General features: G+C 59.7%; 49 protein-coding genes. 26 read left to right on the forward strand and 23 right to left on the reverse strand.

Translation table 11 applies throughout. From position 1 onward, the window contains the following. A partial coding sequence (gene cysS, locus HBO23_RS23675) for a cysteine--tRNA ligase (protein WP_170039943.1) occupies nt 1–1,012 on the forward strand: 1,012 nt, incomplete at its 5' end. A 31-nt stretch (nt 1,013–1,043) separates the two neighbouring features. Then, the gene (locus HBO23_RS23680; RefSeq protein ID WP_017136231.1) at nt 1,044–2,285 is read left to right on the forward strand and encodes a cysteine desulfurase-like protein; all 1,242 of its coding nucleotides are present in this window, start codon (nt 1,044–1,046) and stop codon (nt 2,283–2,285) included. A 30-nt stretch (nt 2,286–2,315) separates the two neighbouring features. Here the strand turns inward: HBO23_RS23680 and HBO23_RS23685 are convergent, their stop codons facing one another. Beyond that, complete coding sequence (locus tag HBO23_RS23685) at nt 2,316–3,515, reverse strand: MFS transporter (RefSeq protein ID WP_170039945.1); 1,200 nt, start codon at nt 3,513–3,515, stop codon at nt 2,316–2,318. A gap of 178 nt (nt 3,516–3,693) precedes the next feature. On the opposite strand from HBO23_RS23685, the gene HBO23_RS23690 reads away from it, so the two are divergent. Beyond that, entirely contained in the window at nt 3,694–4,308 is a 615-nt protein-coding gene (locus HBO23_RS23690; RefSeq protein WP_017136233.1) for a DUF5666 domain-containing protein, read from the forward strand. Nucleotides 4,309–4,454: 146 nt separating this feature from the next. On the opposite strand, the gene HBO23_RS23695 is transcribed toward HBO23_RS23690, so the two are convergent. From HBO23_RS23695 to gcl, 8 genes are all read right to left on the reverse strand, one after another. Next, the gene (locus HBO23_RS23695) at nt 4,455–5,459 is read right to left on the reverse strand and encodes a sulfate ABC transporter substrate-binding protein (protein ID WP_170039947.1); all 1,005 of its coding nucleotides are present in this window, start codon (nt 5,457–5,459) and stop codon (nt 4,455–4,457) included. A 96-nt stretch (nt 5,460–5,555) separates the two neighbouring features. Then, entirely contained in the window at nt 5,556–6,380 is an 825-nt protein-coding gene (locus tag HBO23_RS23700) for an ion transporter (RefSeq protein WP_017136235.1), read from the reverse strand. Between the two features lie 31 nt (nt 6,381–6,411). Beyond that, nucleotides 6,412–7,284 carry an urea transporter gene (locus HBO23_RS23705; protein ID WP_169985739.1) on the reverse strand — a complete coding sequence of 291 codons (873 nt, stop codon included), beginning with the start codon at nt 7,282–7,284 and terminating at the stop codon, nt 6,412–6,414. Between the two features lie 138 nt (nt 7,285–7,422). Further along, a complete protein-coding gene (gene pyk, locus HBO23_RS23710) occupies nt 7,423–8,838 on the reverse strand; it encodes a pyruvate kinase (protein ID WP_170039950.1) in 1,416 nt (471 codons plus the stop codon). Next, a complete protein-coding gene (locus HBO23_RS23715; protein WP_170039952.1) occupies nt 8,828–10,108 on the reverse strand; it encodes a glycerate kinase in 1,281 nt (426 codons plus the stop codon). Before HBO23_RS23715 ends, pyk begins: the two co-directional genes overlap by 11 nt. A gap of 168 nt (nt 10,109–10,276) precedes the next feature. Continuing rightward, nucleotides 10,277–11,167: a 2-hydroxy-3-oxopropionate reductase gene (locus HBO23_RS23720; RefSeq protein ID WP_026013623.1), complete on the reverse strand. Its 891-nt coding sequence runs from the start codon at nt 11,165–11,167 to the stop codon at nt 10,277–10,279. Between the two features lie 172 nt (nt 11,168–11,339). Beyond that, nucleotides 11,340–12,122 (reverse strand): hydroxypyruvate isomerase, encoded by a 783-nt coding sequence (hyi, locus tag HBO23_RS23725; RefSeq protein ID WP_017136239.1) that lies wholly within the window; start codon nt 12,120–12,122, stop codon nt 11,340–11,342. A gap of 10 nt (nt 12,123–12,132) precedes the next feature. Then, a complete protein-coding gene (gene gcl / locus HBO23_RS23730; RefSeq protein ID WP_099549032.1) occupies nt 12,133–13,908 on the reverse strand; it encodes a glyoxylate carboligase in 1,776 nt (591 codons plus the stop codon). Between the two features lie 256 nt (nt 13,909–14,164). Here gcl and HBO23_RS23735 point away from each other — a divergent pair, with 256 nt between their 5' ends. Continuing rightward, nucleotides 14,165–14,605: a heme-binding protein gene (locus HBO23_RS23735; RefSeq protein ID WP_017136241.1), complete on the forward strand. Its 441-nt coding sequence runs from the start codon at nt 14,165–14,167 to the stop codon at nt 14,603–14,605. Between the two features lie 127 nt (nt 14,606–14,732). Here HBO23_RS23735 and HBO23_RS23740 read toward each other — a convergent pair whose 3' ends face one another. Together HBO23_RS23740 and HBO23_RS23745 are read right to left on the reverse strand one after the other, a co-directional pair. Then, entirely contained in the window at nt 14,733–15,191 is a 459-nt protein-coding gene (locus tag HBO23_RS23740) for a transposase (protein ID WP_099549031.1), read from the reverse strand. Nucleotides 15,192–15,401: 210 nt separating this feature from the next. Next, nucleotides 15,402–16,007: a TetR/AcrR family transcriptional regulator gene (locus tag HBO23_RS23745; RefSeq protein ID WP_017136243.1), complete on the reverse strand. Its 606-nt coding sequence runs from the start codon at nt 16,005–16,007 to the stop codon at nt 15,402–15,404. Between the two features lie 133 nt (nt 16,008–16,140). On the opposite strand from HBO23_RS23745, the gene HBO23_RS23750 reads away from it, so the two are divergent. Continuing rightward, nucleotides 16,141–17,046 (forward strand): DUF808 domain-containing protein, encoded by a 906-nt coding sequence (locus tag HBO23_RS23750; RefSeq protein WP_017136244.1) that lies wholly within the window; start codon nt 16,141–16,143, stop codon nt 17,044–17,046. Between the two features lie 65 nt (nt 17,047–17,111). Continuing rightward, entirely contained in the window at nt 17,112–19,109 is a 1,998-nt protein-coding gene (locus tag HBO23_RS23755; protein WP_170039954.1) for an FUSC family protein, read from the forward strand. A 29-nt stretch (nt 19,110–19,138) separates the two neighbouring features. Here HBO23_RS23755 and HBO23_RS23760 read toward each other — a convergent pair whose 3' ends face one another. Further along, nucleotides 19,139–19,927 carry a VacJ family lipoprotein gene (locus HBO23_RS23760; protein WP_017136246.1) on the reverse strand — a complete coding sequence of 263 codons (789 nt, stop codon included), beginning with the start codon at nt 19,925–19,927 and terminating at the stop codon, nt 19,139–19,141. Next, complete coding sequence (locus HBO23_RS23765; protein WP_017136247.1) at nt 19,920–21,218, reverse strand: serine protein kinase PrkA; 1,299 nt, start codon at nt 21,216–21,218, stop codon at nt 19,920–19,922. Before HBO23_RS23765 ends, HBO23_RS23760 begins: the two co-directional genes overlap by 8 nt. Before the next feature lie 235 nt (nt 21,219–21,453). On the opposite strand from HBO23_RS23765, the gene HBO23_RS23770 reads away from it, so the two are divergent. Beyond that, the gene (locus HBO23_RS23770; RefSeq protein WP_099549028.1) at nt 21,454–21,822 is read left to right on the forward strand and encodes a hypothetical protein; all 369 of its coding nucleotides are present in this window, start codon (nt 21,454–21,456) and stop codon (nt 21,820–21,822) included. A gap of 113 nt (nt 21,823–21,935) precedes the next feature. On the opposite strand, the gene HBO23_RS23775 is transcribed toward HBO23_RS23770, so the two are convergent. Continuing rightward, entirely contained in the window at nt 21,936–23,489 is a 1,554-nt protein-coding gene (locus tag HBO23_RS23775) for a glycosyl hydrolase family 17 protein (RefSeq protein ID WP_170039958.1), read from the reverse strand. Between the two features lie 332 nt (nt 23,490–23,821). Here HBO23_RS23775 and HBO23_RS23780 point away from each other — a divergent pair, with 332 nt between their 5' ends. From HBO23_RS23780 to HBO23_RS23790, 3 genes are all read left to right on the forward strand, one after another. Further along, nucleotides 23,822–24,673, forward strand: coding sequence for a glycine betaine ABC transporter substrate-binding protein (locus tag HBO23_RS23780; RefSeq protein ID WP_017136250.1), 852 nt, complete (start codon nt 23,822–23,824; stop codon nt 24,671–24,673). A gap of 231 nt (nt 24,674–24,904) precedes the next feature. After that, complete coding sequence (locus HBO23_RS23785; protein WP_017134441.1) at nt 24,905–25,216, forward strand: DUF485 domain-containing protein; 312 nt, start codon at nt 24,905–24,907, stop codon at nt 25,214–25,216. After that, nucleotides 25,213–26,871 carry a cation acetate symporter gene (locus HBO23_RS23790; RefSeq protein WP_017134442.1) on the forward strand — a complete coding sequence of 553 codons (1,659 nt, stop codon included), beginning with the start codon at nt 25,213–25,215 and terminating at the stop codon, nt 26,869–26,871. The genes HBO23_RS23785 and HBO23_RS23790 overlap by 4 nt, the downstream gene beginning before the upstream one ends. A gap of 272 nt (nt 26,872–27,143) precedes the next feature. Here the strand turns inward: HBO23_RS23790 and gltA are convergent, their stop codons facing one another. Continuing rightward, entirely contained in the window at nt 27,144–28,433 is a 1,290-nt protein-coding gene (gltA, locus tag HBO23_RS23795) for a citrate synthase (RefSeq protein ID WP_170039970.1), read from the reverse strand. A 364-nt stretch (nt 28,434–28,797) separates the two neighbouring features. Between gltA and sdhC the strand changes: the two genes are divergently transcribed. The 11 genes from sdhC (at nt 28,798) to HBO23_RS23850 (ending at nt 42,903) form a co-directional block, all read left to right on the forward strand. Beyond that, the gene (gene sdhC / locus HBO23_RS23800; protein ID WP_016979564.1) at nt 28,798–29,172 is read left to right on the forward strand and encodes a succinate dehydrogenase, cytochrome b556 subunit; all 375 of its coding nucleotides are present in this window, start codon (nt 28,798–28,800) and stop codon (nt 29,170–29,172) included. Beyond that, the gene (sdhD, locus tag HBO23_RS23805) at nt 29,166–29,534 is read left to right on the forward strand and encodes a succinate dehydrogenase, hydrophobic membrane anchor protein (RefSeq protein ID WP_003172805.1); all 369 of its coding nucleotides are present in this window, start codon (nt 29,166–29,168) and stop codon (nt 29,532–29,534) included. The genes sdhC and sdhD overlap by 7 nt, the downstream gene beginning before the upstream one ends. Nucleotides 29,535–29,537: 3 nt before the next feature. Continuing rightward, nucleotides 29,538–31,310 (forward strand): succinate dehydrogenase flavoprotein subunit, encoded by a 1,773-nt coding sequence (sdhA, locus tag HBO23_RS23810; RefSeq protein WP_017134444.1) that lies wholly within the window; start codon nt 29,538–29,540, stop codon nt 31,308–31,310. An 11-nt stretch (nt 31,311–31,321) separates the two neighbouring features. Continuing rightward, nucleotides 31,322–32,026, forward strand: a complete 705-nt coding sequence (locus HBO23_RS23815; RefSeq protein WP_003172807.1) for a succinate dehydrogenase iron-sulfur subunit — start codon at nt 31,322–31,324, stop codon at nt 32,024–32,026. A 261-nt stretch (nt 32,027–32,287) separates the two neighbouring features. After that, on the forward strand, nt 32,288–35,119 hold the full coding sequence (locus tag HBO23_RS23820; RefSeq protein WP_017134445.1) for a 2-oxoglutarate dehydrogenase E1 component: 2,832 nt from the start codon (nt 32,288–32,290) through the stop codon (nt 35,117–35,119). Nucleotides 35,120–35,163: 44 nt separating this feature from the next. Further along, nucleotides 35,164–36,396 (forward strand): 2-oxoglutarate dehydrogenase complex dihydrolipoyllysine-residue succinyltransferase, encoded by a 1,233-nt coding sequence (gene odhB, locus HBO23_RS23825; protein WP_170039972.1) that lies wholly within the window; start codon nt 35,164–35,166, stop codon nt 36,394–36,396. 99 nt (nt 36,397–36,495) lie between these two features. After that, nucleotides 36,496–37,932 carry a dihydrolipoyl dehydrogenase gene (gene lpdA / locus HBO23_RS23830; protein WP_017134447.1) on the forward strand — a complete coding sequence of 479 codons (1,437 nt, stop codon included), beginning with the start codon at nt 36,496–36,498 and terminating at the stop codon, nt 37,930–37,932. 204 nt (nt 37,933–38,136) lie between these two features. Further along, nucleotides 38,137–39,303 carry an ADP-forming succinate--CoA ligase subunit beta gene (gene sucC / locus HBO23_RS23835; protein ID WP_003210567.1) on the forward strand — a complete coding sequence of 389 codons (1,167 nt, stop codon included), beginning with the start codon at nt 38,137–38,139 and terminating at the stop codon, nt 39,301–39,303. Then, the gene (gene sucD / locus HBO23_RS23840) at nt 39,303–40,184 is read left to right on the forward strand and encodes a succinate--CoA ligase subunit alpha (RefSeq protein ID WP_056859731.1); all 882 of its coding nucleotides are present in this window, start codon (nt 39,303–39,305) and stop codon (nt 40,182–40,184) included. The genes sucC and sucD overlap by 1 nt, the downstream gene beginning before the upstream one ends. A 431-nt stretch (nt 40,185–40,615) precedes the next feature. Continuing rightward, a complete protein-coding gene (gene brnQ, locus HBO23_RS23845; protein WP_056859730.1) occupies nt 40,616–41,929 on the forward strand; it encodes a branched-chain amino acid transport system II carrier protein in 1,314 nt (437 codons plus the stop codon). 233 nt (nt 41,930–42,162) lie between these two features. Beyond that, nucleotides 42,163–42,903 (forward strand): DUF599 family protein, encoded by a 741-nt coding sequence (locus HBO23_RS23850; protein WP_017134479.1) that lies wholly within the window; start codon nt 42,163–42,165, stop codon nt 42,901–42,903. Between the two features lie 96 nt (nt 42,904–42,999). On the opposite strand, the gene HBO23_RS23855 is transcribed toward HBO23_RS23850, so the two are convergent. After that, nucleotides 43,000–43,257: a hypothetical protein gene (locus HBO23_RS23855; RefSeq protein WP_017134478.1), complete on the reverse strand. Its 258-nt coding sequence runs from the start codon at nt 43,255–43,257 to the stop codon at nt 43,000–43,002. A gap of 159 nt (nt 43,258–43,416) precedes the next feature. Between HBO23_RS23855 and HBO23_RS23860 the strand changes: the two genes are divergently transcribed. The 4 genes from HBO23_RS23860 (at nt 43,417) to HBO23_RS23875 (ending at nt 47,131) form a co-directional block, all read left to right on the forward strand. Further along, a complete protein-coding gene (locus tag HBO23_RS23860; protein WP_017134477.1) occupies nt 43,417–43,893 on the forward strand; it encodes a PaaI family thioesterase in 477 nt (158 codons plus the stop codon). Continuing rightward, nucleotides 43,890–44,342: a PaaI family thioesterase gene (locus HBO23_RS23865; protein WP_170039974.1), complete on the forward strand. Its 453-nt coding sequence runs from the start codon at nt 43,890–43,892 to the stop codon at nt 44,340–44,342. Before HBO23_RS23860 ends, HBO23_RS23865 begins: the two co-directional genes overlap by 4 nt. A gap of 89 nt (nt 44,343–44,431) precedes the next feature. Next, entirely contained in the window at nt 44,432–46,336 is a 1,905-nt protein-coding gene (gene htpG, locus HBO23_RS23870) for a molecular chaperone HtpG (protein ID WP_169985747.1), read from the forward strand. Between the two features lie 66 nt (nt 46,337–46,402). Beyond that, nucleotides 46,403–47,131, forward strand: coding sequence for a dienelactone hydrolase family protein (locus HBO23_RS23875; protein WP_170039975.1), 729 nt, complete (start codon nt 46,403–46,405; stop codon nt 47,129–47,131). Between the two features lie 99 nt (nt 47,132–47,230). Here HBO23_RS23875 and HBO23_RS23880 read toward each other — a convergent pair whose 3' ends face one another. Further along, entirely contained in the window at nt 47,231–48,097 is an 867-nt protein-coding gene (locus HBO23_RS23880; RefSeq protein ID WP_099549022.1) for a pirin family protein, read from the reverse strand. 64 nt (nt 48,098–48,161) lie between these two features. Then, nucleotides 48,162–48,578: an OsmC family protein gene (locus tag HBO23_RS23885; RefSeq protein WP_099549021.1), complete on the reverse strand. Its 417-nt coding sequence runs from the start codon at nt 48,576–48,578 to the stop codon at nt 48,162–48,164. Between the two features lie 205 nt (nt 48,579–48,783). Here HBO23_RS23885 and HBO23_RS23890 point away from each other — a divergent pair, with 205 nt between their 5' ends. Then, nucleotides 48,784–50,409: a methyl-accepting chemotaxis protein gene (locus HBO23_RS23890; protein ID WP_017134471.1), complete on the forward strand. Its 1,626-nt coding sequence runs from the start codon at nt 48,784–48,786 to the stop codon at nt 50,407–50,409. Between the two features lie 176 nt (nt 50,410–50,585). Here HBO23_RS23890 and fabB read toward each other — a convergent pair whose 3' ends face one another. The 5 genes from fabB to HBO23_RS23915 form a co-directional block, all read right to left on the reverse strand. Continuing rightward, nucleotides 50,586–51,806: a beta-ketoacyl-ACP synthase I gene (fabB, locus tag HBO23_RS23895; protein ID WP_017134470.1), complete on the reverse strand. Its 1,221-nt coding sequence runs from the start codon at nt 51,804–51,806 to the stop codon at nt 50,586–50,588. 11 nt (nt 51,807–51,817) lie between these two features. Continuing rightward, entirely contained in the window at nt 51,818–52,333 is a 516-nt protein-coding gene (gene fabA, locus HBO23_RS23900) for a 3-hydroxyacyl-[acyl-carrier-protein] dehydratase FabA (RefSeq protein ID WP_003210552.1), read from the reverse strand. A 249-nt stretch (nt 52,334–52,582) separates the two neighbouring features. Further along, complete coding sequence (locus tag HBO23_RS23905; RefSeq protein WP_017134469.1) at nt 52,583–54,484, reverse strand: ATP-binding protein; 1,902 nt, start codon at nt 54,482–54,484, stop codon at nt 52,583–52,585. Beyond that, a complete protein-coding gene (locus HBO23_RS23910) occupies nt 54,481–55,410 on the reverse strand; it encodes an ABC transporter substrate binding protein (protein ID WP_170039977.1) in 930 nt (309 codons plus the stop codon). The genes HBO23_RS23905 and HBO23_RS23910 overlap by 4 nt, the downstream gene beginning before the upstream one ends. Before the next feature lies 1 nt (nt 55,411). Beyond that, nucleotides 55,412–57,532: a TonB-dependent receptor gene (locus HBO23_RS23915; RefSeq protein WP_346343063.1), complete on the reverse strand. Its 2,121-nt coding sequence runs from the start codon at nt 57,530–57,532 to the stop codon at nt 55,412–55,414. Between the last annotated feature and the right edge of the window lie 139 nt (nt 57,533–57,671).

Genomic DNA, 57,671 nt, shown 5'->3' on the forward strand with positions numbered 1-57,671 from the left:
ATGCCGAGCGACGGAGCATATCCCTGAAATAATCGCCATGGTCGAGCAACTGTTGGAAAAAGGCGTGGCTTATATCAGTGCCGGAAATGTCTACTTCAGCCTGGAAAAATTTCCCACCTATCACGAACTGGGCCAGCTGAAACTTCAAGACCAGCAAGCTACCGACCGGGTTGCTCATGACCCGCTGAAGCGCTCACAGTCGGATTTCGCGTTATGGTTTTCGACGTCGAAATTTCCCGATCAGATCATGAAGTGGGAATCGCCCTGGGGGCTTGGGTTTCCGGGCTGGCATATTGAATGTTCGGCTATGGCAAGCCGCTATCTCGGCGATCGAATCGACATCCATTGCGGGGGTATTGACCATATCAATGTGCACCACTCCAACGAGGTGGCCCAGTCGGAATGCTGTTTTGGCCACCGCTGGGTCAATTATTGGTTTCACTGTGAGTTTCTCAATGTCGATGCAGAGAAAATGTCCAAGTCCAAGGGCGAGTTCCTCACAGTCGACACACTGATCGATAAAGGCTACGACCCGCTCGCGTTCAGATTGCTGGTACTGGGATCCCATTACCGCAGCGCGTTGACGTTCTCGTGGGATGCCCTGGACGCAGCGTCGACCGCCTTACGCAAGGCTCGGCTGCGTATCGCGCAGATCCAGGGCGACAATGTCCAGCCGCAGGCTTCGTTCTCGCCAGAGTATGTTGCAGCTAAAACGCGTTTTTTCGGCGCGCTGGATAAGGATCTGCATACGCCAGGGGCGGTTGCCGAGCTGTGGTGGGTGCTCAAGGCTGATGTGTTGGATGACGCCGAACGCCTCGATTTACTGCGTAGTTTTGACGGCATACTCAGCGTGGGCTTGTTTGACGAGGTACAGGTTGAATTAACCCAGGAGCAGGCAAGTTTGATTGAGGCGCGACGTGTCGCACGCCTGATGAAGAACTGGTCAGAGTCTGATCGGATCAGGGACTTGCTGTTGGCGCAGGGTATCGGTGTCAGCGATCTGAAAGCTTGAGGCATCTGTGCATTGAACAAGGAGCGGCATTGTGGATGTAGCGCTAATCAGGCAGCAGTTTCCGGTCTTTTCCGTGCCCTCTCTGGAGGGTGCGGTATTTTTTGACGGCGCTGCAGGCACGCAGATGTGCAGCAGGGCACTGGAGGCGAGTGTCAGGGCGTCCATTGAAAACAACGCGAATCTGGGGGGGCATTTCTCGACCTCCATCATTGCCGAGCAGGATCTCGACCGCGCGCGATCGGCTGCAGCGGCACTGCTTAATGCATCGTGTGCGCAGGAAATTGTCTTCGGCCAGAACATGACCGCCCTGACGTTTCATATGTCGCGTTGCATCGGGCGAAGCCTGCGCAAGGGCGACGAGATCGTCCTGACCCGTTCAGACCACGAAGCCAATATCTCCCCTTGGCTTGAATTGGCAAAAGACCTGGAATTAACCGTGCGCTGGCTACCTTTCGATTTCGAAACCTATGGTTTTGATCTATCCCAGGCAGCCTCGTTGATCACTGAGCGCACCCGGGTCGTAGCCTTGAGCTATGCGAACAATGTCACGGGCACGATTAACGATGTAGCAGCAGTTGCAGCGTTGGCCAGAAACATGGGCGCGATCGTCTACGTGGATGCGGTTCAGTACGCCCCGCATGGCGTGATCGACGTCCAGGCCTTGGGGTGTGACTTGCTGGCCTGTTCTTCGCACAAGCTCTATGGACCTCATCAGGGGGTTCTGTGGGGCCGTCTTGCTCTGCTTGAGCAGCTCATTGCCTACAAACCTCGACCTACGCTCGATAAGCCTCCCTACAAGTTCGAAACCGGAACTAAAAGCAGGGAGGCCATCGCGGGTGTGGGAGGAGCGATCGAGCATTTAGCGTGGATAGGGCGCACCCTGGGTGGCAGCCCTGTGAATGGGAGCCAACGCAATCAGATCGTGAGTGGCATGCACGCGGTGATTGCCCATGAACAACGCTTGGTGCAAGAGGTGTTGGCGGGGCTCGAAGCACTGGACGAAGTGAAGATTTATGGCCTATGCAAGCCCCATGATCTGCAATGTCGAGTTCCAACCCTGTCTTTTACACTCAAGTCGACGCCCAGTGCGGTGGTCTCCCAGCATATGGCCCGGCAGGGCATTCGCCTCTGGCATGGCAATAACTTCAGCCCTGAAACCCTCCATGCACTCGGCCTTGACCAGAATGATGGTGTGGTCCGAATCAGCTTTGCTCAGTACACGTCTTCGGAGGATGTTCAGCGCTTCCTCTTGGCCATGCAGCATTTTCGCTGAGAGGCGTTGAGCCGCTGATGGCCGCCAGGATTATGAGGCAATCGCGGGTGAGCCCTGGCGCGAAGCACCCAGGAACCGCAACAACGCCACCAGCGGGAACGCACTGCCCACCAGCATCACGCCCAGCCAGCCGCCGTGTTCATACACGCTGCTGGCAATCGCCGAGCCGAAGGCGCCGCCGATGAAGATGCTGGTCATGTACAGCGCGTTCAGGCGGCTGCGGCTGTTGGCGTCGAGGGCGTAGATGGTGCGTTGGCCGAGGACCATGTTCATCTGCACGCAGAAGTCCAGGACCACGCCGGTCACCGCCAGGCCGATCACGCTGTACAACGGGTGCACAAAGGCTGGCAGAAAACTCAACGCGGCAAACAGCATGGCCAGCAGTGAAGCGCGGTGCGTGTGCCCGGCATCGGCCAGGCGCCCGGCGATAGGCGCGGCGATGGCGCCCAGGGCGCCGACCAGGGCAAACAGGGCGATTTCGCTTTGGCTCAGGCCGTGGTTACGCGCCAGCTCCAACGGTGCAGCGGTCCAGAACAGGCTGAAAGTGGCGAACATGCAGCCTTGGTAGAAGGCGCGCTGACGCAGTAGCGGTTGCTTGCGCAGCAAGGTGCCCAGCGAGCCCAGCAGTTGGCCGTAACTGGCGCTGTGGTCGGGTTGGCGCTTGGGGATAGTCAGCATCAGCACGGCACTGATAAACACCATCACCGCGGCCGCCGCCATGAACATCGCACGCCAGCCAAAGTGGTCAGCCACCAGGCTGGACACCGGCCGCGCCAGCAGGATGCCCAGCAACAGGCCGCCCATGATGCTGCCGACTACACGGCCTCGGGACTCGGCGGGCGCCAGGTGCGCGGCCAGCGGGATAAGAATCTGCACCGAGACGGAACTGAAGCCGATCAGCAACGACACAAGCAGGAACACATTCGGCTGCTCGGCAAACGCCGCACCCAGTAGGCTGGCGATGGCCACCAGGTTGGTGATGATCATCAGCTTGCGGTTTTCCAGCAGGTCGCCCAGCGGCACCAGAAAGAACAGGCCCAGGGCATAGCCGATTTGCGTGAGTGAGACAATCAGGCTCGCCAGTGCCGGGGTCAGGCCGATGTCCGGCGCGATCAACTCGATGATCGGCTGGGCGTAGTAGATGTTGGCAACAATGGCGCCGCAACAGAACGCAAACAGCATCACCATGCCTCGGGTCATGGTGCTTGAAGCGTGTGAGGTAGCGGTCATGGTGTTCTCATTCAAGCGAAGGAAGGTAGCGGGCGAGAGTAAAGACAACGTCTGCGCCGGTGTAGAGCGTGCGCATTGATATCACTCATGCCGCAAATTAATGACTGAATCGTTAACTTTTGGGGCGAGCGCCAATGATACATTCAGGCATAACTGTCGAAACAGGAAATCCACTGCGATGAAAATCACGCTGAACAAGATGCTCCTGGCCTCCACCCTGGCTGCGGCCATGGCCATCGGGCTGGCCAACGCCGCCGAAGCCCCACGGGTCGGCGTACGCGGCGCCATTACTGCGATGGACGGTGACGCGATGCACGTCAAGGTCAACAGTGGCGAAGAGGTGGTGGTGCATCTGACGCCGGCCACCCAGGTACGCGCCGTTACCCTGGCCAAGATCGATGAGATCAAGCCCGGCAGCTACATTGGCTCGGCCGCCATGCCGAACGCCGATGGCACCCTGACTGCGCTGGAAGTCCACGTATTCCCACCGGCCATGGCCGGCACGGGTGACGGGCACCGCGCGTTTGATTTGAAAGAAGGCAGCAGCATGACCAACGGCACGGTTGGCGACCTGGTGGTCAGCAACGGGCGCACCCTGACCGTGAAGTACAAAGGCGGCGAGCAGAAGATTGTGGTGCCGGATGATGTGCCGATCGTGAACCTGGAGCCGGGCGATCGCAGCTTGCTCAAGGCGGGCGTGAAGGTGGTGTTGTTTGCGGCGCAGGGCGCGGATGGGACCATTACGGCCCAGGCGATCTCGGCCGGCAAGGATGGCGTGACACCGCCGATGTAACGGACCCAACACAAAACAAATGTGGGAGCTGGCTTGTGTGGGAGCTGGCTTGCCTGCGATAGCATCCCCTAGGTGTAACTGACACACCGAGGTGATTGCATCGCAGGCAAGCCAGCTCCCACATTTGTTTTACCGCGTACCTTCAGTTATTGACCCGAATAGATCTGGTCAAAAACCCCGCCATCATTGAAGTGGGTCTTCTGCACGGTACGCCAGTCACCAAAGGTCTTCTCCACCGACAGGAAGTCGACTTTCGGGAAGCGGTCGGTGTACTTGGCCAGCACTTTCGGGTCACGTGGGCGCAGGTAGTTGTTGGCGGCGATTTCCTGACCTTCCGGCGACCACAGGTACTTCAGGTAATCCTCGGCAGCCACACGGGTGCCTTTCTTGTCGACCACTTTGTCGACCACCGACACCGGCGGCTCGGCTTCGGCGGAGACGCTTGGGTAGATCACTTCGAACTGATCACGGCCGAATTCACGGGCGATCATTTCCGCTTCGTTCTCAAAGGTCACCAGCACATCGCCGATCTGGTTGGTCATGAAGGTGGTGGTAGCGGCACGGCCGCCAGTGTCCAGCACCGGTGCATGTTTGAACAATTCACCGACGAACTTCTTCGCCTTGTCTTCATCACCACCATTTTTCAGCACATAACCCCAGGCCGACAGGTAGGTGTAGCGGCCATTACCCGAGGTCTTCGGGTTGGGCACGATTACTTGCACGCCATCTTTGAGCAGGTCGGGCCAGTCTTTCAGGGCTTTGGGGTTGCCCTTGCGCACGATAAACACGGTGGCGGAGGTGAACGGCGCGCTGTTGTTCGGCAGGCGCGTGACCCAGTTGTCCGGCACCAGTTTGCCGTTGTCCGCCAGGGCATTGATGTCGGTGGCCATGTTCATGGTGATTACATCCGCCGGCAGGCCGTCGATCACCGAGCGCGCTTGTTTGCTGGAACCGCCGAAGGACATCTGCAACGTCAGCTTGTCGTCCGGATGCTCGGCTTCCCAGTGCTTCTGGAAGGCGGCGTTGTAGTCCTTGTAGAAGTCGCGCATCACGTCGTAGGAGACGTTAAGCAGTGTGACCGGTGCGGCTTGCACGGCACCGGCCAGGGCCAGGCCCGCGGCCAGAAGAGAGGCGCTGAGGATTTTTTTCACTGCTCATTCCTTGTTGTTCGAGAGAAGACTGGGGGCAATTTGCCAGCAACTATAGCCGGGCCTGCATAGGCGTTTAAAGATTAAAACGTACTGTGCTTATTCCACTTTATGAAACAGGTTGCTGCCGCAGCGCGAGCAAAACGCTGCGTTGGGTTCGTGGCTGTTTTTCTTGCACACCGGGCAATCGTGTTCCAGTTGTTCCCCGCGCATGGCGCTGGCCAGTTCAGCGGTAAAAATCCCGGTGGGCACGGCGATGATCGAGTAACCGGTGATCATCACCAGCGATGAGATCACCTGGCCCAGCGGCGTCTTCGGCACGATATCGCCAAAGCCTACGGTGGTGAGGGTCACGATCGCCCAGTAAATGCCCTTGGGAATGCTGGTAAACCCGTGCTCCGGGCCTTCAATCACGTACATCAGGGTGCCGAATACCGTCACCAGGGTGCACACGCTGACCAGGAACACCACGATCTTCTGTTTGCTGCCGCGCAGCGCCGCCATCAAGTAGTTGGCTTGCTTGAGGTACGGGCTGAGCTTGAGCACGCGGAAAATCCGCAGCATCCGAATGATGCGGATAATCAGCAGGTATTGGGCATCGCTGTAATACAGCGCGAGGATGCCGGGCACGATGGCCAGCAAGTCCACCAAGCCATAAAAGCTGAAGGCGTAGCGCAAGGGTTTGGGCGAGCAGTACAGCCGCAAGCCGTACTCGATGGCGAAGATCAGCGTGAAGCCCCATTCGATATAGGCCAGCACATCGGCGTAGTTCTGGTGGATTTCGTCGATGCTGTCGAGCATCACGATCACAATGCTGGCAAGAATGATCAGTAGCAGGATGCCGTCAAAGCGCCGCCCGGCTGCGGTGTCGCTCTGGAATACCATGACATAGAGGCGCTGGCGCCAGTCGCTGTTGCTGTTCATAAAACCCGCCTGAATCGAATATCGAGCAAGCCTAGGGGGATTCGAACGGGCTGTCCACGCGGGCTTTGAACATCCGCTGCGTGGCGCGCACCAGCCAGCAGGCGAGGATAAACGGCGCAGTCAACGCGGGCAGGTGCAGGGTGGCAAAACCGGGTGTGAGGATAATCGCCAGCAGGATGCCCAGCAGTGGCAGCCACGGCTGGCGTCGTGACTGGCTCAAGGCCAGTGCCGCCAGCGCCGGGTTGTAGCTGTGCAGGCCGAGGAGGGCGCTGGCGGGTTCGTCGAGCAGTAGAGCGACCAGCACGCCAGCAGTAGCGCCGATCAAGGCCCACAGGGCGGCGCGCCGGTTGGCCAACAACAAGCCGACGGCAATCAAGACTCCCGCCAGTGGTTGGTCCAGCAGCATGACTTGCGCAAGGCCAATAAAGGGCGCGCTGACAATCGCAAAGAAGTTGGGCTCGACCAAGGCAAACGTAGGCTGAGGCGCGCTGCCGATCAACAGCCAACCCAGGCCGACAAAGGGCGCGGTGTACGCGGACAAGTCATCCGGGTGATGGGTATGTTTCAACCATAGCCGCGTGAGCATCGCACTCAGGCCGCCGCACGCCAGGATCAACGGCGGCAACAACGCAGACCAGGCGAAGTGCTGGCTGATCAACACACCCAGCAGCACGCCGTTGTAGCTATACAGGCCGGCCTGGCGCTCTGCCTTGGGATAACCCCGGCGCTGGGCCGTGAGCAAACCGGCGAGGCCGCCCAGCAACGCCCCGCCGAGCAAGGCCGGGGCGCCGATCAGGATGGCCAACAGGCACAGCAGGCCGCACAACGGCTGGCGCTGCAGGAATATCTGGCTGAAGCCGTTGAGCAGCGCTTCGGCCCAGTCGGGGCAGGTTGGGTTGTGCATGGTGGTTAGTCAGTGAGACCGAGTTGCCCTTATCGCAGGCAAGCCAGCTCCCACAGTTGGCTGTGTTCACACATAAAGAGGTGTGAACCCAATCAACTGTGGGAGCCGGGCTTGCCCGCGATGAGGCCCTTACAGACGCTAAATCAACGTCTCGATACGCAACGAATTGGTCGACCCCGGCTGCCCGAACGGCACCCCCGCGGTAATCACCAGGGTGTCCCCGCGCTGCGCCATGCCCTGCGCCTGGGCAATCTCCAGCGCCGTCGAGCACACCTCGTCCACCTGGCGCAGCCGGTCATTGACCACCGAATGCACGCCCCAGGCCACACTCAAACGCCGCGCCGTGGACAGGTTCGGCGTGAGGTTGAGGATCGGCGCCACCGGCCGTTCCCGCGCCGCGCGCAAGCTGGAACTGCCGGACTCGCTGTAGTTCACCAGCACCGCCACCGGCAGGATGCTGCTGATGCGCCGGATCGCGCAGCTGATGGCGTCCGACACCGTGGCATCCGCCTTGGGCCGGCTCACATCCAGTTGCGTCTGGTAATCCGGGCCGTTTTCCACTTGGCGGATGATCTTGCTCATCATCTGTACGGCTTCGAGCGGGTATTCGCCCGAGGCGGTTTCGGCCGAGAGCATCACCGCGTCCGCGCCTTCGGCCACGGCGTTGGCTACGTCGGTCACTTCGGCGCGGGTCGGTGCCGGTGAGAAGCGCATGGATTCGAGCATCTGCGTGGCCACCACCACCGGTTTACCCAATTGGCGGCAAGTGCTGATGATATCTTTCTGGATCTGCGGCACGCTCTCGGCGGGCACCTCCACGCCCAGGTCGCCTCTGGCCACCATGATCGCGTCGCTCAGTTCGGCAATTTCCCGCAAGCGCAGCACGGCTGAGGGTTTTTCGATCTTGGCCATCAGGAAGGCTTTGTCGCCGATCAGTTCGCGGGCTTCGCGGATATCTTCCGGACGTTGCACAAACGACAGCGCCACCCAATCCACGCCCAGCTCCAGGCCGAAGCTCAGGTCGCGGCGGTCCTTGGCGGTCAGCGGGCTGAGTTCCAGCAGCGCTTGCGGCACATTCACGCCTTTACGGTCGGACAGCTCGCCGCCATTGAGCACGGTGGTGTCGATGGCGTCGGCATGTTTGGTGATCACGCGCAGGCGCAATTTGCCGTCGTCCAGCAGCAGGTCCATGCCCGGCTCCAGCGCCGCGATAATCTCGGGATGGGGCAGGTTGACCCGGCGCTGATCGCCCGGGGTCGGGTCCAGGTCCAGGCGCAGCGCCTGGCCGCGCACCAGTTGCACTTTGCCCTCGGCAAAGCGCCCGACCCGCAGCTTCGGCCCTTGCAGGTCCATGAGGATGCCCAGCGGGTAATTGAGCTGGCGCTCCACCTGGCGAATCCACTGGTAGCGCTGGGCGTGGTCGGCATGCTCGCCGTGGCTGAAGTTCAGCCGGAAGATATTCACCCCGGCTTCCACCAACTCGCGGATGTCATCGATGCCATCGGTGGCTGGGCCGAGGGTGGCGAGGATTTTGACTTTCTTGTCAGGCGTCATGTTTGGCAGTCTCAAGAATCAGGATGGCGCGCAAGTCATTGACATTGGTGCGGGTCGGCTCGGTGACGATCAAACCGTCGAGTGCGGCGAAGTAGCCATAGCCATTGTTGTTGTCCAGCTCGTCGCTGGCCGACAGGCCCAGGGCTTCGGCGCGGCGGTAGCTGCACGGGGTCATGATTGCGCCGGCGTTGTCTTCGGAGCCGTCGATGCCGTCGGTGTCACCGGCCAGTGCGTACACGCCGGGCAGGCCTTTGAGGCTGTCGGTCAGGCTCAGCAGGAATTCGGCATTACGCCCGCCACGGCCATTGCCGCGCACGGTGACGGTGGTTTCACCGCCCGAGAGAATCACGCACGGCGCCGCCAAGGGCTGGCCATGCTGCACGATCTGCCGGGCGATACCGGCGTGTACCTTGGCCACGTCGCGTGCTTCACCTTCGAGGTCACCGAGGATCAACGGGCTGAACCCGGCCTGGCGAACTTTCACCGCTACCGCTTCCAGCGATTGCTGCGGGCGGGCGATCAACTGGAAGTGGCTGCGGGCGAGCACCGGGTCGCCGGGTTTGACGGTTTCCGAGGCGGGGTTCTGCAACCAGCTGCGCACCGATGCCGACGCCTCAATGTTGTAGCGCTTGAGAATCGCCAGGGCTTGCTGCGAGGTGCTCGGGTCGCCGACGGTGGGGCCGGAGGCGATCACCGTGGCCTGGTCGCCCGGCACATCCGAGATGGCGTAGGTGTACACCGTCGCCGGCCATGCGGCCTTGGCCAACCGGCCGCCCTTGATGGCCGAGAGGTGCTTGCGCACGCAATTCATCTCGCCAATGGTCGCGCCGGATTTGAGCAAGGCTTTGTTAATGGTTTGTTTGTCGGCCAGGGTGATGCCTTCGGCGGGCAGGGCCAGCAAGGCCGAACCACCGCCGGAGAGCAGGAAGATCACGCGGTCGTCTTCGGTGAGGTTGCTGATCAGTTCCAGCACACGCTTGGCGACGGCCAGGCCGGCCGCATCGGGCACCGGGTGTGCGGCCTCGACCACTTCGATTTTCTTGCACGGTGCGTCGTGGCCGTAACGGGTGACCACCAGGCCCGAGACTTCGCCCTGCCAGCAGTTCTCGACCACCAGCGCCATGGCGGCCGCGGCTTTGCCGGCGCCGATCACGATTACACGGCCGCTGCGGTCGGCGGGCAGATAAGGTTCAAGGACTTGTCGGGGGTGGGCGGCGTCGATGGCTGTGGCAAACAGCTCGCGAAGCAGGTGTTGCGGATCGACCGACATAAGCGGGCTCCCGGGGGATTCTTGTTATTAGAATTAAGACTTGAAACGGGATCAAAATGTGGGAGCTGGCTTGCCTGCGATAGCGGTGTACCAGGCAATGAATGTCTAACTGAAAGACCGCTATCGCAGGCAAGCCAGCTCCCACATTGGCCTGCATTTCAAATCGAATTACTTATCGCGAATCGAAAAATTCGCCATATGCTCCAACCCTTTGATCAGCGCCGAGTGGTCCCAATTACCGCCACCAATCGCCGTGCACGTGCTGAACACCTGCTGCGTGCCAGCCGTGTTCGGCAGGTTGATCCCCAGCTCCTTGGCCCCGGCCAGCGCCAGGTTGAGGTCTTTCTGGTGCAGGTTGATGCGGAAGCCCGGATCAAAGGTGCCCTTGATCATGCGCTCGCCATGCACTTCCAGGATCTTCGACGAAGCAAACCCGCCCATCAGCGCTTCGCGCACCTTGGCCGGGTCGGCGCCGTTCTTCGATGCGAACAGCAGTGCTTCGGCCACTGCCTGGATGTTCAGCGCGACGATGATCTGATTCGCCACCTTGGCGGTCTGGCCATCGCCATTGCCGCCGACCAGGGTGATGTTCTTGCCCATGGCCTGGAACAGCGGCAGGGCGCGTTCGAACGTCTGCGGCTCGCCACCGATCATGATGCTCAAGGTGCCGGCCTTGGCGCCGACTTCACCGCCGGACACAGGCGCGTCGAGGTATTGCGCGCCGGTTGCATTGATCTTGGCGGCAAAGGCCTTGGTGGCGGTGGGGGAGATCGAACTCATGTCGATCACTACTTTGTTGGGTGACAGGCCGGCGGCAACACCGTCGGCGCGGAACAGCACATCGTCCACCTGTGGGGTGTCGGGCACCATCACGATGATGAACTCGGCTTCCTGGGCGACTTGCTGCGGGTTGGCCAGGGCCACGGCACCCGCCGCGATCAGGGCTTCGGGCGCCTTGCCGTGATGCTCGGACAGAAACAGTTGGTGGCCGGCCTTTTGCAGGTTGGCGGCCATGGGTTGGCCCATGATGCCGGTGCCGATAAATCCGATTTTAGCCATGATCAACATCCTCTTTTTATTCTAGGTGCAGGGCGGACACGGTCCACCAAACACTGAAGATCCAAATGTGGGAGCTGGCTTGCCTGCGATGGCATCACCCGGTTTTGCCTGATACACCGCAGTGTCTGCATCGCAGGCAAGCCAGCTCCCACCTTCTTTTGTGTTGTGTCAGTCAGATGGCGTTATGGGTCTTGAGCCAACCCAGTCCCGCCTCGGTGGTGGTCAGCGGCTTGTACTCACAGCCGACCCAACCGGTGTAACCAATCCGATCCAGATGCTCGAACAGGAAGCGATAGTTGATCTCCCCGGTCCCCGGCTCGTTACGCCCAGGGTTGTCGGCCAACTGGATGTGGTTGATCTCACCCAGGTGCGCAGCCATGGTTCGGGCCAGGTCGCCTTCCATGATTTGCATGTGGTAGATGTCGTATTGCAGGAACAGGTTGGCGCTGCCCACCTGCTCGCGAATCGACAGGGCCTGCGCCGTGTTGTTCAGGTAGAAACCCGGGATGTCGCGGGTGTTGATCATCTCCATCACCAGCTTGATGCCCGCCGCTTGCAGCTTGTCGGCGGCGTACTTGAGGTTGGCGACAAAGGTCTTTTCTACGGTTTCGTCATCCACACCGGCGGGGCGAATCCCGGCCAGGCAGTTGATCTGGGTATTGCCCAGCACTTGGGCGTAGGCGATGGCCAGCTTGACCCCGGCACGGAACTCCTCGACCCGGTCCGGGTGGCACGCCAAACCGCGCTCGCCCTTGGCCCAGTCACCCGCCGGCAGGTTGAACAGCACTTGGGTCAGGCCGTTGGCATCCAGCTGCGCCTTGATCTCGGCGGAGCTGAACTCGTACGGGAACAGGTATTCCACACCCTGGAAGCCGGCGTCGGCGGCCGCTTTGAAACGGGCGAGAAAGTCCTGCTCGGTAAACAGCATGGACAGGTTGGCGGCAAAACGCGGCATAGGGTTCTCCTTAATCGAGCAGGGAAATGGCAGTCGGCGCGTCGTTGCCGACCAGGGCCAGATCTTCGAATTCGTTGACGGCGTTGATCTCGGTGCCCATGGAAATATTGGTCACGCGTTCCAGAATAATCTCAACAATCACCGGAACCTTGAATTCTTCGATCATTTCCTGCGCCTTGCGCAACGCCGGCTGGATCTGGCCCGGCTCGAATACGCGCAGCGCCTTGCAACCCAAGCCTTCGGCGACAGCGACGTGGTCAACGCCATACCCGTTGAGTTCCGGGGCGTTGAGGTTGTCGAAGGACAGCTGCACGCAGTAGTCCATTTCAAACCCGCGCTGGGCCTGGCGAATCAGGCCCAGGTAGGAGTTGTTCACCACTACGTGGATGTACGGCAGCTTGAACTGCGCGCCCACCGCCAGCTCTTCGATCATGAACTGGAAGTCATAGTCGCCCGACAACGCCACCACCTTGCGGCTCGGGTCGGCCTTGACCACGCCGAGTGCCGCCGGAATGGTCCAGCCCAAGGGGCCGGCCTGGCCGCAGTTGATCCAGTGACGTGGCTTGTATACGTGCAGGAATTGCGCGCCGGCAATCTGCGACAGGCCGATGGTGCTGACGTAACAGGTGTCTTTGCCGAACACCTGGTTCATCTCTTCGTACACGCGTTGCGGCTTGACCGGCACGTTGTCGAAGTGGGTCTTGCGGTGCAGGGTGGCCTTGCGCTGCTGGCAGTCATGCAGCCAGGCGCTGCGATCCTTGAGCTTGCCGGCGGCTTTCCACTCGCGGGCCACTTCAATGAACATCGTCAGCGCAGAACCGGCGTCAGACACTATGCCCAGGTCCGGCGTGAACACGCGGCCAATCTGCGTCGGTTCGATGTCGACGTGAATGAACGTGCGGCCTTCGGTGTATACCTCCACCGAACCAGTGTGGCGGTTGGCCCAGCGGTTGCCGATGCCCAGCACCACGTCCGACTTGAGCATCGTTGCGTTGCCATAGCGGTGCGAGGTTTGCAGGCCGACCATGCCCACCATCAGCGGGTGATCGTCCGGGATCGTGCCCCAGCCCATCAGGGTCGGGATCACCGGGATGCCGGTGAGTTCAGCAAACTCAACCAGTAGCTCGCTGGCGTCGGCATTGATCACGCCGCCACCGCTGACCAGCAAGGGGCGTTCGGCCGCATCCAGCAGCGCCAGGGCTTTTTCCACCTGGATGCGCGTAGCCAAGGGCTTGGCCAGCGGCAGTGGCTGGTAGGCGTCGATATCGAATTCGATCTCGGCCATCTGCACGTCGAACGGCAGGTCGATCAGCACCGGGCCAGGGCGGCCGGAGCGCATTTCATAAAAGGCTTTCTGGAACGCGTAGGGCACTTGGCCGGGCTCCAGAACAGTGGTCGCCCACTTGGTCACCGGCTTGACGATGCTGGTGATATCCACGGCCTGGAAGTCTTCCTTGTGCATCCGTGCACGTGGGGCCTGGCCGGTGATGCACAGAATCGGGATCGAGTCGGCCGAGGCGCTGTACAGGCCGGTGACCATGTCGGTGCCCGCCGGGCCGGAAGTACCGATGCACACGCCGATATTGCCGGCTTTGGTGCGGGTGTAGCCCTCGGCCATGTGCGAGGCGCCTTCAACGTGGCGAGCAAGGACGTGATCGATGCCACCGACCTTCTGCAAGGCCGAATACAGCGGGTTGATCGCGGCGCCCGGGATACCGAAGGCGGTGTCCACGCCTTCACGGCGCATTACCAGGACGGCGGCTTCGATTGCTCTCATTTTGCTCATGGTTTTGGTGCCTCTTGCGTTTTGTAATTGTATACAAGTGGTGTCTGGACAAAGTGTATTCACGGCGAGCTGCGAAGGTCAATGCATTTTGCAAAGTGGCCATGGCGTTCGTCGGAAGCACTTTTTTCGACGTGTGGAGCCTTTATGCGAAAATATTGTATACAAAAATAAATGTCATTGTGTTCTATTTGTTTGATCGAGCATCTGATCAAACAGACCTCCACCGCATTCCCAATAACAAAAGAAGGACGGCACCATGAGCGCTTTAACCTTGAAACTTGCCACCCAACTCGCCAGCCAGGCCCTCACCGCAGGCCGCACGATCTCGGCTGCGCCGCTGACCATCGCGGTGCTCGACAGCGGCGGCCACTTGATCACCCTGCAACGCGAAGACGGCGCCAGCCTGCTGCGCCCACAAATCGCCATCGGCAAGGCCTGGGGCGCGATTGCACTGGGCAAGGGCTCGCGCCTGCTGGCGCTGGACGCACAGCAGCGCCCAGCGTTTATCGCCGCGTTGAACAGCCTGGGGCAGGGCAGCGTGGTGCCGGCACCGGGTGGTGTGTTGATACGGAATCAGGATGGGGTAGTGCTGGGGGCGATCGGGATCAGCGGAGATACCTCGGATATTGATGAGCAGTGCGCGATTACGGCTATCGAGGGGGTGGGGTTGTTGGCGGATGCGGGGGTTTCTGCTTGATTCTGTGGTGACTGTAAGGGCCTCTTCGCGAGCAAGCCCGCTCCCACACTTGGCTGCATTCCAAAGGTGGAACTCGGTCAAGTGTGGGAGCGGGCTTGCTCGCGAAGGCGGCGACCCGGTCTTGGCTTTAAACCCAAATCGCATCCCACAACGGATAGTCGCCAATCCGCTCTACCAACCCTGCTCGCAGTGGATTGGCCACCACATACCTGGCCATTTTTACCAAATCATCCTCCCTGCGCAGTGCCCGATCATGAAAACCGGTTTGCCAAAGCCGGCCCTTGCGCCCGGTTGCACCATTCACCGATCGCGTACTTTTGGATTTCACCTGACACATCAAATCCCCCAACGAGCCTTTTTGCAGTTCGATCAGCCAGTGGAAATGGTCTGGCATCACCACCCAGGCCAATGAATTAGCCAGGCCTTGGTATTGGGCCAGTCTGAACTGCCAGACCACCAGGCGGCCGAGGTGAAAGTCGCCGAATAGTGGGACTCGCTCCTGGGTGTTGGTGGTGATCAGGTAGACGCGGTTCGGTTCGCTGAACCGCCCGATGCGCAGGCGGTGTGAAGTCGCTAGATCAGGCATTCCATGGCCTCTCTTCAGATGGGTTCTGAGAGGCTAGATCTCGGTGGCTGACGCTGATCGGCAGGCTTTTGGCAGGATGTGTCTGGATGGGCGCTTTCGCGAGCAAGCCCGCTCCCACATGGGGTCTGCGGTGTTAATACAATTTATGTCTCGCGCGGATCAAAATGTGGGAGCGGGCTTGCTCGCGAATAGCACCGTCACCTCGGCCCATCAGCCCAACTCACACCCCTTCAACACCAACCGAATAATCGTTTGCGCCGCCGCCTCATAATCCGCCTCATCCAGCTTGGCTTTGCCGGTCACCGCCGATATCTGCCAGTCAAAATCGGCATAGGTCTGCGTCGCCGCCCAGATGCTGAACATCAGGTGGTTGGGGTCTATGGCGGCGATCAGGCCGCGATCTACCCAGCTTTGGATGCAGTTGATGTTGTGCTTGGCCTGGGCGTTGAGCTGCTCGATCTGCTCGGGGCTCAGGTGCGGGGCGCCGTGCATGATTTCGCTGGCAAACACCTTGGATGCAAACGGCAAATCGCGGGAGATGCGGATTTTCGAGCGGATGTAGTTGCTCAGCACCACCGACGGCTCGCCCTCGGGGTTGAACGGTGTGGAGGCGGCCAGGATCGGCTCGATAATGCTTTCGAGCACCTCTCGGTAGAGGTTGTCCTTGGACCTGAAGTAGTAATAGACGTTGGGCTTGGGCAGCCCGGCCTTGGCGGCGATGTCGCTGGTTTTGGTCGCGGCGAAGCCCTTGTCGGCAAACTCCTCGCTGGCCGCCCGCAGGATCTTTTCTTTATTGCGCTCGCGAATGGTGCTCATAAACCAGGAGTTTCCTTGCCAGATCGGCGGTTGTGCATGGTAGCACCGGCTATCCGCGAGCCTCAAGAATGCGCCCGTAAAGCTTTGCGCCGCGCTATGCTCGGCGTTTCTCATTCTTATGGAAGCCCGATTGATGGCAGGAAGCAGCTTGTTGGTATTGATCGACGATATCGCCGCCGTACTCGATGACGTTGCGCTGATGACCAAAATGGCCGCCAAGAAGACCGCCGGCGTGCTGGGCGATGACTTGGCACTCAACGCCCAGCAGGTTTCCGGCGTGCGCGCCGAGCGGGAAATCCCTGTGGTGTGGGCGGTGGCCAAGGGGTCGTTTGTCAACAAACTGATCCTGGTGCCGGCGGCATTGCTGATCAGCGCCTTTGCGCCGTGGGCGGTCACGCCGCTGTTGATGCTCGGCGGCGCCTATTTGTGTTTTGAAGGCTTTGAGAAGCTTGCGCACACCTTCTTGCATAAACGCACCGAAGAACAGGCTCACCTGGTTGAAGCCGTGGCTGATCCGGCGACTGACTTGGTGGCATTTGAGAAGGACAAGATCAAAGGTGCAATTCGCACCGATTTCATCCTCTCGGCGGAAATCATCGCCATCACCCTGGGTACCGTTGCGGATGCGCCTTTGATGCAGCAAGTGATAGTGCTGTCGGGCATCGCCATTGTCATGACCATTGGCGTGTACGGGCTGGTGGCCGGTATCGTCAAGCTCGATGACCTGGGTCTGTGGCTGACGCAAAAGCCCGGCCAGGCGGCTCGCAGTATCGGTGGGGCGATCTTGCGCGCCGCGCCTTACATGATGAAAAGTCTGTCGGTGATCGGCACAGCGGCGATGTTCATGGTCGGCGGCGGCATACTCACCCATGGCGTGCCGGCGGTGCATCACTGGATCGAGACGCTCAGCCAGAGTGTCGGCGCGGCGGCGTGGTTGATGCCTACGTTGCTCAACGCAGTGGCCGGGATTATTGCCGGGGCGCTGGTGCTGGCCGTGGTTTCACTGGTAGGCAAAGTGTGGCGCGCGCTGAAACGCTAGATTGGCATTCGGCGGGCATATAGATACTATGCTAATCATTAGCTAGCTATCTATGTGTTCGCTGAATGAAGCTTTCCACGTTTCAACTGCCTGACTTCTGGCAAGCCACCCTGGCGCCCTCGCGGGACGATCTGCTGTTTGCGTTGCGCAACATGATCGCCGGCGGGGTCGCGTTGTATCTGGCCTTTTGCTTGGACTTGCAGCAGCCGCAATGGGCGCTGACCACGGTATTTATCGTCGGCCAGTCCACCAGCGGCATGGTCTTGGCCAAGGGTGCCTATCGGTTACTGGGCACGTTTGTGGGCGCGGCGGCTTCGGTGGTGATGATTGCTGTCTTCGGCCAAGCGCCTTTGTTGTTTCTACTGTGCATGGCGTTGTGGTTGGCGTTTTGCACCACAGGCGCGTCGTTGCTGCGCAATCACGCCTCTTATGGGTTTGTGCTGGCGGGCTACACCACGGCGATTATCGCGCTGCCTGCGACTGCGGCGCCGCTTGGGGTTTTCGATGAGGCGGTAGCCCGTTGCCAGGAAATCAGCCTGGGGATTCTCTGCGCGTCTATCGCCAGCACGATTTTATGGCCGCGCCGGGTTGAGCAGACGCTGGCGGTTCAAGGCCGTGCGGCCTGGCAGGCGGGCCTGCGCGCCGCGGCGTCGGAGCTGCTGGGCACCGATCAGCGCAAGGGGTTGCTCGAAGCACTGGGCCGTTTGGTTGCAGTTGATGCCCAGCGTGACCATGCCTGGTTCGAAGGCCCCAAGGGCCGGCGCAGATCCCAGGCGCTGCGGGTGCTGAGCCGGGACTTGCTGGGACTCTTGCGCGCGGCCCGCGGCGTGGCACGGCAGCGACTGATGCTGGAAGATGCGACCCGCGTGGCGCCTTGGGTGGACGAGGTGGCCGCGACGCTACAGCAAGAGCGGCCCGATGCGCTGCCTGCACTCTCGCAGCGCCTGAGGTTGGCGCTGGGTGATCCAGGTTTGAGCGCGGAGGCGCACTTTTGCCTGGTGCAATTGGCCGAGGTGCTGCGCTTGATCGATGTGGGCGCATTGACCCTGGCGGCCGTCGAAGCTGGCAGGGTGCCGCCCGGTGCGCCAGGCGCCCTGTCCTGGCATCGGGATATCGAGCAAGGCGTGCTCGGTGGGCTGCGCAGTGCCTTGGCGTTTCTGGCCGTTGCGGCATTCTGGATTTTTACCGACTGGCCGTCGGGCCTGGGTGCAGTGTCGATCAGCGGCGTGGTCTTGAGCCTGTTTGCCGCGCGGGAAAACCCTTCTGCGTCGGGCCTCAATTTTCTCAAGGGCATTGCGCTGTCGATCCCGATAGCCGGCTTTGTGCGCTTTGCCTTGTTGCCCGGGTTTGATGCTTTCGCGCTGTTATGCGTGGCGTTGGGCGTGCCGTTGTTTTTCGCCTCGCTGTGCATGAGCCGGGTAAAGCTGGCCGCCACAGCCTCGGCGTTTTGCATCTTTTTCGTCAACAACGTCGGGCCCAGCAACCTCATGAGCTACGACATCGCCGCCTTTCTCAACAAAGCTATCGCGACCCTGGTGGGCGTCGGCATTGCAGTGCTGGTGTTTCGCCTGATCCAGCTCAACCCTGGCGAGCGACACTACCGGCGTATGTTCAAGGCTTCGTTGGTCGATTTGGCGCAGTTGACTTCGCGCCCTCTGGAGCAAGCCGAGAGCTGGTTTGGCGGGCGCATGGCCGATCGCTTGATTCGCCTGTCACGCTACAGCCAAACCTTGCCCGCCGAGCGTCGTACCCATTGGGATAATGGCCTGCTCGGGTTGGACCTGGGTGATGAGTTGCTGGAGTTGCGTGCAAGCCTTGCGGGCAGCCAGGGCGCCTTGGCTGGCGAGCGTGATAATTATCTGCGGCAGTTGGCGGTGATACTCAGGCACGCGGGGCCAGGCTTGGCAACGGCGGGGATGCTGGATGGGCCAAGTGCTGCACTGCTTCAAGCACTTGAGCAGCCGTCGGGGTTGACGGAGCAGGATCGGGAGATGGCCAGGGCGGCGGTGCTGCAGTTGCGGTTTACCTGGCAGAAATGGTGTCAACGGGGCGTTGAGCAGTAGGAGCTGGCGAACCAGCTCCTGCAGGGAGGTTACTCGGCGATCTGCAACTTGCGCGACTCGGTATAGATGTAGCGCACCTTTTCATACTCAAACGGCGAGTTCATCTGACCGTAGCGGAAGCTGGTCTGGTAGCGCTTGTCGACGGCGCGCAAAGCCCAGATTTCCGGGTGGTTTTCGCTGACCTTGGAGACGTTGAGGAAGTTGATCTCGGTCTCGGCGCCGTAGTCGACGATCAGGCCGGTAGTGTCACGCAGGTTCGAGGGCCCGAAGATCGGCAGCACCAGGTAGGCGCCGCCAGGGACGCCGTAGAAGCCCAGGGTCTGGCCGAAGTCTTCGCTCTGGCGCGGCAGGCCCATGGCGGTGGCCGGGTCCCACAGGCCGGCGATGCCGATGGTGGTGTTGAGCAGCAGGCGCCCGGTGGTTTCCAGGGAGCGGTGGCCCTTGAGTTGCAACAGGCTGTTCACCAGGTTGGGCACATCGCCCAGGTTGTTGAAGAAGTTGCTCACACCGGTACGCAGGAAGCTGGGAGTGACGTAGGTGTAGCCGTTGACCACCGGCAGGAACACCCATTGGTCGAAGCGGTAGTTGAAGTGGTACACGCGGCGGTTCCACGACTCCAGCGGGTCATAGACGTTAAGTGCCGTCAGTGATGAACGCTCGAATTCACGCTGGTCCAGGCCCGGGTTGAACTTGAGTTTGGTCAGCGGTTCCTTGAAGCCGTCGGCGCCGACTTTGACCGGCTCGTGGGCCTTGCTGTTGTCGGCATTGGCCACGCCTGCGCACATCAAGGCGGCAAGCAGCAGAAGATATTTAGCCACGGAAGAACTCCAGCATGGCGTCGGCGTTGACGCGGTAATTGAGGTTGCCGCAGTGGCCGCCCAACGGGTAGACGGTCAAGCGATCGCCGAAGGTTTTACGCAGGAAACCCAGGTCGCCAGGGCCGAGGATCAAGTCGTCGGCGTTGTGCATCACGGCAATTTTCGGGCTGTCGTGCAGGTAGTCCTTGAGGGCATACAGGCTGACCTGATCGATCAGTTGCAGCAGGCTGCCGCCGTCGGAGCGCGCGCGCCACATCGGGATCACTTGTTCGGTGAGGTAGCAGTCGAAGTCGCATTGCAGCGCACGCTTGAGGAACGGCGTGAGGCTGGTGCCTTCGGTGATCGGGTATTTCGGCGGGATGATCAGGCCGCGACGGTTGATCAGGTCCGAGGTGAAGGCAATGTCGGCCGCCGAGAAGCGGAACGAGGTGCCGATCAGCATCGCCATCTGTTCGTTGGTCAAGTGCTGCTTGGACTGCTGGAAGTCGTAGAGCAGGGCATCGTTGAGGTCGATGTAGCCTTTTTGCTGGAAGTAACGGGTCAGCTTGCTCAGCACCAGCTCATAAAACGTGGTGGTGTTGTTGATGCCCTTGACCTCGGTCTGTACCAGCTTGTCGAGGTTGGTGATCGAGGTGTAGAGGTTGACCGGCGGGTTGAGCAGCAGCACTTTCTTGAAGTTGAAGCTGCGGCGGGTCTCGTCGAGCTTGCTCACAAATGCCGCGTCCAAAGCGCCCAGGCTGTAGCCGGAGAGGTAGTAGTCGGTCACCGGCAGCGTGGAGTTCTGCGCGCGCACCGCCTGCATCACGCGGTACATGTCTTCGGCGTCTTCCTGGGTAATGCCGGGAGTGGCGAAGCGCGAAGCCGCGGCGATGAAGTCGAAGCTGGTGGGCGAGGACAACTGGACCACGTGGTAGCCAGCTTTGTAATAGAGCTTTTTGAGGTATTCGTTGATGCTGCTGTCATACCGCGCACCGGTGCCGGAAATCAGGAAAATCAGCGGTGCGGCGTGGTCTTGCTTGGCGATGCGGTAGGTGAGTTTCTTCACCGCCCAGAAGTTGTCCGGCAGGCTGAACTGGCGCTCAGGGCGCATGGTCAGGCTGTAGTCGGACTGGTTGATCTCGTCGTCGCTCGGCAATTGCGGGCGCAGATTTGGCGGAGTGGTGGCGATAGTCGCTTCGAACGGGTTGGTCAAAGGGTAGCCATAGCTGGCTGGGTCGATATCGACGGCCAGTGCTGACGCACTCAAAAATAGGCTGCCCAGCAAGGCAGCGCAGCGCAAGGAACGGAGCATGACTTAATCCCTAAGAGGAAACGTGCTGAATGAAGTTCGCAGGCTATGACCACCGCGTTGCCACCGAAGTGCCAGCCCTCGGCACTAAAAGTCGGAAAAAACCACGGAATCGGGGTAATAGTAGCCAGAAGATACACGTTGCCATGCATTGATGAACACTAATTGTGTGTATGCGCCTTGCTAACGGCTGCCGGCGCATTAAGCTGAGCGCCGTTTTTGCCTATCGGAGTACCCCATGTCCCGTCGTTTGCCACTGATCCTGCTGCTTATTGCCCTGCCGTTATGGTTGGCCGCCAGTTATGGCGCCCGTTACGGGTTTATGGAAGATGGCCAGTGGGTGGGGGTCTGCGTTGACGAGGCCAGCCGCTGGGAATGCCAGTTGCGCTCGAACCTGGGGCTGATGATTCACTTCAAGGTATTGGGCTGGGCCGCATTGGTTACGTCGGTGCTGGCGTTTTTTGTGCCGGGGCGAGCGGGCTGGGGTTTGGCGGTGTTGGGGATGGTGTTCGGGTTGCCGGCACTGGCGTTGTATAACACCACGTTTGCGGTGTTTGCTGTGGTGATTGCGGGGTTGCGGTTGGTCAGGAAGCCTCGGGGCGTCTGATAGAGCCTCATCGCAGCGGTGCGACGATTCGACAAGCCAGTTCCCACATTAGATTGGGTGCATCCCATGGAATGCGGTCGAATGTGGGAGCTGGCTTGCCTGCGATAGCATTTTTAAGCTTTGCGCACCCGCAAGCAACGCCACAACGCTAAAACCATCAACCCGCTGACCAGCGCCCAACCCCACGCCTGCTGGTTCAGCAAGCCTTCGCGATACAGCTGCGGCGCAATGCCGGCGCCAATAATGAAGGCCAGCAGCGCAATCTCCCGACGCGGGCCGGTGACCGGGCGAACCAGGTAAACCAGTGCCGGCAATACCAGTGCCGCACTTGGGAAGCTGCGATAGCGCGGGTCAAACACCAACGCCAGCATCATCACTGCACCGGCGAACCCGGCAATTGCCACCAGCCAACCTGCGCGTTGCTCCAGCCAAGTGAAGGCGCGTTCCCGCCAAGCTTCCCGAGCGCTTAAAGCCAGCGCGGCATGGGCCAGTACCAACAGGTTCAACACCACCAGTAAGCCCGCCCACACCCATTCATCGTTGAAACGTGCTGTGACACGGGTCAGCTCGGCCCAGGTGCCAATGGAGCAGGCGGCCACTACGCCGAGTAATGGCAGCATGAATGCGGCACGCGCGCTGCGCACCCGACCGCCCAGTGCCAGAGTGCCCAGCAGAATCAGGCCGCCGATGCCCAGCCACAGCGGCCAATACGGCACGTTACTCACCGGCCCGGCAAGGATGCCCTTGTCCTGGCGGTCGGCGTCAAACAAGCCCCAGTAACCACCGACTGCACCTTCGCTGGCGCGTTTCCACGGCTGGTCAAACGCTTCGATCAGGTTGTAGCGCCAGCCATTGGCCTCGGCCATGGCCACAAAACCACGCATGAACTTGGCCTCGTTGACCCGGCTCGGCACCGCGGTTTCGCGCTGGCGGCCTTCGCTGGGCCAGCCGGTCTCGCCGATCAGCACATCTTTAGGGGCGAATTTGTTGCCAAAGGTCTGGCGCACATCCCCAACATGCTTGAGGGCCTGGTCGATGCCCGACGGGTCATCTTCCCAGTAGGGCAGCAGGTGAATGGTCAGGAAATCCACCGCCGGGGCGATTTCCGGGTGTTGCAGCCAGAACTCCCACACATCGGCATAAGTGACCGGCTGCTTGATCTGGCTTTTGACCTGATGGATCAGCGTCACCAACTGCTTGGCGGTGACTTCCTTGCGCAGCAGGGCCTCGTTACCGACGATCACCGAAGTGACCACATCGGGGTTGGCATTGGCAGCAGCAATCAGTTCTTTGATTTCTTTTTCGGTGGCCACCGGGTCACTGCTGACCCAAGCGCCGGCCATCACCTTCAAACCATGCTTGCGCGCCATGCCCGGTAGGGCTTCCAGGCCGGTCATGGAATAAGTGCGGATGCATTCAAAACGGGTGGCCAGCAGCGCCAGGTCGGCGTCCATGCGCTCAGGGCGCAGTTTGAACGGCTGGTCGAACGGCGACTGGTCCTTGTCGAACGGCGTGTAGGACGCGCATTGCATCTTGTGGCTGGCACTGGCCACATCCGGCAACACCACCGGTCGGCCAAGGCCGTACCAATAGCCGACGAGGGCAAGCACGCCGAGGATCAAGGCGCAGAAATAGGGCAGGGCAGGAAAGCGGGCAGTCGCGGGCATGGTCAGCTTATCTGGGGGAGCAAAGGCGCGCATCTTACCCGGATTTAGCCCGTCCCAGTGGGGCTGCATAATTTAGACATGCAAAGTTCGGGCGGGAAATTGACGCCAAGTCCTAAGAACTGTCCTGCTGGCGATGTGATGTCGTTTCTTGCTTACCCGAGGTCGCTGACAGAGCAGGTCCAAGGCCCCGGCAGGTTGATGATCGAAGTGTCAGCACTCCACTGGCGGCGCACCACCGTGATCGACGCGCGTGAAGGGGGCGCGATGCACCCTATAACAACAGGTTGACGTCGCTCGGCATCCGCCGAGCGCAGCACTTTCGGGGAAGTATTATGAAGATGCGACGACTCTTGGGCGCAGCTGCCACTCTGGTAGTTGCGATGGGCTCCACACTGGCCAGCGCCGACAGCAAAACCCTGAGCATCGGCTATGTAGATGGTTGGTCCGACAGCGTTGCCACGACCCATGTGGCAGCCGAGGTGATCAGGGAAAAACTCGGTTACGACGTGAAACTGCAAGCGGTCGCCACCGGGATCATGTGGCAGGGCGTAGCTACCGGCAAACTCGACGCCATGCTCTCCGCCTGGCTGCCCGTGACTCACGGTGAATACTGGACCAAGAACAAGGACAAGGTGGTCGACTACGGCCCCAACTTCAAGGATGCCAAAATTGGCCTGATCGTGCCGGAGTACGTTAAAGCCAAGTCCATCGAAGACCTCAAGACCGACACCACCTTCAAGAACAAGATCGTCGGCATCGACGCCGGTTCAGGCGTGATGCTCAAGACCGACGAAGCCATCAAGGCCTATGGCCTGGACTACAAACTGCAAGCCAGTTCGGGCGCTGCGATGATCGCCGAGCTGACCCGTGCCGAAGACAAGCAGGAATCCATTGCGGTGACCGGCTGGGTGCCACACTGGATGTTCGCCAAGTGGAAACTGCGCTTTCTGGACGACCCAAAAGGGATTTATGGTGCTGCTGAGACCGTCAACAGCATCGGCAGCAAGGGCCTGGAGAAGAAAGCGCCGGAAGTCGCCGCTTTCCTGAAGAAATTCCAGTGGGCCTCCAAGGACGAAATCGGCGAAGTGATGCTGGCAATTCAAGAGGGCGCCAAGCCTGATGCCGCGGCCAAGGATTGGGTCGCCAAGCACCCTGAACGTGTCGCCGAGTGGACCGCAAAATAAAGCACTAACCCTTGTGGGAGCGGGCTTGCCCGCGATGGCAGCGTATAAGTCACAGATGTTTTGACTGATACACCGCCATCGCGGGCAAGCCCGCTCCCACATTAGCCTCGCACGCCCGTAAACCCTCGCTACACTCCCTCTACTACTAAGGTCGTCTGGAACCTGTTCCGCAGCCGCATACAGTGGATATGTTCCAAAATAATAAAAAGCTGTGCTGCGAGGATAAAAACAATGAACGACAGCATTTACCTCTCGATTCAAAACAGCCCGCGTTTCAAGGAGCTGGTCAGAAAAAGGGAAAGGTTCGCCTGGATTCTCTCGGCGATCATGCTAGGGCTTTACTCCGCTTTCATCCTGTTGATTGCCTACGGGCCACAAATACTGGGGGCCAAACTCAGCCCCGGCTCATCCATCACCTGGGGCATCCCCATCGGGGTCGGCCTGATTGTCTCGGCCTTTGTCCTCACCGGCATCTATGTACGACGCGCCAACGGCGAATTCGACGACCTGAACAATGCGATTCTCAAGGAGGCTGCGCAATGATCCGTCGTCTATTGGCTGTACTTGGCGCTTCGGTCTTTGCGCCCGCCGTTTGGGCGGCGGATGCATTGACCGGTGAAGTGCACAAACAACCGCTGAACGTTGCAGCGATCCTGATGTTCGTGGTCTTCGTCGGCGCGACGTTGTGCATCACCTACTGGGCGTCCAAACGCAACAAGTCGGCGGCCGACTACTATGCGGCCGGCGGCAAGATCACCGGTTTCCAGAACGGCCTGGCGATTGCCGGCGACTACATGTCGGCGGCGTCCTTCCTGGGGATTTCCGCGCTGGTGTTCACCTCCGGCTACGATGGCCTGATCTACTCGATCGGCTTCCTGGTGGGCTGGCCGATTATTCTGTTCCTGATCGCCGAGCGCCTGCGTAACCTGGGCAAGTACACCTTTGCCGACGTGGCGTCCTATCGCCTGGGGCAAACCCAGATCCGCAGTCTGTCGGCCTGTGGCTCGCTGGTGGTGGTGGCGTTCTACCTGATCGCGCAAATGGTAGGGGCGGGCAAGCTGATTCAGCTGCTGTTCGGTCTGGACTACCACGTAGCGGTGATCCTGGTGGGTATCCTGATGTGCATGTATGTGCTGTTTGGCGGCATGCTGGCAACCACTTGGGTGCAAATCATCAAGGCGGTGCTGTTGCTGTCCGGTGCTTCGTTCATGGCGTTGATGGTGATGAAGCACGTCAACTTCGACTTCAACATGCTGTTTTCCGAGGCGATCAAGGTTCACCCTAAAGGTGAGGCGATCATGAGTCCCGGCGGCTTGGTAAAAGATCCGATTTCGGCATTCTCGCTGGGCCTGGCGCTGATGTTCGGTACGGCCGGCCTGCCGCACATCCTGATGCGCTTCTTCACCGTCAGTGACGCCAAGGAAGCGCGTAAGAGCGTGCTGTATGCCACCGGTTTCATCGGCTACTTCTATATCCTGACGTTTATCATCGGCTTTGGCGCGATCCTGCTGGTGAGCACCAACCCGGCGTTCAAGGATGCTGCAGGTGCCTTGCTCGGCGGTAACAACATGGCGGCGGTGCACCTGGCCAACGCGGTGGGTGGCAGCATTTTCCTCGGCTTCATCTCGGCCGTGGCGTTTGCCACCATCCTGGCAGTGGTTGCCGGTTTGACCCTGGCCGGTGCTTCGGCGGTGTCCCATGACCTGTACGCCAGTGTGATCAAGAAGGGCAAGGCCAACGAGAAAGATGAGATTCGCGTGTCGAAGATCACCACCGTGGCGTTGGGCGTGTTGGCGATCGGCCTGGGTATCCTGTTCGAAAGCCAGAACATCGCGTTCATGGTCGGCTTGGCGTTCTCGATTGCTGCCAGCTGTAACTTCCCGGTGCTGCTGCTTTCCATGTACTGGAAAAACCTCACCACCCGTGGCGCCATGATTGGCGGCTGGCTGGGCTTGATCAGTGCCGTCGGCCTGATGATCCTTGGCCCGACCATCTGGGTGTCGATCCTGCACCATGAAAAAGCGATCTTCCCTTACGAATACCCAGCGCTGTTCTCGATGATCATTGCGTTCGTCGGCATCTGGTTCTTCTCCATCACCGACAAGTCGGCGGCGGCAGAGAAAGAGCGTGCGCTGTACTTCCCGCAGTTTGTGCGTTCGCAGACTGGCCTGGGGGCGAGTGGGGCGGTAAACCACTAAGATTTGTAACGGCTACAAAAAAAATGCCCCGGTCGTGAGATCGGGGCATTTTTTTGCTTTTATTGGTAACGGATTTCACAAAACAGTTTCTCAACGCTTGCATCAATAAAGTGCCTCTACGCCGATCGTTCCCATGCTCTGCGTGGGAATACAGCCATGGACGCTCTGCGTCCCGGTTGGCGCTGGCCTCCGGTCTTGCGCTCAATTCCTGCACAAATAAAAACGGCCTCCTTGTGAAAGGAGGCCGTTTTTAAGACCAAATAGTTAGATGCTTACTTGCGATCTTCCAGTTTGGTGATATCACGCGACTCGTAGCCGGTGTACAGCTGGCGCGGACGGCCAATCTTGTACGGGCTGGAGAGCATTTCTTTCCAGTGCGAGATCCAGCCGACAGTGCGTGCCAAGGCGAAGATCACGGTGAACATGCTGGTTGGAATGCCGATCGCCTTGAGGATGATCCCCGAGTAGAAGTCGACGTTCGGGTACAGCGAGCGTTCGATGAAGTAAGGGTCGGTCAGGGCGATCTCTTCCAGGCGCATGGCCAGTTCGAGTTGCGGATCGTTCTTGATGCCCAGCTCCTTCAACACTTCGTCGCAGGTCTGTTTCATCACGGTGGCACGCGGGTCACGGTTCTTGTAGACGCGGTGACCGAAGCCCATCAGTTTGAACGGATCTTCCTTGTCCTTGGCCTTGGCGATGAACTTGTCGATGTTGGACACATCGCCGATTTCATCGAGCATGGTCAGCACGGCTTCGTTCGCACCGCCGTGGGCAGGGCCCCACAATGCGGCAATGCCGGCGGCGATACAGGCGAACGGGTTGGCACCCGAAGAACCCGCCAGACGTACGGTGGAGGTGGAGGCGTTTTGCTCGTGGTCGGCGTGGAGGATGAAAATCTTGTCCATCGCCTTGGCCAGCACCGGGCTGATCGGTTTGATCTCGCACGGGGTGTTGAACATCATGTGCAGGAAGTTTTCCGCGTACGTCAGGTCGTTGCGCGGGTACATCATGGGTTGACCCATGGAGTACTTGTAAACCATTGCGGCCAGGGTTGGCATCTTGGCAACCAGGCGGATCGCGGAAATTTCGCGATGCTGCGGGTTATTGATGTCCAGGGAGTCGTGATAGAAGGCCGACAGGGCGCCGACTACACCGCACATGACGGCCATCGGGTGGGCGTCGCGACGGAAGCCGTTGAAGAAGGTCTTCAACTGCTCGTGAACCATGGTGTGGTTCTTCACGGTGCTGACGAACTGGGCTTTCTGCTCAGCTGTTGGCAATTCTTCATGCAGCAGCAGGTAGCAGGTTTCCAGGTAGTCCGATTTCTCGGCCAACTGTTCAATCGGGTAGCCGCGGTGCAGCAAAATACCATTGTCACCATCGATGTAGGTGATCTTCGACTCGCAAGAGGCGGTCGACATGAAGCCTGGGTCGAATGTGAAACGGCCCGTGGCCGTCAGGCCCCGTACGTCGATAACATCGGGACCAACGGTGCCGGTTAAAATGGGCAGCTCGACGGGGGCTGCGCCCTCGATGATCAACTGCGCTTTTTTGTCAGCCATGTGGCCTCCTATTTATGCTTCAAATCATCAGACAGACCCCCCACGCAGGGCCCGCACCACTATATTGATATAAATCCAGATGTCAATTTGCCTAAAGTCTTGCTCCAGAAGGCTTTAACCATACTTTTTCGTCGAAATTGACTGCCATTTACGCCTTTTATACCGCCAGCGCAATCCGCTATTAGGGTGAGGAGTGCGCGTTGTCATTAGTAACCTAACTGTCTATACTCGGCCACCGACCGCCAAGGGCTTTTGGGCTTGCTTTCATTGGGGGTCGCACTCCCTGGGTGGTGCTTACCTGACCAGTGCACTCCCCAACAACTTTGCCCTGATTGTTAGGGGCTCTTCAGTGTGAAAAAAAGCCGTGAATAGCCAACGACCTGTAAACCTAGACCTAAGGACCATCAAACTCCCCATCACCGGCGTTACGTCGTTCCTGCACCGTGTTTCCGGCATCATCCTGTTCCTGGGCTTGGGCATCATGCTTTATGCATTGAGCAAATCCCTGGGTTCCGAGGAAGGATACGCCGAGGTGAAGGCATGCTTGACCAGCCCGCTGGCCAAGTTCGTAGCATGGGGCCTCCTGTCCGCTCTGCTGTATCACCTGGTAGCCGGTGTGCGCCACTTGATCATGGATGCGGGTATCGGTGAGACGCTGGAAGGCGGCCGCCTGGGCTCGAAAATCATCATCGCCATTTCCGTGGTGCTGATCGTTCTGGCAGGAGTTTGGATATGGTAACCAGCGTTACGAACCTTTCGCGTTCGGGCCTCTATGACTGGATGGCACAGCGTGTGTCTGCGGTCGTTCTCGCGGCTTATTTCATTTTCCTGATCGGATACCTCGTCGCAAACCCGGGCATCGGCTATGAGCAATGGCATGGCCTGTTTTCCCACAATGCGATGCGAATCTTCAGTCTGCTGGCCCTTGTAGCCCTGGGCGCTCACGCCTGGGTCGGCATGTGGACCATCGCGACCGACTACCTGACGCCGATGGCGCTGGGCAAGTCCGCGACTGCAGTACGTTTTCTCTTCCAGGCAGTCTGCGGCGTTGCGATGTTCGCGTACTTCGTCTGGGGTGTGCAGATTCTTTGGGGTATCTGATTCATGGCTAACATTCCAACTATTTCCTTCGACGCCATCATTATTGGTGGCGGCGGTGCCGGCATGCGCGCAGCGCTGCAGCTGGCTCAGGGCGGTCACAAGACTGCCGTGATCACCAAGGTGTTCCCGACCCGTTCCCACACTGTGTCGGCCCAGGGTGGCATCACCTGCGCCATCGCCTCCGCCGACCCGAACGATGACTGGCGCTGGCACATGTACGATACCGTCAAGGGTTCCGACTACATCGGTGACCAGGACGCTATCGAGTACATGTGTCAGGAAGGCCCGGCCGCCGTGTTCGAGCTGGACCACATGGGTCTGCCGTTCTCGCGTACCGAGCAAGGTCGTATCTACCAGCGTCCATTCGGCGGCCAGTCGAAGGATTACGGTAAAGGCGGGCAGGCTGCCCGTACGTGCGCCGCTTCCGACCGTACCGGTCACGCGCTGTTGCACACCCTTTATCAGGGCAACCTGAAAGCCGGTACCACGTTCCTGAACGAGTACTACGCCGTTGACCTGGTGAAGAACGCCGACGGCGCCTTCGTCGGTGTGATCGCCATCTGCATCGAAACCGGTGAAACCACCTACATCCGTGCCAAGGCTACTGTGCTGGCAACCGGCGGTGCAGGTCGTATCTACGCGTCGACCACCAATGCCCTGATCAACACCGGTGACGGCGTCGGCATGGCCCTGCGTGCTGGCGTGCCGGTACAAGACATTGAAATGTGGCAGTTCCACCCGACCGGCATCGCCGGCGCCGGTGTACTGGTTACAGAAGGTTGCCGTGGTGAAGGTGGTTACCTGATCAACAAGCACGGCGAGCGTTTCATGGAGCGTTATGCTCCGAACGCCAAAGACCTTGCGGGTCGTGACGTTGTGGCCCGTTCGATGGTTAAGGAAATCATCGCCGGTAACGGCTGTGGTCCGAACGGCGACCACGTACTGCTGAAACTCGATCACCTCGGTGAAGAAGTCCTGCACAGCCGCCTGCCAGGTATCTGCGAATTGTCCAAGACTTTTGCGCACGTTGACCCGGTAGTTGCTCCGGTTCCGGTTGTTCCGACTTGCCACTATATGATGGGCGGCGTGCCGACCAACATTCATGGCCAGGCGATCACCCAGAACGCCGAAGGCGTGGACGAGATCATCCACGGTCTGTTCGCCGTAGGCGAAGTGGCTTGCGTATCGGTACACGGTGCCAACCGTCTGGGCGGCAACTCGCTGCTCGACCTGGTGGTATTCGGTCGTGCTGCCGGCCTGCACCTGGAAAAAGCCCTGACCGACGGCATCGAATACGATGACGCCACCGACGCCAACATCGAGGCCGCCCTGGCGCGCCTGAACGCTCTGAACGAGCGTACCGATGGCGAAGACGTGGCTACCCTGCGTCGCGAGCTGCAAAGCTGCATGCAGAACTACTTCGGTGTATTCCGTACCGGCGAATACATGCAGAAGGGTATTGCCCAGCTGGCCGACCTGCGCACGCGCATCGCCAACGTCAAGATCAACGATAAGAGCCAGGCGTTCAACACGGCTCGTATCGAAGCCCTTGAGCTGCAAAACCTGCTGGAAGTGGCCGAAGCCACTGCGATCGCCGCCGAGGTTCGTAAAGAATCCCGTGGTGCCCACGCCCGTGAAGACTTTGAAGATCGCGACGACGAAAACTGGTTGTGCCACACCCTGTACTTCCCGGGTGACAAGCGCGTGACCAAGCGTGCCGTGAACTTCTCGCCGAAGACGGTGCCGACGTTTGAACCGAAGATTCGGACTTACTAAGGGTGGCTGCCATGTTGAAAGTCAGTGTTTACCGCTACAACCCTGATCAGGACGCCGCGCCGTTCATGCAGGAATTTCAGGTCGATACCGGTGGTAAAGACCTGATGGTGCTGGATGTACTGGCACTGATCAAAGAGCAGGACGAAGGTTTCTCCTATCGTCGCTCTTGCCGTGAGGGCGTTTGTGGCTCCGACGGCATGAACATCAACGGCAAAAACGGCCTGGCGTGCATCACGCCGCTGTCGGCTGTTGTTAAAGGTAACAAGCTGATCGTTCGTCCTCTGCCAGGTTTGCCGGTTATCCGTGACCTGGTGGTCGATATGAGCATCTTCTACAAGCAATACGAGAAAGTTAAGCCGTTCCTGCAGAACGACACGCCGGCTCCGGCCATCGAACGTCTGCAGTCCCCTGAAGAGCGTGAAAAGCTCGACGGTCTGTACGAGTGCATCCTGTGCGCTTGCTGCTCGACCTCGTGCCCGTCCTTCTGGTGGAACCCGGACAAGTTCCTGGGTCCAGCTGCCCTGCTGCAAGCGTACCGCTTCCTGGCAGACAGCCGTGACACCAAGACGTCCGAGCGTCTGGCTTCACTGGATGACCCGTTCAGCGTATTCCGCTGCCGCGGGATCATGAACTGCGTCAACGTATGTCCCAAAGGCCTGAACCCGACTAAGGCCATTGGTCACATCCGTAACATGCTGCTGCAAAGCGGCGTGTAAGCGACGTTGTAGCAAAGCAGGACCGTTGTGCCCGTAAATGCTACGGCGCAGGCTTCAACCGGCGCCGTAGTTTTAACTTGAGCAGCGACTTACAAAGCCGCAGCTCTTATTTTGAAGAAATGAGACAAGCAGGGGCATTCGGGTTGGTACCCGAACTATCAGCGTGATCCTAAGTGGCTTGTTTTGGTCGCTGCACTTGGCCTTTTGCAAGCAAACTCGGTGTTTTCGCCGGTGGTGTCCCCAAATCGAGGGTGACCAAGCATGCAAGAAAGCGTGATGCAGCGCATGTGGAACAGCGGCTATCTTTCAGGTGGTAACGCTGCCTATGTGGAAGAGCTTTATGAGCTCTACCTGCACGACCCTAACGCTGTGCCAGAAGAATGGCGCACCAAATTTCAGACGTTGTCTTCAGACGGCAACGCTGCCACCGATGTATCGCACGCAACAATTCGCGATCAATTTGTGCTGCTGGCAAAGAACCAGCGCCGCGCCCAACCGGTTTCCGCCGGTAGCGTGAGCAGCGAGCATGAGAAGAAGCAAGTTGAAGTATTGCGACTGATCCAGGCTTACCGGATGCGTGGCCACCAGGCGGCCCAGCTTGACCCGCTGGGGCTCTGGAAGCGTCCTGCACCTGCTGACCTGTCGATCAATCATTACGGCTTGACCAATGCCGATCTTGATACGACCTTCCGTGCCGGCGACCTGTTCATCGGCAAAGAGGAAGCGAGCCTACGCGAAATTCACGAAGCGTTGCAGCAGACATATTGCCGCACCATCGGCGCTGAGTTTACGCACATCACCGATTCCGAGCAGCGCCACTGGTTCCAGCATCGCCTGGAAGGTGTGCGTGGCCGTCCGGTTTTGTCCGCCGACGTGCGCAGCCACTTGCTGGAGCGCGTGACCGCGGCCGAAGGCCTCGAGAAATACCTGGGTACCAAATACCCGGGCACCAAGCGTTTCGGCCTGGAAGGCGGCGAAAGCCTGATTCCAATGCTCGACGAGCTGATCCAGCGTTCCGGTTCCTACGGCACCAAGGAAATCGTGATCGGCATGGCTCACCGTGGTCGCCTGAACGTGTTGGTCAACACCTTCGGCAAGAACCCGCGTGAACTGTTCGATGAGTTCGAAGGCAAGAAGAAGGTCGAGCTGGGTTCCGGTGACGTCAAGTATCACCAGGGCTTCTCGTCCAACGTAATGACTACCGGCGGTGAAGTTCACCTGGCCATGGCCTTCAACCCGTCCCACCTGGAAATCGTTTCTCCGGTGGTCGAGGGTTCGGTGCGTGCTCGCCAGGATCGTCGTAACGATTCCACCGGTGAGAAGGTCCTGCCGATTTCCATCCACGGTGACGCGGCGTTCGCCGGTCAAGGCGTGGTCCTGGAAACGTTCCAGATGTCGCAGACTCGCGGCTTCAAGACCGGCGGTACGGTTCACATCGTCATCAACAACCAAGTCGGTTTCACCATCAGCAACCCGCTGGACGCGCGCTCTACCGAGTACGCGACCGACGTTGCCAAGATGATCCAGGCGCCGATCCTCCATGTGAATGGTGATGATCCGGAAGCCGTGTTGTTCGTGACCCAGCTCGCCATCGACTACCGCATGCAGTTCAAGCGTGACGTGGTCATCGACCTGGTTTGCTACCGCCGTCGCGGTCACAACGAAGCGGATGAGCCGAGCGGCACCCAGCCGTTGATGTACCAGCAGATCACCAAGCAGCGCACCACCCGTGAACTGTACGCCGACAGCCTGATTACGGCCGGCGTGGTTGACGATGCGCGTGTTCAGGCGAAAGTCGACGAATACCGCAACGCGCTGGACAACGGCCTGCATGTAGTGAAAAGCCTGGTTAAAGAACCGAACAAAGAGCTGTTCGTGGACTGGCGCCCGTACCTGGGCCACGCCTGGACGGCGCGTCACGACACCTCGTTCGACCTCAAGACCCTGCAGGAACTGTCCGCCAAGCTGCTGGAAATTCCAGATGGCTTCGTGGTGCAGCGCCAGGTTGCGAAGATCTACGAAGACCGTCAGAAGATGCAAGCCGGCGGCCTGCCGATCAACTGGGGTTACGCCGAAACCATGGCGTACGCGACCCTGGCGTTCGAAGGTCACCCGATCCGCATGACCGGCCAGGACATCGGCCGTGGTACGTTCTCGCACCGTCACGCGGTACTGCACAACCAGAAAGACGCGACCACCTACGTACCGCTGCAACACCTGTACGAAGGCCAGCCACGTTTCGACCTGTACGACTCGTTCCTGTCCGAAGAGGCCGTACTGGCGTTCGAATACGGCTACTCCACCACCACGCCAAATGCGCTGGTGATCTGGGAAGCCCAGTTCGGCGACTTCGCCAACGGTGCCCAGGTGGTTATCGACCAGTTCATCACCAGCGGTGAGCACAAGTGGGGCCGTCTGTGCGGTCTGACCATGTTGCTGCCACACGGTTATGAAGGTCAGGGTCCGGAGCACTCCTCGGCCCGTCTGGAGCGTTACCTGCAGCTGTGCGCCGAGCACAACATCCAGGTGTGCGTGCCGACTACCCCGGCCCAGATCTACCACTTGCTGCGTCGTCAGGTGATCCGCCCGCTGCGCAAGCCGCTGGTAGTGCTGACCCCGAAATCGCTGTTGCGTCACAAATTGGCCATCTCGACCCTGGAAGATCTGGCCGACGGTTCGTTCCAGACCGTGATTCCAGAAATCGACACCCTGGACGCTGCCAAGGTCACTCGCCTGGTCCTGTGCAGCGGCAAGGTTTACTACGACTTGCTGGAAAAACGCCGTGCCGAAGGCCGCGAAGACATCGCCATCGTGCGTATCGAGCAGCTTTACCCGTTCCCGGAAGACGACCTGATGGAGGCCATCGCGCCTTACACCAACCTCACCCACGCGGTGTGGTGCCAGGAAGAACCGATGAACCAGGGCGCGTGGTACAGCAGCCAGCATCATTTGCGTCGCAGTATCGGTAACCACAAAACAGGCCTGGGCCTGGAGTACGCCGGTCGTGATGCTTCTGCTGCACCTGCGTGTGGTTATGCGTCGATGCACGCCGAGCAGCAGGAAAAACTGCTGCAAGATGCTTTCACTGTTTAACGCCTTCGCGCTGACTGAAACCGAATTTTAAGGACCCACAGATAATGGCTATCGAAATCAAAGCCCCGTCATTCCCGGAATCGGTTGCCGATGGCACCGTTGCCACCTGGCACAAGAAACCAGGCGACGCTGTAAAGCGTGACGACCTGATCGTCGACATCGAGACCGACAAAGTCGTTCTGGAAGTGTTGGCCGAAGCTGACGGCGTGCTGGGCGCGATCGTGGCTGAAGAGGGCGCTACCGTCCTGTCGAACCAGATCCTGGGCTCGATCGAAGCGGGCGGCGCTGCTGCTCCTGCTCCGGCCGCCGCTGCTGCTCCGGCCGCCGCTGCTGCTCCAGCTGCCGCTGCCGCTCCGGCTGCAGGTGGTGAAGACCCGATCGCTGCACCGGCTGCGCGTCAGCTGGCTGAAGAAAACGGCATCAACCTGGCGTCCCTCAAGGGCACCGGCAAAGACGGCCGCGTAACCAAGGAAGACGTGGTTGCTGCTGTCGAAGCCAAGAAAAACGCTCCGGCTGCTGCACCGGCCAAGGCTGCAGCACCTGCTGCCGCTGCGCCTGTGTTCGCTGCTGGCGACCGCACCGAGAAGCGCGTACCGATGACCCGCGTGCGTGCCACCGTGGCCAAGCGTCTGGTTGAAGCACAGTCGAACATGGCGATGCTGACCACCTTCAACGAAGTCGACATGACCGAAGTCATGGCCCTGCGTTCGAAGTACAAGGATCTGTTCGAGAAGTCCCACAATGGCGTGCGCCTGGGCTTCATGTCGTTCTTCGTGAAAGCGGCCACCGAAGCGCTGAAACGCTTCCCGGCAGTCAACGCTTCCATCGACGGCAGCGACATCGTTTACCACGGCTATGCAGACGTCGGCGTTGCCGTGTCCAGCGACCGTGGCCTGGTAGTACCGGTTCTGCGTAACGCCGAGCTGATGAGCCTGGCTGAAATCGAAGGCGGCATCGCCGGCTTCGGCAAGAAAGCCCGTGACGGCAAGCTGACCATCGACGAGATGACCGGCGGTACCTTCACCATCACTAACGGTGGTACCTTCGGTTCGATGATGTCGACCCCGATCGTCAACCCGCCGCAAGCTGCGATCCTGGGCATGCACAACATCATCCAGCGTCCGATGGCCATCAACGGCCAAGTCGTGATCCGCCCGATGATGTACCTGGCGCTGTCGTACGATCACCGCCTGATCGATGGTAAAGAAGCCGTGACTTTCCTGGTAACCATCAAGAACCTGCTGGAAGACCCGGCTCGTCTGCTGCTGGACATCTAAAGACGCAGCTGCAAGTTGCGAGCTACAAGCTGTAGGAAAAAGCAGCTTGGCTTGCAGCTTGTCGCTTGAAGCTTGTCGCTGAATAGAGGATCTATTTTCATGACACAGAAATTTGACGTTGTAGTGATTGGTGCCGGTCCTGGCGGCTACGTTGCCGCGATCAAGGCCGCACAACTGGGCCTCTCGACTGCTTGCATCGAAAAATACACCGACAAGGAAGGCAAACTGGCGCTGGGCGGTACTTGCCTGAACGTTGGTTGCATTCCTTCCAAGGCGCTGCTGGACAGCTCCTGGAAATTCCACGAAGCCCAAGACGGTTTCGCGATCCACGGCATCAACCATGCTGGCGTGACCATGGACGTGCCAGCAATGGTCGGCCGTAAAGCCAACATCGTTAAAGGCCTGACTTCCGGCGTTGCCACCTTGTTCAAGGCCAACGGCGTCACTTCCCTGCAAGGCCACGGCAAGCTGCTGGCTGGCAAGAAAGTTGAAATCACCAAGCCGGACGGCTCGGTTGAAGTCATCGAAGCCGAAAACGTGATCCTGGCACCAGGTTCGCGTCCAATCGACATTCCGCCTGCTCCTGTTGACCAGAACGTGATCGTTGATTCGACCGGCGCCCTGGAATTCCAAGCGGTTCCCAAGCGTCTGGGCGTGATCGGCGCTGGCGTAATCGGCCTGGAACTGGGTTCGGTATGGTCGCGCCTGGGTTCTGAAGTGACTGTGCTGGAAGCCCTGGACACGTTCCTGCTGGCTGCCGACACTGCAGTGTCCAAAGAAGCGCTGAAAACCCTGACCAAGCAAGGTCTGGATATCAAGCTGGGCGCCCGTGTTACCGGTTCCAAGGTCAACGGCGAAGAAGTCGTTGTGACCTACACCGATAAAGAAGGCGAGCAGACCATCACCTTCGACAAGCTGATCGTAGCCGTGGGTCGCCGTCCAGTGACCACCGACCTGCTGGCTTCCGACAGCGGCGTGAACATCGACGAGCGTGGTTTCATCCACGTTGACGATCATTGCGCTACTACCGTGCCAGGCGTGTATGCCATCGGCGACGTGGTTCGCGGCATGATGCTGGCGCACAAGGCTTCCGAAGAAGGCATCATGGTTGTCGAGCGCATCAAGGGTCATAAAACCCAGATGAACTACGACCTGATCCCATCGGTTATCTACACCCACCCGGAAATTGCATGGGTCGGCAAGAACGAACAGCAGTTGAAAGCTGAAGGCGTTGAAGTTAACGTCGGCACCTTCCCGTTTGCCGCTTCTGGCCGTGCCATGGCAGCTAACGACACCGGTGGTTTTGTCAAAGTCATCGCTGATGCCAAGACTGACCGCGTATTGGGCGTCCACGTGATTGGCCCGAGCGCTGCAGAACTGGTTCAGCAGGGCGCGATCGGTATGGAATTCGGCACCAGTGCCGAAGACCTGGGCATGATGGTCTTCTCCCATCCGACCCTGTCCGAAGCGTTGCACGAAGCAGCGTTGGCAGTGAATGGCGGCGCCATCCACATCGCCAACCGCAAGAAGCGCTAAGCGAGATAATAAGAAACCACGGCGGAGTTGCCCGTCGTGAGCCTTGCGCGCAAGACTCACCGCGGAATATCCGCTGGACGCAGCCTTGCACAGTTTTACGGGTCTTAAGCCTCGCAAATTGTGCAAGCAGCAGTCACAGGTGGTGCGGCACTCATAATGAGCGCAGCGCCGAATGCGCAGTACCTAACGAAGACGGTAAAAAGCATGAATCTTCACGAGTATCAGGGTAAGCAGCTGTTCGCTGAATACGGCCTGCCAGTATCCAAGGGTTACGCAGTAGACACCCCGGAAGCAGCAGCAGAAGCTTGCGACAAAATCGGTGGTACCGAATGGGTTGTCAAAGCCCAGGTCCACGCCGGTGGTCGCGGTAAAGCGGGCGGCGTCAAGCTGGTTCGCAGCAAAGAAGACGCCAAGGCCTTCGCACAGCAGTGGCTGGGTAAGCGTCTGGTGACTTACCAGACTGATGCCAATGGCCAACCAGTCACCAAGATCCTGGTTGAATCGTGCACTGATATCGCTAAAGAGCTGTACCTGGGCGCTGTCGTTGACCGTTCGAGCCGTCGCATCGTGTTCATGGCTTCCACCGAAGGTGGCGTGGACATTGAGAAGATCGCCGAAGAAACCCCAGAAAAAATTCTGAAAGCCACTATCGATCCACTGGTTGGCGCTCAGCCATTCCAGGGTCGCGAGCTGGCTTTCCAGCTGGGCCTGGAAGGCAAGCAAGTTGCCCAGTTCGCCAAGATCTTCGTAGGTCTGGCCAAACTGTTCCAGGATCACGATCTGGCCCTGCTGGAAGTGAACCCACTGGTGATCAAGGCTGACGGCGATCTGCACTGCCTCGACGCCAAGATCAACATCGACGCCAACGCCATGTACCGTCAGCCTAAGCTGAAGACTTTCCACGATCCGTCGCAAGACGATCCGCGCGAAGCGCACGCTGCCAAGTTCGAACTGAACTACGTAGCCCTGGAAGGTAACATCGGTTGCATGGTCAACGGTGCTGGCCTGGCCATGGGTACCATGGACATCGTCAACCTGCATGGCGGCAAACCAGCCAACTTCCTCGACGTGGGCGGCGGTGCTACCAAAGAACGCGTTACCGAAGCGTTCAAGATCATCCTGTCCGACTCCAACGTCGCCGCAGTATTGGTCAACATCTTCGGCGGCATCGTTCGTTGCGACATGATTGCCGAAGGCATCATCGGTGCAGTGAAAGAAGTTGGCGTTAAAATCCCGGTGGTTGTTCGCCTTGAAGGTAACAACGCTGAACTGGGCGCTAAAGTACTGGCAGAAAGCGGTTTGAACATCATCGCGGCTACCAGCCTGACCGACGCTGCTCAACAAGTTGTCAAAGCTGCGGAGGGCAAATAATGAGCGTCCTGATCAATAAAGACACCAAAGTTATCTGCCAGGGTATTACCGGTTCGCAAGGTAGTTTCCACACCCAGCAAGCCATCGAATACGGCACCAAGATGGTTGGCGGCGTAACTCCGGGCAAAGGCGGTACCGAGCACCTGGGCCTGCCAGTGTTCAACACCGTGAAAGACGCTGTAGCTGCCACTGGCGCCACCGCCAGTGTGATCTACGTTCCAGCTCCTTTCTGCAAAGACTCGATCCTGGAAGCGGCATTCGGCGGCATCAAGCTGATCGTTTGCATCACCGAAGGCATTCCTACCCTGGACATGCTGGACGCTAAAGTTAAGTGCGACGAGCTGGGCGTAGTCCTGATCGGCCCTAACTGCCCAGGCGTGATCACCCCAGGCGAATGCAAGATCGGCATCATGCCAGGTCACATTCACTTGCCAGGCAAAGTCGGTATCGTTTCGCGTTCCGGCACCCTGACCTACGAAGCTGTCAAGCAGACTACTGACGCCGGTTTCGGTCAGTCGACTTGTGTCGGCATCGGCGGTGACCCGATCCCAGGTTCGAACTTCATCGACATCCTGAAGCTGTTCCAGGAAGACCCGAAGACCGAGGCGATCGTAATGATCGGTGAGATCGGCGGTTCGGCTGAAGAAGAAGCGGCTGCCTACATCAAGGCCAACGTGACCAAGCCGGTTGTTTCCTACATCGCTGGTGTGACTGCCCCTGCAGGCAAGCGCATGGGCCATGCTGGCGCAATCATCTCTGGCGGCAAGGGCACAGCAGACGAGAAGTTTGCTGCCCTGGAAGACGCAGGCGTTAAAACCGTGCGTTCGCTGGCAGATATCGGCAAGGCTTTGTCCGAACTGACCGGTTGGGCTGTCAAGTAAGCCTCGCGCTTAGCTGACGCTTCACCACACAAAGGCCACCTTCGGGTGGCCTTTGTGCATTCTGGATTTGCCCATTTTTTGGCAGATTTACTCGGTCAAATGTGGGAGCTGGCTTGCCTGAGATAGCAGTGTGTCAGCCAACACATTTGGCACAGACAGATCGCTATCGCAGGCAAGCCAGCTCCCACAGGGACGGCACTGCCAAATTAAGTATGAAAACGCGACATTTGGATGTCGCTTATCGGACAGTCCGCCCCGCAACAGTGCGTTTGTCGGCTTATTTCTGTACTCTAGCCGCCTCTTTATGCGTCCGCCTCCCAAAAGGAAGCCGCGCGCTAGACCGGTCGGTCCCCATCAGGGCCGGCAGCAGTTCCCTCATCCACAGGGAATCCCTCTCTAAATTCCGATTCAGTAGTGTGGTATTTCCTGAAATGAAAGTGTTGAAAAGCCAGGACATCCTGGCGTTAGGCTTTATGACTTTTGCCCTGTTCGTGGGCGCCGGCAACATCATCTTCCCGCCTATCGTTGGTTTGCAGTCCGGGCCTCACGTCTGGATGGCAGCGCTGGGCTTCCTGATCACCGCAGTTGGCTTGCCGGTGGTTACCGTGATCGCGCTGGCCAAGGTCGGCGGCGGCATGGACGCATTGAGCAGCCCGATCGGCAAGATCGCCGGTGGCCTGCTGGCGGCGGCGGCGTACCTGGCGGTAGGTCCGCTGTTCGCCACCCCGCGCACCGCGACTGTTTCGTTTGAAGTGGGCCTGGCGCCGCTGACCGGCGAAAGCCCGCTGGCGCTGTTCCTCTACAGCTCGGTGTACTTCCTGCTGGTGTTCTTCATTTCCCTGTACCCAGGGCGTCTGCTGGACACGGTAGGGCGTTTTCTCGCACCGTTGAAGATCATCGCCCTGGCCGTGCTGGGCATCGCTGCGTTTGCCTTGCCGGCCGGTGATGTCGGTGTTGCCACCCCGGAATACGTCGCTGCACCGTTCTCCCAGGGCTTTATCAATGGCTACTTGACCATGGATACCCTCGGCGCGCTGGTGTTCGGTATCGTCATCGTCAACGCGATTCGTTCCCGTGGTGTTGAGTCGCCAAAGCTGATCACTCGCTATGCGATCATCGCCGGGCTGATAGCCGGCGTGGGCCTGGCGCTGGTGTATATCAGCCTGTTCCGCCTGGGTTCGGGCAGCCACGCGGTGGCGGCCGGTGCCAGCAATGGCGCGGCAGTGTTGCACGCCTACGTGCAACACACCTTCGGCTCCCTGGGCAGTGGCTTCCTCGCTGTGCTGATCTCCCTGGCGTGCCTGGTCACTGCCGTGGGCCTGACCTGTGCTTGCGCCGAGTACTTCAGCAAAGTGCTGCCATTGTCTTACAAGACGCTGGTGGTGATCCTGGCGCTGTTCTCGCTGTTCGTGTCCAACCTGGGCCTGACCAAGCTGATTGCCTTCTCGATCCCGGTGCTCACCGCGATCTACCCGCCGTGCATCGTGCTGGTGGCCCTGAGCTTCTGCAAAGACTTCTGGCAGGAGCAGGGCCGTATTGTTGGCCCGGTGATGCTGGTGTCGTTCATCTTTGGTTGCATCGACGCGCTTAAAGGCGCTGGCTTGGCCGATTGGATGCCTGCACAGTTGGCGCACCTGCCGCTGAGTGAGCAAGGCCTGGCATGGCTGGTGCCGTCGGTGATGACGCTCGGCGTGGCGGTAGTGGTTGACCGTATGCTCGGCAAGCGTAGCGAAGCCATCGCCTAAGCCGCGGTTTCACGCTGTACTGAAATGCCCCGTATCAATCGATACGGGGCATTTTTTATGCCTGCAAGACCACAACGCTCTAAAGTTGGAGTTCGGTCAATGTGGGAGCTGGCTTGCCTGCGATGGCGTCGGTTCAGTCACTGCTGTGTCGCCTGATCCACCGCCATCGCAGGCAAGCCAGCTCGCACATTTTTAACCGTGTTCGTCTTCATCCATCGTATACAAGGCCCCGCATGTCGTTCATCGAAACCAATCAAATCCACCTGCTGGCCGCCTTCTGGTTTGCCCTGTGCTGGGGTGGCTACACCCGCTATGCCAGTTGGAAAGCCCGAGACACCGCCTGCCTGGCCAGCGTGCTGCACCTGTATCGCGAAGACTGGATGCGCCGTATGCTGCTGCGCGATAACCGGATTGCCGACGCCAGTGTGATCGGCAACCTGGAGCGCAATGCCTCGTTCTTCGCCTCCAGCACGTTGATTATTCTCGCCGGTATTCTCACCGTGCTGGGCGCGTCCGAGCGTGCGGTATCGTTGCTGGCGGACATCCCCATGGTGCAGCAGGCGTCACAGGGCATGTCGGAAATCAAGCTGCTGTGCCTGGCGCTGGTGTTCGTCTACGCGTTCTTCACCTTCAGCTGGTGCATGCGTCAATACAACTTTGCCGCCGTGCTGGTGGGCTCGGCGCCGATGATCGGTGAGCGGCAGGTGTCGGAGCAGGAGCGCAAGGCATTTGCCCTGCGGGCGGCGCGGGTGATTTCGATGGCGGCCAACCAGTTCAACTTTGGCCTGCGCTCGTATTACTTCGGCATGACCATGCTGGCCTGGTTTGTCAGCCCCTGGTTGTTCATGTTGATGAGCAGCGGTGTGGTACTGGTGCTGTATCGCCGCGAGTTTCATTCCGACGTACTGCAGGTGATGGTTTATACGCCGACCGATATGCCGGTAGCCGAGCCGGCTAAAGAAACCGTGTCTTGATGAGTGGCACCCAGGGTTAATCAAATTCTATAAATCGCAGGCAAAGTAAAGCCCGCTATGTAAGCGGGCTTTCTTTTTGCAGCAAATGCCAGGCTATTAGTTCTTGGCAGGTTCTGCAGGTGCGGCAGGTGCAGCTTCTTTCGCGGCGGCTTCGTTCGATTCAGCCTGAGCTTTGGCAGCATCGGCGTTTTCTTTCGCAGCGTCGTTCACTTTATCCTGTGCTTTCGCCATGTCCTTCTGAGCTTGCTCAGAATGCGCGGCGGCATCTTGGGCTTTGTCTTCGGATTTCTTATCGCAGGCAGCGAGACCGAGGGCAGCGGCCAACATCATGGAAATAGCTAAAGTCTTGCGCATGGGGTGTTTCTCCTTATTGAAGATATCTACTGGCCTTTCGAGCTTGGACGGCCAGCATTAGTTCCTTTTGTTTCAAAGATATATAAAACACCGCTGCCAAGGAACTTTTAGTCCTGTCCCGGCTACTGCGCAAACCCACACTAATAAGAGTCTGCACACATGACCGAAAATCCCTTGTTAGAGCGTGCCACACGCTTTGTTTTGGCCCTGCGCCATTGCCAGGTGCTGGGCATTATCGTGCATGCCGCCAGCGAGGAGGGCATGACGCTGGCCCTGCCTTACGGCCCGCATATCGTCGGTGACCCTCAGACCGGCGTGATTCACGGCGGCGCGCTGACCTCACTGATGGACACCGCCTGCGGCATGGCCACGCTGTGCGTACTGCCGGAGTTCGAGGTGTGCCCGACCCTGGATTTGCGCGTCGACTACATGCATCCCGCCGAGCCGCACAAGCCGGTGTATGGCTTTGCACAATGCTACCGGGTGACCACCGACGTGATCTTTACCCGTGGCTTTGCCTACCAGGATGATCCTCAGCAACCCATCGCCCATGTGGTGGGCACCTTCATGCGCATGGGCAAGCGCCTCAAAGGCACGCAAGGACTCGGCAATTCGATCAAGGGAGACCAGGCATGACGCATCGATTCAAGACCCGCCTCGAACAGGCCCATGAGCGCGGCGACTATGAGGCGTTGCTCAACCTGGTGCCCTACGCCAAGCTGATCGGCATCGAATGCTCAAGGTTGGGGGATGAGCTGCTGTTTCGCCTGCCGGCCAACAAGGACAATATTGGTAACCCGATATTGCCAGCGCTGCACGGCGGTGTGATCGCAGGCTTTATGGAGCTGTCGGCAGCGTTACATTTGCTGGTATTTACCGGTGTGCCAGGTTTGCCGAAAATCATCGATTTTTCCCTGGATTACTTGCGTGCCGGGCAGTTTCGCGACACTTACGCCAAATGCCAGGTGTGGCGCCAAGGCCGCCGGGTGGCGAATGTGGCGATCACCGCCTGGCAAAGCACCGCCGCTGAGCCGATTGCCACCGCTCGCGCACATTTCAAAATTGAGGAATTGGTGCGCCCTTGAAATCCTGGTCTTAGCCCCCAACTTTGATGACAACCCGCCGCCAACCCTTTCGGGCGCGGCCACTGCCATCCAATTGGAGTTTGATGACCATGAGTGTGGAAACTCAAAAGGAAACCCTGGGCTTCCAGACCGAGGTGAAGCAACTGCTGCACCTCATGATCCATTCGCTGTATTCCAACAAGGAAATCTTCCTTCGCGAATTGATCTCGAACGCCTCTGACGCTGTCGACAAATTACGTTTCGAAGCCCTCTCCAAGCCTGAGTTGCTGGAAGGTGGCGCCGAACTGAAAATCCGTGTGAGCTTTGACAAGGACGCCAAGACCGTCACCCTCGAAGACAACGGCATCGGCATGAGCCGTGAAGACGCGATTACCCATCTGGGTACCATCGCCAAGTCCGGCACCGCAGACTTCATGAAGAATCTGTCGGGCGACCAGAAGAAAGATTCGCACCTGATCGGTCAGTTCGGCGTGGGCTTCTACTCGGCCTTCATCGTTGCCGACAAGGTTGAAGTATTCAGCCGCCGTGCTGGCCTTGACGCCAGCGAAGGCGTGCACTGGGCCTCCAAAGGTGAGGGCGAGTTCGAAATCGCCACTATCGACAAGGCTGACCGTGGCACGCGTATCGTGCTGCACCTCAAAGCCGCTGAAGATGAATTCGCCGACGGCTACCGACTGCGCAATATCATCAAGAAATACTCCGACCACATCGCTTTGCCGATCGAACTGCCGAAAGAACAAGCGGCTGTCGAGGGCGAAGAGAAACCTGCCCAGGAATGGGAAGTGGTCAACCGTGCCAGCGCCTTGTGGACCCGCCCTCGTACCGAAGTCAAAGACGAGGAGTATCAGGAGTTCTATAAGCACATCGCTCACGACTACGAGAACCCGCTGAGCTGGAGCCACAACAAGGTCGAAGGCAAGCTGGAATACAGCTCGCTGCTTTATGTACCGGCCCGTGCCCCATTCGATCTGTACCAGCGTGAGGCGCCAAAAGGCCTGAAACTGTACGTGCAGCGCGTGTTCGTGATGGACCAGGCGGAATCGTTCCTGCCGCTGTACCTGCGCTTCATCAAAGGTGTGGTCGACTCCAACGACCTGTCGCTGAACGTGTCGCGGGAAATCCTGCAGAAAGACCCGATCATCGACTCCATGAAGTCGGCGCTAACGAAGCGCGTGCTCGACATGCTGGAAAAACTGGCGAAGAACGAGCCTGAGCAATACAAGGGCTTCTGGAAAAACTTCGGCCAGGTCATGAAAGAAGGCCCGGCAGAAGATTTCGCCAACAAGGAAAAAATCGCCGGCCTGCTGCGTTTTGCCTCGACTCAGGGTGACGACGGCGAGCAGATCGTGTCGTTGGCCGAGTACCTGGCACGCGCCAAGGAAGGTCAGGACAAGATCTACTACCTGACCGGCGAAACCTACGCCCAGGTCAAGAACAGCCCGCACCTGGAAGTCTTCCGCAAGAAAGGCATCGAAGTGCTGCTGTTGACCGACCGTATCGACGAGTGGCTGATGAGCTACCTCAGCGAGTTCGACGGCAAGACCTTCGTCGACGTGGCCCGTGGTGACCTGGACCTGGGTAACCTGGACTCCGAAGAAGAGAAGAAGGAAGCCGAAGAAGTCGCCAAGGCCAAAGAAGGCCTGGTTGAGCGGATCAAGACTGCCTTGGGCGATGCCGTCAGCGAAGTGCGGGTTTCCCACCGTCTGACCGACTCTCCGGCGATTCTGGCCATCGGTGAGCAGGACCTGGGCATGCAGATGCGTCAGATCCTCGAAGCCAGCGGGCAGAAAGTGCCGGATTCCAAGCCGATCTTCGAATTCAACCCGGCTCACCCGCTGATCGAGAAACTCGATGGCGAGCAGAGTGAAGAGCGTTTTGGCGACCTGTCGCACATCCTCTTCGACCAGGCAGCCCTGGCTGCCGGTGACAGCCTTAAAGATCCGGCCGCGTATGTGCGCCGCCTGAACAAGCTGTTGGTTGAACTGTCGGTTTAACACCGTTGTAGAAAAACCCGCTTCGGCGGGTTTTTTCGTTCTAACGCACCTCAACTGGAGTAAATGATGAGCCAAGTCACTGTACGTTCCGTGGTCTATCAGATTGATGGCCAGTCTTATGAAAGCCGCCTGGCGTTCGATGCCAGCCACAAGGGCCCGCTGCCGGGCCTGCTGATGGCGCCGAACTGGATGGGGGTGAGTGCGGGTGCCGAGGAAATCGCCAAGAGCGTGGCCAGCCAAGGCTACGTGGTACTGATCGCCGACCTGTACGGGCAAACCGTGCGCCCGACGAATGGCGATGAAGCCGGCGCTGCGATGATGCCGTTGAAGAACGATAACCCGGCGCTGCTCAAGCGCATGCAGGCGGCCTTTGAGCAACTGCAAAGCCAGACCGAAGCGGCCGTTGATACCTCGAAGCTGGCGACCTTCGGTTTCTGCTTTGGTGGTTTCTGCTCGCTGGAGCTGGCACGTACCGGTGCACCGTTGAAGGCTGCCGTGTCGTTCCACGGCACGATCGACACACAAAACCCGGCAGGTGCCAAGCACGTCAAGGGTTCGGTGTTGGTGCTGCACGGCGCGTCCGATCCGTTGGTGCCGAAAGAGCAACTGCCGGCGTTTGAGCAAGAAATGAACGCCGCCGGTGTGGATTGGCAACTGCTGAGCTACGGCGGCGCGGTGCATTCCTTTACTGACCCGCACGCCAATGTGCCGGGCAAGATGATGTACGACGCGCAGACGGCCAAGCGTGCGTTCCAGTCGATGCATAACTTGCTGGATGAAGTGTTCAAGGGCTAAAGCTTTAGCGCCTGTTCCGGCCTCATCGCAGGCAAGCCAGCTCCCACACTTTGAACTGTGAAAACAGTCGACAGGTGGGAGCTGGCTTGCCTGCGATAGCTATCTGACAGGCAACTCGATTCTTTCTGACTCACCCGGCACCGTCGGCCAATCCCCGGCCGCCCAGCGCTGCCTGGCCTGTTCAATCACCGCCGGATCGCTCGCGACAAAATTCCAATTGATCCGCCGTGGCCCATCCAGCGGCGCGCCGCCGAACACCACCACGTGGCAATCGCTTTCGGCAAACAAGGTCATTTCCTGCCCGCTCGGCAATACCACCAGGCTATGCGCCTCCACTGCCTCACCGTCCAACTGCACCTCGCCGTCCAGCACATACACCGCGCGCTCCTCATGCTCATCCGGGATCAGCAGCGTCGTGGCCGTGTGCATCTGCACCTCGGCATATAGCGTAGGCGACAGCACCGGCACCGGCGATTTAAGGCAGAAACCCGCGCCTGCGATCAGGCGAATCTGCACGCCCAGGTTATCGCTCACCGGCAGGCTTGCCGCCGGGTGATGGCTGTAGTGGCCCGGCCCGGTTTCATGGTCCTTGGGCGAGGCCAGCCACACCTGCAGGCCGTGCAAGCTGAAACCACTGGCCTTGAGGGCTTCGGGCGTGCGCTCGACGTGGGCAATTGCGCTGCCGGCGGTCATCCAGCTGACGTCGCCGGCTTGCACTACCTGGTCCGAGCCCAGGCTGTCCTTGTGTTGCAGGGCGCCTTCGAACAGGTAGGTGAGGGTGGACAGCCCGATATGCGGGTGCTGGCGGATATTCATGCCGGTGCCGGGTGCATAGCGGGTCGACAACATATGGTCGAAAAACACAAAAGGCCCGACGCTGCGGCATTCGCGTGACGGCAGCGGTCGCAGGATCGGCTGGCCTTCGACGTCTTCGGCGCGCGGGCGGATCACGGTAAGGGTGGTCATGGGGCGTCCCTGTCTGAGCGGGTTAGGTGCTACTGAGCATAACCCGCTCGACGGGAGGTTGGGGCTACTGGCTGAAAGCGCCTTCGGACAGTTTGGTTTCGATGGTGACGTCGGCAGTGGTCATCAGCTTGTGTACCGGGCACTTATCGGCGACGCGATGCAGCTCATCGCGCTGCTCATCGCTGAGTACGCCCTTGAGCGTCAGCTTGACGTTGAGCTTGTACTTGCCTTTTTGCTCCTCTGAGCTGTCGTGGGTAACTTCCACGGTGACGCCGGTGAGCGGGATGTCTTTTTTCTGCGCGTAGAGCTTGACGGTCAGCGCCTTGCACGAGGCCAGGGCGGCGTCGAAATAATCGTGGGGCGAGGGCGCCGAATCATCACCGCCCAGGCTCTTGGGCAGGTCGGTGAACAGTTCGTGGTTGTTGATGTTCACGCTGTGGCGAAAGTTGTCGTGGTTAAGCGTATTGACGGTAACAGGCATGGCAAACCTCACGAGGGCAGTAAAAGGTCATGCAGTTATAGAGCATGCTGGCACTTCAGTGTTCCGTGTTTTTTCCAATGGCTGCCCGCGCGATTGCCAAGCGCGTTGATATCGCGTTTTCGTCTTACGCAAACGCGACAAAGGGCCGATACCTTTCAGGAGACCTGCTGCAGGTGGATGCAGCGCATTCGGAAGGAATCCAGGCATGAGTATCCGTAGTTTGAATATCGCCCCGCGCGCAGGCTTAGGCTTTGGCGTGCTGGCATTGATGGTGTTTGCCCTGGGCGGCTTCGCCCTGCTGCAGATGGCCAATATGCGCCAGCAGTCCGATCAGGTGGAGAACAACTGGCTGCCCAGCGTGATGGCGGTGGGGGAGATGAGCCAGGACCTGTTGCGGGTGCGTGCCCTCACCCTGCGTTTGGTGGTCAACCGTGACCCGCAGGCGCTGGCGCAGAACGAACAGAAGCTCACCGACCTGAAAAACGGCCTGCACCATGCGCAGACGCTCTACGAAGGGTTGATCGTACTGCCCGAAGAGCGTGTGCTGTTTGATCGTTTCAAAAACCAGGAGCAGCAATACCTGCAACGTCAGGAGCAGGTGATGGCGTTTTCCAAGGCCAACCAGCTGGAGGATGCGGTCAGGATCGTCAATGGGGAGATGAATCAACTGGCCGATGAGATGGCCGCGACCCTGCACGACCTGGTCGCCTTGAACAAGGCCAGTGCCAACCAGGCCGCGAACCTCGCGCAGAGCGTATTCACCCAATCGCGCACATGGGTGGTTGGCATGATAGTGCTCACAGCATTGATCACCATTGGCCTGGCGGTATGGCTGACCCGCAGCATCGTGCTGCCGTTGGCGCAGTCGCTGAAGGTTGCCCAGGGCGTGGCAGGCGGCGACCTCACTGGTGAGATCAACGTAACCGGCAACGATGAGCCCGCGCGCTTGCAGCAGGCGCTCAAGGGCATGCAGGAGAACCTGCGCGACACCATTCGACGGATTGCCGAGTCTTCGAACCAATTGGCCTCGGCTTCTGAAGAACTCAGTTGTGTGACTGAAGATGCGACCCGTGGTTTGCACCAGCAGAACCAGGAAATTGAACAGGCGGCCACGGCGGTCAACCAGATGACCGCGGCGGTGGAGGAGGTGGCGAGCAATGCGGTGGCCACGTCACAGGCGTCCCGTGAGTCTGACCGCATTGCCCAGCGTGGGCGCGAGCAGGTGCATCAGACCGTGGTGTCGATTGAAGCGCTGGCCGATGACGTCACATCCAACGCGACCCAGGTTGAGGACTTGGCGCAGAAGGTCTATGGCATCAGCAAGGTGTTGGATGTGATTCGCTCGATTGCCGAGCAGACCAACTTGCTGGCGCTGAATGCCGCGATCGAAGCGGCGCGCGCGGGCGATGCCGGGCGTGGGTTTGCGGTGGTGGCCGATGAAGTGCGGGCACTGGCCCATCGCACGCAGCAGTCGACTCAGGAAATAGAATTGATGATAAGCGGGATTCAGCAAGGCACCGATCAAGCTGTCAGTTCGATGCAGCAGAGCAATACGCGGGCGCGCTCTACGTTGGATATCGCCAAGTCGGCGGGCACGGCGTTGGAGGAGATTGCGTCGGCCTTTACCTTGATCAACGAGCGCAACCTGGTGATTGCGAGTGCCTCGGAGCAGCAGGCAGCGGTGGCGCGGGAGGTGGATCGCAATTTGATGAATATTCGCGACCTGGCGCATCAGACGTCGACGGGCGCTAACCAGACCAGTGCGGCGAGCCAGGAGTTGTCGCGGTTGGCGGTGGACCTGAATACCATGGTGGCGCGGTTTTCGGTGTAGGGCTTGGGACCGAGGTGACGCTATCGCAGGCAAGCCAGCTCCCACATGTTGAATGGCGAACACCGCCATATGTGGGAGCTGGCTTGCCTGCGATGAAGGCGACTCGGTCTCATTCCATTGCCCACAAAAAAGCCCCGAACCAGTCGGGGCTTTTCCAGGTGATCAACCTGCGGGGCTTACTTGCCCTGCCAGCGTTTCAGTACCAGGGTGGCGTTGGTGCCACCGAAGCCGAAGCTGTTGCTCATCACGGTGTCGATTTTTGCGTTTTCAACGGTCTTGGTCAGGATCGGCATATCGGCGACGACCGGGTCGATCTCGTCGATGTTGGCCGAGCCGGCCATGAAGTTGCCTTCCATCATCAGCAGGCAGTAGATCGCTTCGTGAACGCCGGCGGCGCCCAGGGAGTGACCCGACAGGCTCTTGGTGGAGCTGATGGCCGGAGCCTTGTCACCGAATACCGCACGCACGCCTTCCATTTCCTTGGCATCGCCGACCGGAGTCGAAGTGCCGTGGGTGTTCAGGTAGTCGATTGGGGTGTCCACGGTGGACATGGCCATCTGCATGCAACGAATGGCACCTTCGCCGCTCGGCGCAACCATGTCGTAGCCGTCGGAAGTAGCGCCGTAGCCGACGATTTCCGCGTAGATTTTTGCACCACGGGCCAGAGCGTGTTCCAGCTCCTCGACCACCACCATGCCGCCACCGCCGGCGATGACGAAGCCGTCACGCTTGGCGTCGTAGGCGCGGGAGGCCTTTTCCGGGGTTTCGTTGTACTGGGTGGACAGCGCGCCCATGGCGTCGAACAGGAACGACTGGCTCCAATGTTCTTCTTCGCCGCCGCCAGCGAATACGATGTCCTGTTTGCCCAACTGGATCTGCTCGACCGCAGTACCGATGCAATGAGCACTGGTGGCGCAGGCGGAGGAGATCGAGTAGTTCACACCCTTGATCTGGAACGGGGTGGCCAGACAGGCCGAAACAGTGCTGCCCATGGTCCGCGTTACACGGTACGGGCCAACGCGTTTCACGCCTTTTTCGCGCAGGATGTCCAGCGCTTCCATCTGGTTGAGGGTCGATGCGCCGCCGGAGCCGGCGATCAGGCCGGTGCGTACGTTCGAAACCTGGTCTTCGCTCAGGCCGGAATCGGCAATGGCGTCTTTCATGGCCAGGTAAGCGTAAGCGGCAGCGTGGCCGACGAAGCGATAGATCTTGCGATCAATCAGTTCTTCGAGGGGCAGGTCAATGGAGCCGGAAACCTGGCTACGCAGACCCATTTCGGCATATTCCGGGTTGAAGCGGATGCCAGGGCGACTTGCACGCAGGTTAGCGGTGACGGTCTCTTTGTCATTGCCCAGGCAAGAAACAATGCCCAGACCAGTGATAACGACGCGGCGCATGCGGATAACCCTTAAAAGTTGTCAGTGGAAGTGAATACGCCGACCCGAAGGCCTTCGGCAGTATAGATCTCGCGACCGTCGACAGTCACCGAACCGTCGGCGATAGCGAGGTTCAGCTTGCCCTTGAGGACGCGCTTGATTTGAATGTTGTAGGTGACTTTCTTGGCAGTCGGCAGGACCTGGCCAAAGAACTTCACTTCGCCCGAACCCAGGGCGCGGCCGCGACCTGGCAGGCCTTGCCAGCCCAGGTAGAAACCGACCAGTTGCCACATGGCATCAAGGCCCAGGCAGCCCGGCATCACAGGGTCGCCTTCGAAATGGCAGGCGAAGAACCACAGGTCAGGGGTGATATCCAGCTCGGCGACCAATTCACCTTTGCCGTACTTGCCACCCTCTTCGCTGATATGGGTGATGCGATCCACCATCAGCATGTTCGGGGCGGGCAGTTGCGCGTTACCTGGGCCGAACAGCTCACCGCGACTGCAGCGCAGCAGGTCTTCCCGAGTAAAGGCGTTTTGTTTGGTCATGCGAGCTCCTCAATAATCCCATGCGGCAGGGCAGGGTAAATCTTCCCGGACCGAATGAAGCGTTCATGCCTCATACCGGCAGCCTACACATAGACTATTGCGTTGTAGTGAAAGTCACAGCGTCAAGGTACTCAATGTACACTTGTTCACTGAAATTTTAAACCGAGCCTGTTTATCGGCCCGTTTGGGTGCCTAAGACTGCCGCACTTTCGTCTCTCGCGCCAGTCGCAGTTGGTTGATGGCGCGGCGCTATTGCACCCAGCGCTGCAGTATTTGCTGCAAATCCGTGCGTTTGAACGGCTTGGCCAGGTAATCGTTCATTCCGGCTGCCAGACAGGCTTCGCGATCGCCCTGCAAGGCGTTGGCCGTCAACGCGATAATCGGCAGGTCGGCGCAGCCGGGCAGTTGGCGAATCCGGCGGGTGGCTTCGTAGCCGTCGATCAGCGGCAGGCGGCAATCCATCAGGATCGCGGTAAAAATCAGGCTCTCGGCGCTGCGGATTGCCTCGGCGCCATCGGTGGCCAGGCTCACTTCAAAGCCCAGGCTGCGCAACATGGCCTCGACCACGGTGCGGTTGACCGGGTTGTCTTCCACCAGCAACACATGGCGGCCATCACCCGCGCTGGCCTTGCCCTCGGCGTCCAGGGCGATCGCCGGCAAGCTGTGCTGGTCGATGGCCAGTGGAATTTCCAGGGTAAATACCGAGCCACGGCCTTCCTGGCTTTGCGCGCGCAACGTGCCGCCCATTCGTTCGGCCAGCGTGCGAGCAATAGGCAGGCCCAGGCCGGTGCCGCCGTAACGTCTGGAAATGGAACTGTCAGCCTGCTGGAACGCATCGAACATCAGCTCCAGGCGTTCAGCGGAAATCCCGATGCCGCTGTCGCGCACCGTGCAGGTGAACCACACCAGTTCATGGTCGAGAGTTTGCCAATGGGGCTCGACGGTGACGCTGCCGTGCTCGGTGAATTTGAGCGCGTTACCGATCAGGTTCACCAGGATTTGGCGGATACGCGTCGGGTCACCCCTCACGCGCAAGGCGTCCATGCCCAGCGGAATCGGTAATTCCAGGCTCAGGCCACGTTGCTGTGCGCTGTGCTGGAAGGCCTGGGCGCAACTGTTGATCAGGTCCGCCAGGTTGAAGGCGATATGTTCCAGCTCCAGCGCGGCGCGTTCGATACGTGAGAAATCGAGGATGTCGTTGATGACTTTAAGCAGGTGCTCGGTGGACTCCGAGGCCAGCGCCGCGTACTCGGTCTGCTCCTCGGTCATCTCGGTGGTTTCCAGCAGTTGCAGCATACCCAGCACGCCGTTCATGGGCGTGCGCAACTCGTGGCTCATCATCGCCAGGAAGTCCGACTTGGCGTTGTTGGCCCGTTCGGCTTCTTCGCGGGTCTGGATCAACTGGGCCATGGCCTGGTGCTGTTCGCGGCTGGCCTGGTTAAGGCCTTCGGCGAGGTTGTTGATGTGCCGCGACAAGTCGCCCAGCTCCGAATCATCGACAATCGGCAGCGGTGTCTTGTAGTCGCCTTGCTGGATGGCTTTTACCGCGTGGCCCATGGCGCTGATCGGCTGCGACAGGCTCGCGGCCAGGCGCCGCGCGAGCAGGAAGGTAAACAGCAGGGCGAACAGTGCGAGGATGCCGGCCTTGAACAGAATCTCCTGCTGGCGCTGGCTGAAGGCGTCGTTGGACATGCCGACGATCACCCGGCCCAGGTAATCGGCACGCGGCGCCTTGGGTTCGTTGAGGTTGTCCTGGAAAAAGTCATTGCCCAGCTGGATATGCTGTAAGCGGATGGGCGCCTGGAACACTTTCACCGACAGCGAACGGTCGTGTTTTTCCGAAGGTTGTTCGACGTACACCAGGATGTTCTCAGTGCTGTCCTGAATCTCCAGGAAGCGCACATGCGGGGTGGCCAGCGTGGCACGCAGCAGGCTTTCGAGCACATCGTTGTTGCCGGAAATCACCCCGTACTCCGTGGCCGGGGCCAGTTGGTTGGCGATCAACTGGCCGGTGTGGTCCAGTTCCTGGCGCAGGTCCTGGATACGCACGAAGGTAAAGAAGCTGATCAACAGCAAGGTCAGCAACAGCGCCGGGCCCAGGGTGATGAGCTGGGTGCGGGTGTTGATGTCCCAACGACGGCGCAAGGTCATGGGCGTTTTTCTCCTTCGGCCAGGCGGGCGGCGACGGCGGTTTCGTCCACCTGTTCGATCCCCAGTGAGCGCGCGACCTGCGGGTTGCCCACGACTTTGAAGTGTTGCGGGTACAGGCTGCGTGGCCAGTTGGCTGGCGGATGATCCAGCAGGCGGTCGAGCACCGCCAGCCAGTCGGCCTGGTCGCTGTAGGTGCTGGCCAGGCTGCCGGCCTTGACGAACCCGGCGTTGGGCCCCACCAGCGGCAGTTGCTGGGCGTAGCTGCTGAGCAACAGGTTCTTCACGGTTTTCGGGTTGTACACCTGCGGGTCGTCGAGGCCGAGCAGCACGTCACTGTTCTTGAGCAGGTTTTGCAACGGGCGGCTGTCGTTAATGTTGTCCCAGCGTTGCGCCACGATTTCCAGGCCCATGGGCGCTGCATACTCGCGCAACTCCGGCAGCAGGAACTCACTGTCGCTGCCATAGAGCACACCGATGCGTTGGGCCTGCGGCAGGATGTTGGCGATCAGCTTGAGTTGGCGCGCCAGCGGCGGGTCGCTCCACAACAGGCTGATTTTTGCCGGGTGGGTGGTGCCCAGGCGCTGGCGTGCCTGTAAGCGGCTGATGCGCAACACCAGGGTCGGCGGGCCCTGGTCATCCTGCAGGCGCCAGTCGAGGCCGGGCAGGTCCAGCAGGATCAGGCGCGTGCCGGGCGGCAACTGGCTCGGCGCGGGCAAGTCTTTGAGCGGGACAAAGCTCACCTGGTCTTCGGGGCGTTGCTGGGCGAGGGCCAGGGTAAATGCCTGAACGCCGGCACCGTCTTCGGCGGCGGTCAACAGGATATCGGCGCTCCACGCCGGCGCGGTCAGCAACAGGCACACCAGCAGCACGGCGCGGCGCCAGAGCCGAAAGATAAAGAAGGGGGTCATCCGTGACTGAGCGCCCATGTCAGAATTCCAGCTCCGCGCTGAAATACAGGACATGGCGACTGTCGTAGTTGTTATCGGCCCAGGTGGTGGGCTGGTTATCGAGGCGTTGTTGCAACATGCCGGCCAGCTCCACATTGGCTTTGCCCAGGGCAATGCGCTTGGCCACCCGCAGGTCGACCCGTTCGAAGCGATATTGGTTGAGCGCATCGTCGCCGTAGTAGAACAGCGCACTGGACCAGCCGTGGCCCCACTCGCGCAGCCAACCGGCCGAGCCGCTGTTGCGCGCGGTTTGCGCCTTGTCCAGCGGGTTGCTGGAAGCGGCGTCGACGTAAGCATAGGTCAGGCGCAGACGGTCGGTATTGCTCATGCGCCAGTCGAACTGCGATTCGGCGCCGGTGAACCGTGCGCTGTTGGCGTTGCTGGCAATGTATTGGTTGTTGCGCAGCGGCGAGCTGATCATCTCGGTGATTTCGTCGTAGAACAGTTTCACGTCGACATTCAACCCGAAATCGGCAAAGAAGCCGTTGTAGCCCAGCTCTCGTGAACGCATCAACTCTTTATCGAGGTTGCCGGGGCCTCGCGTTACCACAAAATATTGCCCGGAGTTCTGCCCGTAGGTCGGGGAGCTCAAATTGGTGACGCGGTAACTCCAGTTGACGTTGTTCTCGAACATGTCCGGCGAGCGAATCGCCTCGGAGTACACCGCCCGCAAGCCGTGGCGCGGGTTGATCAGGTAGTTGACCGCCACCCGTGGCGTCAGCGAGTTGCCGCTCAGGTGGGTGTCTTCGTACATGGCGCCGCCTTGCAGCAGCCAGTGTTCGCTGGCGCGCCATTCCAGGTGGCCGAACAAGCGCCAGGTGGTGTCGTCGAGGGTGCCGTTGAAGTAGGTGTCGGAGTCGGCGCGGTCGTAACGGTAGTTCATGCCGCTGACCAAGCGCAGGCTATCGGACAGGCTCAGGGTGTCCTGAATCTCCAGGTCGTAGCGGCTTTCGCGGGTGCTTTGGTCGATGTCGCCGCACACGCTTTGGTTCGCGCCGTTGCGCCACTGGTCGAGTACCTGGTTGCCCAGCGTTTGTTCGGCGGCACTGCCGGGTGGTGCAACGCCCTGGCTGTAGGTGTCCATGTGCCGCGCCAACCGTTCGGCATAGTTGGGGTTCAACTGCCACAACTGCGTCAGTTCCGGGCTGAACGAGACCTTGGCGTCACAGGCTTTCCAGACCTGCTGGCGGTCCCATTGCTGGGCCGAGCCTTGAATGTACAGGCTGTGTTCGGGGTTGAAGTCGAAGTTCCAGCGCAACGACCCGGCATAGTCCTTGGCGACGGCATCGGAATTGGTGCCGCCTTCGGTAATCCCGGCGAACACCGGCAGGTAGGTATAAGGACGCTGGTTGGTGCCTTCCTTGGCGTCAAATTGCCAGTCCAGACTCTGTTGCGCATTCAGGGTCTGGCTCACCGCCAGGCTGAAGCGGTTGAGGCGGCGGCCGTCACGACGGTCGGCACCGACGGCGTCGCTGTCAAAGCCATCGTCCTGCTGGCCGGACAAGGACAGGCGCAAGTCTCCGGTTTCCCAGCCCACACCCTGGCTGGCGTAATAGTCGTTGATGCCGCGTTGGCCACGGATGACTTTAATCCGCGAGCCGTGGCTGTTGGCCGGTGAGCGCGTGAGGATATTGACCACCGCCATCAGTGCGTTGGCGCCGTAGCTGACGGTGTTGGGGCCACGGAACACCTCGATGCGCTCGATATCTTCCATGGCCACCGGGATGTCGCTCCAGTCCACGGTGGCCAGGCCCGCGCGGTACACCGAGCGCCCGTCGATCAACACCTGCATGCGTCGCGCGTCGCTGGCGCTGGTGCCGTGGTAGTTCACCGCCGCCTGGTTGCCGGTGGTGTAGCCGACCATCATCCCCGGTACCAGTCGCAGCAGTTCGGCGATGTCGCGTGCGCCGCTGGCCTTGATCAGCTCGCTGTCGATCACCGTCATGCTGCCGGGCACGGCCGCGGCCGATTGCTTGAGGCGTGTGGCGGTCAACACTTGCGGCAGTGGCTGGCTGTCGAGAAACAGGTCATCCGCCAGCGCAGGTGTGCTGCACAGCAACATCAGCAACAGAGATGAGCGAGGAGGATGGCCCAGATACACGGTGCAGCCTTGATAATTACGGATAGCCGCCCATGTTAACTGAGGTGGGGCCATTTGCCAGTCGTGGGACTTGCAATTACTTCACACAAGTGTGGCATTTTCCGACAAGCGCACGAATTGACGCGGGGGCTGGCCGCAA

The sequence above is a fragment of the Pseudomonas sp. WS 5532 genome (genome assembly GCF_012985445.1).
In the GTDB taxonomy this organism is placed as follows: domain Bacteria; phylum Pseudomonadota; class Gammaproteobacteria; order Pseudomonadales; family Pseudomonadaceae; genus Aquipseudomonas; species Aquipseudomonas edaphica.

Excerpts from the sequence above, each read along its gene's own strand:
- HBO23_RS23685 (WP_170039945.1), bottom strand. The coding sequence starts at position 3,515 with ATGACCGCTACCTCACACGCTTCAAGCACCATGACCCGAGGCATGGTG.
- HBO23_RS23690 (WP_017136233.1), top strand. The coding sequence starts at position 3,694 with ATGAAAATCACGCTGAACAAGATGCTCCTGGCCTCCACCCTGGCTGCG.
- HBO23_RS23700 (WP_017136235.1), bottom strand. The coding sequence starts at position 6,380 with ATGAACAGCAACAGCGACTGGCGCCAGCGCCTCTATGTCATGGTATTC.
- HBO23_RS23705 (WP_169985739.1), bottom strand. The coding sequence starts at position 7,284 with ATGCACAACCCAACCTGCCCCGACTGGGCCGAAGCGCTGCTCAACGGC.
- pyk (WP_170039950.1), bottom strand. The coding sequence starts at position 8,838 with ATGACGCCTGACAAGAAAGTCAAAATCCTCGCCACCCTCGGCCCAGCC.
- HBO23_RS23715 (WP_170039952.1), bottom strand. The coding sequence starts at position 10,108 with ATGTCGGTCGATCCGCAACACCTGCTTCGCGAGCTGTTTGCCACAGCC.
- HBO23_RS23720 (WP_026013623.1), bottom strand. The coding sequence starts at position 11,167 with ATGGCTAAAATCGGATTTATCGGCACCGGCATCATGGGCCAACCCATG.
- hyi (WP_017136239.1), bottom strand. The coding sequence starts at position 12,122 with ATGCCGCGTTTTGCCGCCAACCTGTCCATGCTGTTTACCGAGCAGGAC.
- gcl (WP_099549032.1), bottom strand. The coding sequence starts at position 13,908 with ATGAGCAAAATGAGAGCAATCGAAGCCGCCGTCCTGGTAATGCGCCGT.
- HBO23_RS23735 (WP_017136241.1), top strand. The coding sequence starts at position 14,165 with ATGAGCGCTTTAACCTTGAAACTTGCCACCCAACTCGCCAGCCAGGCC.
- HBO23_RS23740 (WP_099549031.1), bottom strand. The coding sequence starts at position 15,191 with ATGCCTGATCTAGCGACTTCACACCGCCTGCGCATCGGGCGGTTCAGC.
- HBO23_RS23745 (WP_017136243.1), bottom strand. The coding sequence starts at position 16,007 with ATGAGCACCATTCGCGAGCGCAATAAAGAAAAGATCCTGCGGGCGGCC.
- HBO23_RS23750 (WP_017136244.1), top strand. The coding sequence starts at position 16,141 with ATGGCAGGAAGCAGCTTGTTGGTATTGATCGACGATATCGCCGCCGTA.
- HBO23_RS23755 (WP_170039954.1), top strand. The coding sequence starts at position 17,112 with ATGAAGCTTTCCACGTTTCAACTGCCTGACTTCTGGCAAGCCACCCTG.
- HBO23_RS23765 (WP_017136247.1), bottom strand. The coding sequence starts at position 21,218 with ATGCTCCGTTCCTTGCGCTGCGCTGCCTTGCTGGGCAGCCTATTTTTG.
- HBO23_RS23770 (WP_099549028.1), top strand. The coding sequence starts at position 21,454 with ATGTCCCGTCGTTTGCCACTGATCCTGCTGCTTATTGCCCTGCCGTTA.
- HBO23_RS23775 (WP_170039958.1), bottom strand. The coding sequence starts at position 23,489 with ATGCCCGCGACTGCCCGCTTTCCTGCCCTGCCCTATTTCTGCGCCTTG.
- HBO23_RS23780 (WP_017136250.1), top strand. The coding sequence starts at position 23,822 with ATGAAGATGCGACGACTCTTGGGCGCAGCTGCCACTCTGGTAGTTGCG.
- HBO23_RS23785 (WP_017134441.1), top strand. The coding sequence starts at position 24,905 with ATGAACGACAGCATTTACCTCTCGATTCAAAACAGCCCGCGTTTCAAG.
- HBO23_RS23790 (WP_017134442.1), top strand. The coding sequence starts at position 25,213 with ATGATCCGTCGTCTATTGGCTGTACTTGGCGCTTCGGTCTTTGCGCCC.
- gltA (WP_170039970.1), bottom strand. The coding sequence starts at position 28,433 with ATGGCTGACAAAAAAGCGCAGTTGATCATCGAGGGCGCAGCCCCCGTC.
- sdhD (WP_003172805.1), top strand. The coding sequence starts at position 29,166 with ATGGTAACCAGCGTTACGAACCTTTCGCGTTCGGGCCTCTATGACTGG.
- sdhA (WP_017134444.1), top strand. The coding sequence starts at position 29,538 with ATGGCTAACATTCCAACTATTTCCTTCGACGCCATCATTATTGGTGGC.
- HBO23_RS23815 (WP_003172807.1), top strand. The coding sequence starts at position 31,322 with ATGTTGAAAGTCAGTGTTTACCGCTACAACCCTGATCAGGACGCCGCG.
- HBO23_RS23820 (WP_017134445.1), top strand. The coding sequence starts at position 32,288 with ATGCAAGAAAGCGTGATGCAGCGCATGTGGAACAGCGGCTATCTTTCA.
- odhB (WP_170039972.1), top strand. The coding sequence starts at position 35,164 with ATGGCTATCGAAATCAAAGCCCCGTCATTCCCGGAATCGGTTGCCGAT.
- lpdA (WP_017134447.1), top strand. The coding sequence starts at position 36,496 with ATGACACAGAAATTTGACGTTGTAGTGATTGGTGCCGGTCCTGGCGGC.
- sucC (WP_003210567.1), top strand. The coding sequence starts at position 38,137 with ATGAATCTTCACGAGTATCAGGGTAAGCAGCTGTTCGCTGAATACGGC.
- sucD (WP_056859731.1), top strand. The coding sequence starts at position 39,303 with ATGAGCGTCCTGATCAATAAAGACACCAAAGTTATCTGCCAGGGTATT.
- brnQ (WP_056859730.1), top strand. The coding sequence starts at position 40,616 with ATGAAAGTGTTGAAAAGCCAGGACATCCTGGCGTTAGGCTTTATGACT.
- HBO23_RS23850 (WP_017134479.1), top strand. The coding sequence starts at position 42,163 with ATGTCGTTCATCGAAACCAATCAAATCCACCTGCTGGCCGCCTTCTGG.
- HBO23_RS23855 (WP_017134478.1), bottom strand. The coding sequence starts at position 43,257 with ATGCGCAAGACTTTAGCTATTTCCATGATGTTGGCCGCTGCCCTCGGT.
- HBO23_RS23860 (WP_017134477.1), top strand. The coding sequence starts at position 43,417 with ATGACCGAAAATCCCTTGTTAGAGCGTGCCACACGCTTTGTTTTGGCC.
- HBO23_RS23865 (WP_170039974.1), top strand. The coding sequence starts at position 43,890 with ATGACGCATCGATTCAAGACCCGCCTCGAACAGGCCCATGAGCGCGGC.
- htpG (WP_169985747.1), top strand. The coding sequence starts at position 44,432 with ATGAGTGTGGAAACTCAAAAGGAAACCCTGGGCTTCCAGACCGAGGTG.
- HBO23_RS23875 (WP_170039975.1), top strand. The coding sequence starts at position 46,403 with ATGAGCCAAGTCACTGTACGTTCCGTGGTCTATCAGATTGATGGCCAG.
- HBO23_RS23880 (WP_099549022.1), bottom strand. The coding sequence starts at position 48,097 with ATGACCACCCTTACCGTGATCCGCCCGCGCGCCGAAGACGTCGAAGGC.
- HBO23_RS23885 (WP_099549021.1), bottom strand. The coding sequence starts at position 48,578 with ATGCCTGTTACCGTCAATACGCTTAACCACGACAACTTTCGCCACAGC.
- HBO23_RS23890 (WP_017134471.1), top strand. The coding sequence starts at position 48,784 with ATGAGTATCCGTAGTTTGAATATCGCCCCGCGCGCAGGCTTAGGCTTT.
- fabB (WP_017134470.1), bottom strand. The coding sequence starts at position 51,806 with ATGCGCCGCGTCGTTATCACTGGTCTGGGCATTGTTTCTTGCCTGGGC.
- fabA (WP_003210552.1), bottom strand. The coding sequence starts at position 52,333 with ATGACCAAACAAAACGCCTTTACTCGGGAAGACCTGCTGCGCTGCAGT.
- HBO23_RS23905 (WP_017134469.1), bottom strand. The coding sequence starts at position 54,484 with ATGACCTTGCGCCGTCGTTGGGACATCAACACCCGCACCCAGCTCATC.
- HBO23_RS23910 (WP_170039977.1), bottom strand. The coding sequence starts at position 55,410 with ATGGGCGCTCAGTCACGGATGACCCCCTTCTTTATCTTTCGGCTCTGG.